The organism is Micromonospora sp. NPDC048930, assembly GCF_043197935.1.
Classification (GTDB): Bacteria; Actinomycetota; Actinomycetes; order Mycobacteriales; family Micromonosporaceae; genus Micromonospora.
Genome location: NZ_JBICUB010000023.1, coordinates 1 through 57,671, shown reverse-complemented (window position 1 = coordinate 57,671; position 57,671 = coordinate 1). Strand labels below are relative to the sequence as shown.

36 protein-coding genes are annotated in these 57,671 nt (G+C 68.5%); 11 read left to right on the top strand and 25 right to left on the bottom strand.

The window, feature by feature from the left end; all coding sequences use genetic code 11:
* Positions 1 to 33 precede the first annotated feature (33 nt).
* Positions 34 to 1,425, top strand: a complete 1,392-nt coding sequence (locus ACGFI9_RS34465) for a PLP-dependent aminotransferase family protein (protein ID WP_393184785.1) — start codon at positions 34 to 36, stop codon at positions 1,423 to 1,425.
* Between the two features lie 174 nt (positions 1,426 to 1,599).
* Here the strand turns inward: ACGFI9_RS34465 and ACGFI9_RS34460 are convergent, their stop codons facing one another.
* The 3 genes from ACGFI9_RS34460 to ACGFI9_RS34450 all read right to left on the bottom strand — a co-directional run bounded on the left by ACGFI9_RS34460 (position 1,600) and on the right by ACGFI9_RS34450 (position 3,456).
* Complete coding sequence (locus ACGFI9_RS34460; protein WP_393184783.1) at positions 1,600 to 2,004, bottom strand: hypothetical protein; 405 nt, start codon at positions 2,002 to 2,004, stop codon at positions 1,600 to 1,602.
* Positions 2,005 to 2,009: 5 nt separating this feature from the next.
* On the bottom strand, positions 2,010 to 2,222 hold the full coding sequence (locus ACGFI9_RS34455) for a hypothetical protein (RefSeq protein ID WP_393184781.1): 213 nt from the start codon (positions 2,220 to 2,222) through the stop codon (positions 2,010 to 2,012).
* A 235-nt stretch (positions 2,223 to 2,457) separates the two neighbouring features.
* Positions 2,458 to 3,456, bottom strand: a complete 999-nt coding sequence (locus ACGFI9_RS34450; RefSeq protein ID WP_393184780.1) for a hypothetical protein — start codon at positions 3,454 to 3,456, stop codon at positions 2,458 to 2,460.
* Positions 3,457 to 3,802: 346 nt separating this feature from the next.
* Here ACGFI9_RS34450 and ACGFI9_RS34445 point away from each other — a divergent pair, with 346 nt between their 5' ends.
* The gene (locus tag ACGFI9_RS34445; RefSeq protein WP_393184777.1) at positions 3,803 to 4,468 is read left to right on the top strand and encodes a hypothetical protein; all 666 of its coding nucleotides are present in this window, start codon (positions 3,803 to 3,805) and stop codon (positions 4,466 to 4,468) included.
* A gap of 121 nt (positions 4,469 to 4,589) precedes the next feature.
* On the opposite strand, the gene ACGFI9_RS34440 is transcribed toward ACGFI9_RS34445, so the two are convergent.
* A complete protein-coding gene (locus tag ACGFI9_RS34440) occupies positions 4,590 to 4,883 on the bottom strand; it encodes a DUF6896 domain-containing protein (RefSeq protein ID WP_393184775.1) in 294 nt (97 codons plus the stop codon).
* 280 nt (positions 4,884 to 5,163) lie between these two features.
* Between ACGFI9_RS34440 and ACGFI9_RS34435 the strand changes: the two genes are divergently transcribed.
* The gene (locus tag ACGFI9_RS34435) at positions 5,164 to 6,366 is read left to right on the top strand and encodes a HEAT repeat domain-containing protein (protein ID WP_393184773.1); all 1,203 of its coding nucleotides are present in this window, start codon (positions 5,164 to 5,166) and stop codon (positions 6,364 to 6,366) included.
* A gap of 551 nt (positions 6,367 to 6,917) precedes the next feature.
* Here ACGFI9_RS34435 and mqo read toward each other — a convergent pair.
* On the bottom strand, positions 6,918 to 8,408 hold the full coding sequence (mqo, locus tag ACGFI9_RS34430) for a malate dehydrogenase (quinone) (RefSeq protein WP_393184771.1): 1,491 nt from the start codon (positions 8,406 to 8,408) through the stop codon (positions 6,918 to 6,920).
* A 414-nt stretch (positions 8,409 to 8,822) separates the two neighbouring features.
* Here mqo and ACGFI9_RS34425 point away from each other — a divergent pair, with 414 nt between their 5' ends.
* Positions 8,823 to 9,782 carry a hypothetical protein gene (locus ACGFI9_RS34425; protein WP_393184769.1) on the top strand — a complete coding sequence of 320 codons (960 nt, stop codon included), beginning with the start codon at positions 8,823 to 8,825 and terminating at the stop codon, positions 9,780 to 9,782.
* Between the two features lie 139 nt (positions 9,783 to 9,921).
* Positions 9,922 to 10,155, top strand: a complete 234-nt coding sequence (locus tag ACGFI9_RS34420) for a hypothetical protein (protein ID WP_393184767.1) — start codon at positions 9,922 to 9,924, stop codon at positions 10,153 to 10,155.
* A 478-nt stretch (positions 10,156 to 10,633) separates the two neighbouring features.
* On the opposite strand, the gene ACGFI9_RS34415 is transcribed toward ACGFI9_RS34420, so the two are convergent.
* On the bottom strand, positions 10,634 to 10,855 hold the full coding sequence (locus ACGFI9_RS34415) for a hypothetical protein (RefSeq protein ID WP_393184764.1): 222 nt from the start codon (positions 10,853 to 10,855) through the stop codon (positions 10,634 to 10,636).
* A gap of 513 nt (positions 10,856 to 11,368) precedes the next feature.
* On the opposite strand from ACGFI9_RS34415, the gene ACGFI9_RS34410 reads away from it, so the two are divergent.
* On the top strand, positions 11,369 to 12,604 hold the full coding sequence (locus tag ACGFI9_RS34410; protein ID WP_393184763.1) for a hypothetical protein: 1,236 nt from the start codon (positions 11,369 to 11,371) through the stop codon (positions 12,602 to 12,604).
* Between the two features lie 369 nt (positions 12,605 to 12,973).
* Here ACGFI9_RS34410 and ACGFI9_RS34405 read toward each other — a convergent pair whose 3' ends face one another.
* From ACGFI9_RS34405 to ACGFI9_RS34390, 4 genes are read right to left on the bottom strand one after another with little or no spacing between them, the layout of a single operon-like run.
* Positions 12,974 to 14,179 carry a TIGR02679 domain-containing protein gene (locus tag ACGFI9_RS34405; protein WP_393184760.1) on the bottom strand — a complete coding sequence of 402 codons (1,206 nt, stop codon included), beginning with the start codon at positions 14,177 to 14,179 and terminating at the stop codon, positions 12,974 to 12,976.
* On the bottom strand, positions 14,176 to 18,543 hold the full coding sequence (locus ACGFI9_RS34400; protein WP_393184759.1) for an SbcC/MukB-like Walker B domain-containing protein: 4,368 nt from the start codon (positions 18,541 to 18,543) through the stop codon (positions 14,176 to 14,178). Before ACGFI9_RS34400 ends, ACGFI9_RS34405 begins: the two co-directional genes overlap by 4 nt.
* The gene (locus ACGFI9_RS34395; protein WP_393184849.1) at positions 18,540 to 19,682 is read right to left on the bottom strand and encodes a TIGR02678 family protein; all 1,143 of its coding nucleotides are present in this window, start codon (positions 19,680 to 19,682) and stop codon (positions 18,540 to 18,542) included. The genes ACGFI9_RS34400 and ACGFI9_RS34395 overlap by 4 nt, the downstream gene beginning before the upstream one ends.
* Before the next feature lie 20 nt (positions 19,683 to 19,702).
* Positions 19,703 to 21,346, bottom strand: a complete 1,644-nt coding sequence (locus ACGFI9_RS34390; RefSeq protein ID WP_393184758.1) for a DUF2397 domain-containing protein — start codon at positions 21,344 to 21,346, stop codon at positions 19,703 to 19,705.
* A 357-nt stretch (positions 21,347 to 21,703) separates the two neighbouring features.
* Here ACGFI9_RS34390 and ACGFI9_RS34385 point away from each other — a divergent pair, with 357 nt between their 5' ends.
* From ACGFI9_RS34385 to ACGFI9_RS34370, 4 genes are all read left to right on the top strand, one after another.
* The gene (locus ACGFI9_RS34385) at positions 21,704 to 22,309 is read left to right on the top strand and encodes a DUF6308 family protein (protein ID WP_393184756.1); all 606 of its coding nucleotides are present in this window, start codon (positions 21,704 to 21,706) and stop codon (positions 22,307 to 22,309) included.
* 4 nt (positions 22,310 to 22,313) lie between these two features.
* Positions 22,314 to 23,171, top strand: a complete 858-nt coding sequence (locus tag ACGFI9_RS34380) for a protein NO VEIN domain-containing protein (RefSeq protein WP_393184754.1) — start codon at positions 22,314 to 22,316, stop codon at positions 23,169 to 23,171.
* Positions 23,172 to 23,491: 320 nt separating this feature from the next.
* Positions 23,492 to 25,684 carry an ATP-dependent endonuclease gene (locus ACGFI9_RS34375; RefSeq protein ID WP_393184752.1) on the top strand — a complete coding sequence of 731 codons (2,193 nt, stop codon included), beginning with the start codon at positions 23,492 to 23,494 and terminating at the stop codon, positions 25,682 to 25,684.
* On the top strand, positions 25,681 to 27,579 hold the full coding sequence (locus ACGFI9_RS34370) for a UvrD-helicase domain-containing protein (RefSeq protein ID WP_393184750.1): 1,899 nt from the start codon (positions 25,681 to 25,683) through the stop codon (positions 27,577 to 27,579). The genes ACGFI9_RS34375 and ACGFI9_RS34370 overlap by 4 nt, the downstream gene beginning before the upstream one ends.
* Positions 27,580 to 27,768: 189 nt before the next feature.
* Here ACGFI9_RS34370 and ACGFI9_RS34365 read toward each other — a convergent pair whose 3' ends face one another.
* The 13 genes from ACGFI9_RS34365 to ACGFI9_RS34305 form a co-directional block, all read right to left on the bottom strand.
* A complete protein-coding gene (locus ACGFI9_RS34365; protein ID WP_393184748.1) occupies positions 27,769 to 29,883 on the bottom strand; it encodes a DEAD/DEAH box helicase in 2,115 nt (704 codons plus the stop codon).
* A complete protein-coding gene (gene brxD, locus ACGFI9_RS34360) occupies positions 29,880 to 31,157 on the bottom strand; it encodes a BREX system ATP-binding protein BrxD (RefSeq protein WP_393184746.1) in 1,278 nt (425 codons plus the stop codon). The genes ACGFI9_RS34365 and brxD overlap by 4 nt, the downstream gene beginning before the upstream one ends.
* Positions 31,154 to 33,862 carry a BREX-2 system phosphatase PglZ gene (gene pglZ / locus ACGFI9_RS34355; RefSeq protein WP_393184744.1) on the bottom strand — a complete coding sequence of 903 codons (2,709 nt, stop codon included), beginning with the start codon at positions 33,860 to 33,862 and terminating at the stop codon, positions 31,154 to 31,156. The genes brxD and pglZ overlap by 4 nt, the downstream gene beginning before the upstream one ends.
* Positions 33,859 to 37,587 carry a DUF6079 family protein gene (locus ACGFI9_RS34350; protein ID WP_393184742.1) on the bottom strand — a complete coding sequence of 1,243 codons (3,729 nt, stop codon included), beginning with the start codon at positions 37,585 to 37,587 and terminating at the stop codon, positions 33,859 to 33,861. Before ACGFI9_RS34350 ends, pglZ begins: the two co-directional genes overlap by 4 nt.
* Complete coding sequence (pglX, locus tag ACGFI9_RS34345; RefSeq protein WP_393184741.1) at positions 37,584 to 41,180, bottom strand: BREX-2 system adenine-specific DNA-methyltransferase PglX; 3,597 nt, start codon at positions 41,178 to 41,180, stop codon at positions 37,584 to 37,586. The genes ACGFI9_RS34350 and pglX overlap by 4 nt, the downstream gene beginning before the upstream one ends.
* Positions 41,177 to 45,388, bottom strand: coding sequence for a BREX system serine/threonine kinase PglW (gene pglW / locus ACGFI9_RS34340; RefSeq protein WP_393184739.1), 4,212 nt, complete (start codon positions 45,386 to 45,388; stop codon positions 41,177 to 41,179). The genes pglX and pglW overlap by 4 nt, the downstream gene beginning before the upstream one ends.
* A 575-nt stretch (positions 45,389 to 45,963) precedes the next feature.
* Positions 45,964 to 47,067: a tyrosine-type recombinase/integrase gene (locus ACGFI9_RS34335; protein WP_393184737.1), complete on the bottom strand. Its 1,104-nt coding sequence runs from the start codon at positions 47,065 to 47,067 to the stop codon at positions 45,964 to 45,966.
* Between the two features lie 687 nt (positions 47,068 to 47,754).
* On the bottom strand, positions 47,755 to 48,222 hold the full coding sequence (locus ACGFI9_RS34330; protein ID WP_393184735.1) for a hypothetical protein: 468 nt from the start codon (positions 48,220 to 48,222) through the stop codon (positions 47,755 to 47,757).
* Entirely contained in the window at positions 48,183 to 49,406 is a 1,224-nt protein-coding gene (locus tag ACGFI9_RS34325) for a nitric oxide synthase oxygenase (RefSeq protein ID WP_393184846.1), read from the bottom strand. Before ACGFI9_RS34325 ends, ACGFI9_RS34330 begins: the two co-directional genes overlap by 40 nt.
* Positions 49,407 to 49,445: 39 nt before the next feature.
* Entirely contained in the window at positions 49,446 to 50,675 is a 1,230-nt protein-coding gene (locus ACGFI9_RS34320) for a tryptophan 2,3-dioxygenase family protein (RefSeq protein ID WP_393184733.1), read from the bottom strand.
* Complete coding sequence (locus ACGFI9_RS34315; RefSeq protein ID WP_393184844.1) at positions 50,672 to 51,700, bottom strand: aminotransferase class V-fold PLP-dependent enzyme; 1,029 nt, start codon at positions 51,698 to 51,700, stop codon at positions 50,672 to 50,674. Before ACGFI9_RS34315 ends, ACGFI9_RS34320 begins: the two co-directional genes overlap by 4 nt.
* Before the next feature lie 125 nt (positions 51,701 to 51,825).
* Positions 51,826 to 52,548 carry a tryptophan 2,3-dioxygenase family protein gene (locus tag ACGFI9_RS34310; RefSeq protein WP_393184731.1) on the bottom strand — a complete coding sequence of 241 codons (723 nt, stop codon included), beginning with the start codon at positions 52,546 to 52,548 and terminating at the stop codon, positions 51,826 to 51,828.
* An 87-nt stretch (positions 52,549 to 52,635) separates the two neighbouring features.
* Positions 52,636 to 53,205 carry a hypothetical protein gene (locus ACGFI9_RS34305; protein ID WP_393184729.1) on the bottom strand — a complete coding sequence of 190 codons (570 nt, stop codon included), beginning with the start codon at positions 53,203 to 53,205 and terminating at the stop codon, positions 52,636 to 52,638.
* Between the two features lie 1,191 nt (positions 53,206 to 54,396).
* On the opposite strand from ACGFI9_RS34305, the gene ACGFI9_RS34300 reads away from it, so the two are divergent.
* Complete coding sequence (locus tag ACGFI9_RS34300; RefSeq protein ID WP_393184727.1) at positions 54,397 to 55,005, top strand: hypothetical protein; 609 nt, start codon at positions 54,397 to 54,399, stop codon at positions 55,003 to 55,005.
* A gap of 237 nt (positions 55,006 to 55,242) precedes the next feature.
* Here the strand turns inward: ACGFI9_RS34300 and ACGFI9_RS34295 are convergent, their stop codons facing one another.
* Together ACGFI9_RS34295 and ACGFI9_RS34290 are read right to left on the bottom strand one after the other, a co-directional pair.
* Positions 55,243 to 55,548, bottom strand: a complete 306-nt coding sequence (locus ACGFI9_RS34295; RefSeq protein WP_393184725.1) for a hypothetical protein — start codon at positions 55,546 to 55,548, stop codon at positions 55,243 to 55,245.
* A 497-nt stretch (positions 55,549 to 56,045) separates the two neighbouring features.
* Complete coding sequence (locus tag ACGFI9_RS34290) at positions 56,046 to 57,293, bottom strand: helix-turn-helix domain-containing protein (RefSeq protein ID WP_393184723.1); 1,248 nt, start codon at positions 57,291 to 57,293, stop codon at positions 56,046 to 56,048.
* Positions 57,294 to 57,671: the final 378 nt, after the last annotated feature.

Sequence of the window (57,671 nt, the reverse complement as noted above, 5' to 3'; positions counted from 1 at the left end):
TCATTCTTCTCAGCATGTGGTGGACTACGAGGCATGAACCCGACGCAGCCGGATGCCCGCGGCGCCGACCTGGACGCGCAGTGGCTGGCCGCCCAGATCGACGAGCCCAGCGCCCGCGGCATCGCGGCGACCGTGGCGGCCCTGATCCGCGCCGGGACGATCACTCCTGGCAGCCGGCTGCCCACCGTGCGCGCCCTCGCGCTCCGGTTGGGCGTCAGCCCCGCCACCGTGTCCGAAGCCTGGTCCATGCTGCGCCGGCGCCGCTCGGTCGCCGGCCGCGGCCGCGCCGGCACCGTCGTCATCGGCCCACCCGACGTACCGCACCCACGCCGCTTCGAGGAGGTCGGCCGGCACGGCAGCCGGCTCTTGCACGACCTCCGCCTTGCCGTACCAGACACCGCGCTGCTACCGCCGCTAGACGCCGCGCTCGCCGCGGCACTGCGCACCGGAGAGCTGCACGAATACACCCGCGTACCGATCACCGAGCGGCTCGCCGACGCGGTCCGTCCAACATGGCCGTTTTCGCCAGCGGACCTACTAGCCGTCAACGGCGGCTTCGACGGTCTGATGCTGCTCTGCCAAACCCTGGTCGTCACCGGCGACAAGGTGGCAGTCGAAGACCCCACCGCGCCACGACTGCTCGACATCCTCGACGCGGTCGGCGCCGAGGTTATCCCGGTCCGCTGCGACGAGCGCGGCCCCCGGCCAGACGCCCTGGCCGACGCGGTACGCCGCAAGCCGGTGCTCTTCATCTACCAGCCGCACGCCCACTCCCCCGCCGGGCACAGCGTTGACGCCACGCGCAGCGCGGAACTCGGTGCCGAGCTGCGCGATTCGGAAACCCTGGTGATCGAGGACGACGGCTTGGCCAACCTCGCCCCCGGGCCGGTGCACACCCTCGGCACGGCCCTTCCCGACCGGGTGGTGTTCGTCCGCTCATACTCGAAGTCACACGGCCCCGACCTGCGCCTCGCCGTCCTGGGCGGCGCGGCGCCGCTGATCGAACGCGCCCGCGTCTACCGGACATTCGGCAGCGGGTGGACCAGCCGCATTTTGCAGAACTGCCTAGCCCACCTGCTCACCGACCCGCACACCCATGAACTTGTCGCCCAGGCCGGCGAGACATACCGAACCCGACGGCGGACGCTCGCCGAGGCGCTGGCCGCCCGCGGCGTACGCACCGGCGGCACCGAAGGGTTGAGCCTATGGATGCCCGTCGAGGACGAACGGTCCGCACTGGTCACCCTCGCCGCACACGGCGTCGCCGTCGTCCCGGGAGGGCGCTGTTTCTTTGGCCCGCACGAGCCCTTCCTACGCGTCGCGACCAGTCGGCTTCACGACCACGTCGACGAGGTAGCCGACCTGCTCGCCTTCGCCGCCTTCGAAGAGCATGACCCCGGACAGCCGACCATCACCCGACCCTGAACAGGTCTCCCATCAACGACAGCCAGGCAGCTCGCCACACCTGGCGACGGCTACCGGGGCTGCGATATCTGGATCGTCGTAGACGAGGGAGCCGCCGCCGAACGGGGTGACCGCTAGCCACGCGGGGTGTGAGTCCGCCTGTGACCCAGTACAGGACGAGGGTCGCGACGAGACTCACGAGCCCGGGGATCTGCCAGAAGCGGGCGTCGGCAACTTCGCTTGGGTTTCGGGTGCGATGAGGCCGCTTGGGTCGAACAGCACCGTCATTGTCTCGCCTACGGCGAATTCATCCCAGTCTCGGCAGATGTCGCCGAAGATAGGGCTGCCGTCGGTGCGCTGCAGGCGGTAGCAGTGCTGTTCCTGCTTGCCCCCGCGTCCGTAATAGCGGCTGGCGTCGTGCTCCACGACTGTCGCCAGCACCGGCTGCCCCCGTAGATCCAGGACAGTGAGCCGGGGGGCAAACATCATGGCGATAACCCAGAAGACGGACGCGACGAACGCCGCCATCGCGACGGCCTTCACCGTGAGTGAAGCACCCTTCCACACGGTTTCGGTCAACACCAGTTGGCTGGCAACCACCAGTGCTATGACCGACGAGATGACAGCCAGCCGTTGATGTGGATCTTGAACTCGTACCGGGCCTCGTGGTGGAAGCCGGGCTTGATGTCCGCCTTCGTCACGGAGCTGTTGACGTCCATGACGAACACGGTGCCGCGTTCGCCGTTGAAGACGTACAGGTCGTCGAGGTAGAGCTGGCCGGTCTGGGCGGCGAGCGGGGTGTCGAGGTGGTGCGACATGAGGCTGACTCCCGAGGTTGGCTGACGCAGGACGAGCCGAGGCTAGCCGCATGAAATGCCTAGAAGGGGATGATTCGGCGATAATGCGCCGGCTGGCGGGGTCCCGAACCGCTGCGAGCGTGATGGAACAGCGGTATCGAGCCGTCCAAGATGTGCTTGCCGGATCCACGGTCATGGGCGTCGCCGAACGATTCGGAGTCTCCCACCAAGCGGTGCATCGCTGCGCCAGTTCAATCTATGTCTCGTACGGGTCCCAGTGAGCGGCGTAGCGCAGCAGCGAGCGGGCCAGGTCTGGGTGGGCCGCCGCCCACCGGGTGTCGAAGAGGAACCACTGGTCGAACCCGAAGAAGCCGTCGATGTACCGGGCGACCTGCGCGATGTGCGGGTCGAGCCGGATCAGCGACTCGGCGGGCCACTCCGCGGGCAGCAGTTCCAGCATCTCCCCGTGGATCGGGGCGTGCGCGGGCGCTGGGTTGAGGCCGGTGGGCGATGGGGCGTATCCGGGTAGCCGGGCGTAGCGCTCCAGCGCCGGGCCGACGTCGTTCTCTCCGGGGGCGACGAGGGCCCGCAGCAGCCGGACGTCGTGCGGCCAACCGTGGGCGCCAGGGTCATCAACGCCGCGCAGCTGAGCGGCGAGGTCCGGCAGGGTCAGGCCGGGAAAGACGATGGCACCGACCAGATCCAGGTTCCGATAGGCATCGGGCGACTCCCAGCACAGGCGGACCGAGAAGACGGACTCCGGCCCGGGCGAGGCCAGCCGGACGGTACGGACCGGAACACCATGGTCGAAAACCGCGCCGGGCGCGGCCGAGCTGGCCGGCAGGGGCCAGGTGTCGTGCAGCAGGAACGCAAGCCGGTCGGGCGACGCGGCGGCTGCCACGTCGTCGAGGAAGTAGTAGGCCAGGTCCACCTCGTCGTCATCGGTACGCACTCTCAGGGCGTGCTCGCCGAGCCGGATGAAGGCGCCCTCGTCGTCACCCTCCACCCACAGGTACTCGTTCAGCAGCTCGCGCAGTTCGTCAACGGACTCCGGCCGGGGCAGGTTCCGCTTCCGGACCTCCTCGAAGATCGACTCCAAGCCATAGACGTGGCCGCCCAACTCGCTGTCAATCCATGCCTCCGGGTCGTCGTGCACCCAGCCGCGGCGGAACCAGTCGAGCACAGTCGCGTCAGGCAGGGTGACCACCCGCTTGCTGAACGGCGACTCCTCCCGCCAGCGGCATACGAAAAACATGCGGCTGACTCTAGGAAGGCGGTCCGACAGAGTGCGTGCCGCGGCGACGCGCCACGGCCGGCCCGGAGCACGGCGGCAGCCGCTGTACCCGACCTCGCCGGACCGCGACGGCCGCACTGGCCACCGAGTACGCCGCACGTCCGCCGGCACCTCCCCAAGGCCGGTCCATCACGCGGAAGGCCTCCGCAACTGCCCCTCATTAATCGATAGGCATGAAGGTGAGGCTGCGGCAGATACCGATGCCGTTGGGTGCTGAACGGTCGTGTGCTCGGTGCGACGGAGCCCGGCCGCGACGCGTTCTGCAGCCGGCTTGCCGCAGCCTGAAGCAGATCGGCATCATGCCGTCGTGGGATCGGACTGGATCTGGGAGCTGCGAGTGCCGGCGGCGGCAGAGCCAGCTCTTCGCGAGCTGTACGCCCTGGCAGCCGACCGGGGCCTGCGCCCGCAACGCCCCGATGGGCTGATCAACCTGTTCACCAACCCGGACGGCGACCTGCGCACGGTCGAGGACCCGCAGGCGGCGCTCGACGCCATGGCGACGGGCAACGAGCATGGCCAGCTCTGGACGAACGGCAACGTCGACATCTTCGTGACCTGGCAGGACGGAACTCTCATGTGGGCGTTGGATTCCGCCTTCTGTTACCGCCGCCCAACGCCCGAGGCCGACACCTTCCGCGAGTTGCACGCTCGCCTGACCGGCTTGTGGCTCGACGTCGCCCAGCGCCTGCAGGCCGACGTCGGCCGAATCCTCGACGAATGGTCAAGCGAGCAGGTGTGGGACCTCGGCATCCACGACCACTCCCACCCGGCCGGTGGTTGGCCGGCCGAACTCGGCTGGTGGACCTACCTGGGCCCCGACCGCCACCTGCCACCGGCACCGCTGCCCGAGATCGCGGCCCAGGCACGCCGGCTCCCGAACGGCGCCCTACTCGTCGAACTCCTCGACGACCCCGCCACCGTCGACCCGCTCCGCTACCAGGACATCCACACCCGCTGGCTCCTGCCGGCATGAGCCCAGCGAAGCAAAACCCCTTGCAACACTGGCGGCCCAGCTCACGCACGGCGGAAGATCCGGGTACCTGAAGATGCGCTGCTTCAAGGCGGACAGCGGTGGGTTGCTGCGTGTGGGTGACTCATGCCGGGCCGCCTGGAGCGTCAGGCAACGCGAACCAACGGCCTTCAACCACCTCGCGTAGGTGGCCCTCGCCGGCGAGATGGGTGCAGGCCGCCACGATGTCCTCATGGCTGTAGCCGTCATCGGCGGCTTCGTTGAGGAACCAACGGATTCGCCAGGCGTCGAATGCTTCAACCTCGCGCCCGAGCAAGGGATCGGTGACCAGGTCGACGTCGGCCTCCCTGCCGTCGGCAGCTGATAAACCGGCACCCCGCGCCGTGGACGGTGTACTCGATCCCGCTACGGGTGACACCTTCCCGGGGCAACTCTCCGCGCGAGCGGACCGCAGCCAGAAGATCCGCGATGTCCGCGACGGGAAACAAGTCGGCGAGCAGTCGACCACGCAACTCGCGCAGGGCGGAGGCGAAGCGCAGAACAGCGTCAACCGACGAAACATCCCGGGCCATGCGCCCAGTATGAGGATCCTGCCTCCGCACATCGGCGCGAATCCGCGCCTGGCCGGCGACGGACAAGCGGGTTGATCTTGCCGGTTCGGTGCACTGTTCCACCATCGGATGTGGCATGGTGACCGCGTGATCGACAGCCGTGGGTCCTTGGAAGCCGTGGTCCGGCACGCCGTAGAGCTTGAGGACGATTACGACGCCATCGCACCGACTCTCAGGGAGTTGGAGGCCTGCGGGGACATCACGTTGGTGCCCCACCTGACCGAGGCACTCGACCGGTTCCTCGACGAAGGGAACTTCTACGGCCGCGACCTGATCGCTGGCGTCTTGGCCGGCATCCATGGTGTGGCGGCGCTTCCCGCGCTGCTGCGCGCCTCGGCCCGCGACCTCGCGGACGACCAGGACAGCTTGCAGGCCGAAATCATCGACCTGCTGCACGGGGATCGGCCAGCCGCCCGGCGCGCGGTGCTCGAGTTGGTCACCGGTAACGCGCTCGAGTTGCGCCGCGAAGGGCTGTGGGCACTCGGGTTCGTGGCCGAAGCGCAGGACGTCGAACTGCTGGCAGCTGCGACGACCGACGCCGATCCGAAGATCAGATCCGTGGCAATCGCCTCGATTCCTGACTCAACCGCCGACGACCGGGCCTTCAAAGTTCTCATCGACGCACTGCGCGACCTGGACGAACAGGTACGAGTATCGGCGATCAGCCAACTTGGCTACAGCGGCAGGGCTGACGCGGTGATGCCGCTGGTTGCCCTCGCCGCCGACCTGGCGCCCCGGGTACGATCCATGACCGCGTACGCACTCGGGCAACTCGGCAACCGCGAGGCGACCCCGGCCCTGCTGCGGCTACTCAACGACCCCGACTCGCACGTCCGCGAGAACGCCCGCAACGCCCTCGGCGCAGTCGGCGGACCGACCGCAGTCGACGCCCTGCTCACGCTCGCTGCCGACGAAGACCCGGAACTGCGGATCGACGCCGCCCACGCGCTCGCGAAGGCGGTCGACTCCGATCCCCGCGTTGCACCGCAGCTCACGGCGCTGGCGCGAGACGACCAGGCAGTGGTACGCGCGGCCACCATCCGTGGACTCGCCAGCGCCGGTGGCAGCCCAACACACTGGCAGAAACTCCTGGTTGAGCTCGCAACCGACCCGGCCCCCGACGTCCGTCAGCGGGTCGCGGTTGCGGCGCGACATCTCGCGCCTGACGCTGCCCCGGACATCCTCCACCGGTATGCCAGCGACCCCGACCCGGTGGTGCGCCAGCTCGCCGGCACCGAACTGGGCCGACTGACCGCACCACCCACTGCTGGCGGGCCGGTGGGGATTTGAACGCCCTGAATCCAGCGAGCGGCAGGAACCGCAGGAAACCCCATGATCGACTACCGCTGCTCGGGCTGCGGCCAGCGCTATGCGACCTATCTCCCAGAACATGCCAATGAGCCCTGCTGCCTCTGTGCGGCCAAGGCCACCTGGGAGTCGCCTCCACCAGAGACGCAGCTGGCGATCGATGCGCCATCACTCGTGGAGCGATACCTGGCCTCCTCGCGATGCGGAAAGCGGATCCGCCGATCCTGCTACCCCAGGCCATGGACGTACTCCAGCTCCGCTCCGACGCCGCGCTGAGTGACGCGCCGGTTGCCGAGTAGCCGCCTTACCTTGGGAAGCGAGCGGATCGCGGCAGATGCGGTCATGTCTCGATCTCGAATTGGTCGATGGCCACACGACGGCCGCGGCCTCGCGTACACGTTGCGCCAGTCGGTGAGGTAGCCGGCCATCTCGTCCGGGTCGCTGATCACGCCGGAGGGCCCGACCGCGTGCCGCAGCCGGCCGATGAGGTCGCCGGTCACGAGGCCGCCGTCTCTTCCCGTGGACCGTCGTGCTCACCCCGGCAGCAGCCCGAGCATCCGGCGGGCCCGCGTCACCTCCTCGCCGAGCCGGTCGGGGCCGAGCTGCCGCACCGTCTGCGTCGACGGCGCGAGCCGGTCCAGTTGTGGCGCCCACTCCGGCATGCGCTGCGGAAAGCTCGCCGCGAGCAAGTCGAGCATCGTCGACGCGGCGGTCGAGGCGCCGGGCGAGGCGCCGAGCAGGGCGGCCAGGGAGCCACCCGCGGAGGTGACGATCTCGGTGCCGAATCCGACCGTGCTGCGGCCGGCGGTCTTCTTGAGGACCTGAACTCGCTGCCCTGCGGTCATCAGCGTCCAGTCGTCCCCGCGCGCGGACGGCACGAACCGGCGTAGCGCGGCCGTTCGGGCATCCGCGGACTGGGTCACCTGCCGGATCAGGTAGTTGACCAGCGGGCGGTTGTCCCGCGCTGCGGCCACCAGGACGGGGAGGTTGCCGGGCCGGACCGATCGCACGAGGTCGGTAAGCCGGCCACGGGTGAGGAAGCGAGGCGAGAAGGCCGCGAACGGTCCGAAGAGCAGCGCCTCCTGTCCGTCCACCACCCGCAGGTCGAGATGCGGGACAGAGATGGGCGGGGCGCCCGGAGCCGCGTGCCCGTACACCTTTCCCCGGTGGGCGGCCACCAGCTCGGGCCGGTCGGCGCGCAGGAACTGCCCGCTGATCGGGAAGGCGCCGTACCGCCGGATCTCCGGGACCCGGGCCGACTGCAGCAGCGGCAGCGTCCCGCCGCCGGCCCCGACGAAGACGTATGGGGCCCGCAGTCGCCGGCGCTGTCCCGTCCTGCGGTCGCGGACCTGCACCACCCAGGTCCGCCCATGCCGGCGCAGGGCTGTGACCTCTTGGCGCGTCCGCACGACGCCGCCGCGCTGCTGCAGGGCCGACAGCAGTTGCCGGGTGAGGGCGCCGAAGTCGACGTCGGTCCCCTGCGCCGAGCGGGTGACCGCCACCGGTTCGTTCCCGTTCCGGCCCTCGAACATCAGCGGCAGCCAGGAGGCGAGGACGTCGGGGTCCTCGCTGAACTCCAGGTCGGAGAAGAGCGGGTGGCCCCGCAGGGCCTCCCACCGGGCGTGCAGGTACGCCACGCCGTCCGCACCGGGACCGAAGCCGAGGTGCGGGACCGAGTGGATGAACGCCTCGGGCGGCCCGAGTACCCCCCGCTCCACGAGACGGGCCCAGAACACCAGAGATGAGACGAACTGTTCGCCGATCCGCACGGCCCTCGACGCGTCCACCGTGCCGTCTGGCCGCCCCGGGGTGTAGTTGAACTCGCAGAGCCCGGCGTGGCCGGTGCCGGCGTTGTTCCAGGCGTGGGAGCTCTCGAGCCCAGCCTCGTCGAGCCGCTCGACGACGGTGATCCGCCAGTCCGGCTGCACCTCGCTCAGCAGCACACCCAGGGTGGCGCTCATGATCCCGCCGCCGACGAGGACGGCGTCCCAGTCCTCGCTCGGGCCGCTCCTCGACACGATCACACTCCCCACGCTAGGAGCTCACAACGATGTCTGTCCAAGTTTGTTCGGGTATGGGCCGATATCCCTACGATATCGCGATACAGCCGAGCAGCAATGGCATCGCTCGGTCCAGAACCTGGTTGATCACCTCGGCGCCTTGGAGCCGGGTGAGGGACGACATCCGGCGCGGGGTGGCGCGGGGTGGCGCGAGATGATCAACGACCCGGAGGCCAAGATCGGTCGCCCGCGGCAGATGTACACCGGTTACGCCGAGCGGGACTTCGTCCCCGCCGAGCAGCGCTGACCCCGGTCCGAGGACGAAGGCCGCCGACCCCCGCGAGGGGTCGGCGGCCTTTTCGCGTACGGCGCGAGGTAAACGCCGGCGACTTTGACGTCTGCCGCGCCGGTGGCGAGCATGGGCGGCAGGGGGCCGCTATGGCGAACATCGACGTGGACCAGCTCAAGAGGGTGCTGTCGGCGGAGAAGACCCGGGCCGACGCCGACGCCGGCCGGCTGCGGGCCGTGAACCGGGCGCTGCGGCGGGTGCGGCCGGGACCGGACTTCGAGGCGCGCCACCGGCGGGCGCTGGAGCGGGCGTTCCGCACCGAGATGCCGGACGCGGCCCGGTACTTCGCCGAGGCCGAGGAGACCTTCCGGCGCGGGGTCCGGGATCGCCGGGCGGCGTTGGACGTGCTCGCCACCGCCCCACCCCCGCTGGCGCCGACCTCCACGCTGCTGGAGACGCCGTTCCTGATCTGGGGGCTGGCCGCCGGCAGCCCAGGCTCCCGGCTGCGGTACGACGGCCACATCGAGGCCGGAAACAGCTGGGCGACCATGGCCAGCTACTTCGACGGCGACGACGCCTTCCTCACCTATGACGAGGTCGATTTCTACTTCCTGTGGCAGAACGACGGGGGCACCGACGTGGTGGTCGACGTCCAGTCGCTGCTGCGGCTCACCGGCAGCCTGCACGCCTGGGCGGACGCCGGGTTTTTCTGGACGCCGTTCTGGGGCGTGACCACCATCGGAGACAGCACCGGATACGTCCAGGCGCGGCTGGAGCTGTTGCAGTGGTGGGAGCAGCCGCCGACCCGGCCCCTGCCGCAGCCCGACCAGGTCAACGACGTGGAGTCGCTGTCGGTCAGCGGTGGGTGGCAGCTTCTCGGCCGGCCCGGGCGGCACGAGAGTGTGCCGGTGTCCGGCGCCGCCCACCTCGCGTACGACACCTTCCGGGTGCCGGCCGGCGCGGTGGCCGTGTTCGAGGTCGGGGTGCGGGTCGGGTGGGGCGGGTACGACGGTGGCGGGTTCGCGGACTTCGAGTCCGGCGACTTCCGGGTGGTCTGCCCGCATGTGCAGTTGGAGTTCCTGACCGCCCCACCGGTGGTGAGTCCCTGACGGTGGGGCGGTCGGCGGCCGGTACGGCTCAGCGCAGGCCAGCGGCGGCGAGCAGCTTGCCTCCGGCAGGGCGGGTAGCGCCCGACCGAGGGTCATCCGCTCTTCGGCCCGCTCGGCGGTGAACGCGGCGTCGCCCGCGATGGCGGCGCCGTACGCGGCGGCGGTGCGGGACGCGATGGCCGACCAGCCGTACTGCTCGTGGACCATGGCGCGGGCCCGCCGGGCCACGGCGCGGGCCCGGTCCGACAGCAGGGCGTACACCGCCTCGCTCGGCCCGTCCGGGTCCTGCGGGGCGAAGGTCATCCCGGTCACGCCCGGCTCGACGATCTCGGCCAGCCCGCCTGTGCGCGGTAGTAGGAGCCGCCCGGCGTAGCCGTACAACGGAATGCCCTGTCACGGCTGGCCCAGCTTTGCCGGGGAGCCATGTGCGCATGCCGGCTGAGTCAGCACTTCGTGACGCCGCGTAGCGCGCGGATCGTGGCAGATCAGTGCACACTGCCCCGGATACGACGTAGGCCGCTGAGCTGTGTTCTGCCAGCTCAACGGCCTTGCTGCTGCGTGTTCGATCTTGTGTCCGAGGGGGGAGCTGAACCCCCACGCGTAGCATCCGTTATACAAACGGGTGCTCATGCGTTAAGCCTAGCATTTTACGTTGCGTAACACTGCAGGCGTGAGCCGCCCGCGTGGTGCAATTTAAGCAAACAAGCCGGTCTGCCTGCGCCGATGACAGCGAAATCGTCAATCCGGCCACGGAGAAGGGCACCTCCTGCAGGCAGAGTCTGCAATGGAGTTCGCGCCCTGAGGCACCAGCGACGGCGCAGGCGCACAATTCCAAGGGGGTGATGGAGTTGTCAGGCCCTCGGGTGCGCGCCCTTGAGAACAGCCAGCAGGTTTCGCAGATAAGGCTCTGAGCCAAGGTCGTCGGTCAATCTCGCGTTCGCCGCGACCAATTCCTCCTCCGAGATTATCGGATCGTGCACGACAGCCAGATCAGGGTCAATATTCACGGCATAGGAAGGATTGCCAATCATGGCAGCAACATCACGAGTCCACTCGCCGTCTGCGCCGTCCATCCGCTGCGTCCAAGGCTTTGGCCACCCTCGATAGTTTCACACCTCCTCAGCCTCCTGATGGGACGCAGGTCCAGCCGGATCGGTGTCGCTCATCCCCAGAGGCTTTCGAACGGGCATGCCGCTTCGTGCGGCAGGATCCAGGACTGCTCCCCCACCGGCCACACGAACGACAGGATCTCATCCGGCAAAATCGGCCCACGCCCTGAGCCTGGGCGTGCTTCTGTAGGCGGACGGCGAGGGCCGGGGGGATGGGTTGCCAGCGCAGGGTGCCGCCGTTTTCGGTGAGAGCGGGCAGCGCGCGACCATGTGCTGGTCGCCCTCGACGGTGGCATCTGGCCGGATCAGCATCCGGTGGCCACGGCCGTGGCCGATGTCCTTGACTTCGGCACCGGCCAGCAGCCATGTGCGCGACGTACGACGGACCGCTATTCTGTTCGGCTGCTCACATCTCGCGTGGCAGCAGCGAGACGGGCTACCGGCCACGGATCGCTCCCACCGGCACCACTGTGAGGCATGATCATGACTGACCAGATTCCGGCCGACACTGATCGTCTGCTGCTTCCGCTAGGCGGCCCGCAGAAGGAACTGCTAGGCATCATCGGTGACACGGTAATGGAGACTGGCGCCTGGCCGGTGTACCAGTACGTGCAGGCCAAGCTCGACGACCTCGGGTTGGACAGCGAGGAAGTGTTCGCCGGCCTGCCGAGCTTCTCGCACCTGCACCTGACCTACTCGCTCATCCGCCGCGACCGCAACGGCCGCGAGGAGGAGCCGGTGAAACTGACGGTTGCGGGCATGGCCCACCTCGACCAGTTCGCCTCCACAGTCGAGATGTTCCTGCAGGTGGTCAACGAGCTGGCCGACCGGCGCGCGGCCGCGCCGTTCGAGCCGGGCCGCGTGGTAACGGTGGAGATCTCCTGGCCGGAGCTGGTGACCGATCTCGGTCTGGACGGCGAACCTCTCGTAGAGCTGCTGCCGGAGCTGTTGCAGGGCGAGCCGGCCACCTGGCACGGGCCGCAGCAGCGCGGCGACGCCGGTTGGATCTACCAGCCGAGCAGCCACCTGCGCCGCTTCCGCAGCGTCCGCGACGTCAACGACTACCTCACCCGGATGCGCGCCTGGATCATGCCGCCGGAGCTCGTCCCCGCGCCCCAACCGGTGTCCCCGCTGGGCGTCGTGGCCGCGTTCGACTACCTAGACGTGGTCTGGCAACTCAAGTTCGGTCGCAAGCTGGTGCACGTCCCCAGCGCCGAGCGTGCCGCCCGGCTGGCCCTGCCGGTCTCCACTTCGGAAGAGTTCGACAACCGGCTCAGCGCGTTGGGCGAGATGTTCAAGGGCCTGGATGCCGCGCCGGACATGGACGCTGGACCGTTCGACAAGATGCGCTCTTTTCTGACCCGGGAGCTGCCCGCCGAGTCGTTGCCGGCGGTGCGGGCGGCCATCAACACCCTGTTCCAGGTCACGCACATCCGCAATGGCGGCCAGCACTTCGGCGCCGAGACCCAGGCGGCCGTGGCTCTGCCGGCGCTAGGTCTGGGCTTTCCCATCACTGACCATGCGGCGGCCTGGTGGATCGTGCAGACCCACGTAATCAACGCGCTGGACACGATCCGCGTCGAGATCAGCGGGCTGCCCAACCGTGTCCAGTCGGCCCGGCCCGCCCCAGCCGGTACGCCGAGCCGGGGACGCTCCCGCCCACGGCGACCGGCGGGCCCGGGCGCAACCGGCACGGCACGGACAAGAACCTGACCGCTGCAGATGGACCAGCCGAACGGACAGGTTCTCGTCGTCGGCGTGGCACGCAGACCGGGTGGCCTACCGGGTGCGCGCCCGCTGCCACCACCGGCACCCGGTGCCCGGCGCGGCGGGCTTCCCGCACTTGTCAAGCGAGCGGCTGTGAATCCGTTGGATCTTGCTGACTGAGCGTAACCCATACCCATCGGGTGCCATGCGGCTCTCCCAAATCCAGAGGGACTCCTCTACCAAGGACGTCTCGCCGGATCGGACTATTCGTATACGGCGGTGTCGGTAAGCGTGCATAGGCCGAGTTGGGGTGCGACAGTGCCCGCCATCCAGGTCGAGTGGCGATCCCCGGCGAGTAGGGCTGGGCGGGCGACGTCAGATCAGTCGATTCGAGCGAGCAGGGCCTGGTACGCGGTCAGGATCGTCTGTCGTACGCGTGGCAGCGACGCTGAGTGCCGGGGTCAGGTCGGTGATCAGCGCGTCCAGGCGGGCCTCCTCGTACACACCGTCGACGTCCCTGAGCCATTCGGTGGCGCCCGGGAGAGAGAGCATTTCCGTGAGGAACCGACGGCCGGCGTCGTCCCTGTCGGCAGTTACCAGCAGCCGCACGCCGGCGCCGGCCAGGCCGCGCAGGAGTGTCCAGGCCGCCGACGATGGCCGGCCGTAGATGCACACCAGCGGCAGACAGGTCTGGCCGAGACGCTCGGCAGCGGCTTCCGCTACTGCCGGGTTCTCGCAGACCCGGACCATGTCCACGTCCGGGCAGGGAGCCCATTCGCCGCGTAGTGACCGGCTGGTCAGCCACACTGGCTCGCCGCACCCGGCGGCCGCAGCCGCGATCCTCGTTGCCGGCGCGGTCCCGTTGAGCGGGAGGTTGAGGACCAGGACGGTGGCGGACACTTCGTCGCAGCTGACCCCGTGTCCGGCCCACACCTGCCGCCACCGGGCTGCGCCGAGCGCCGTGTCAGCGGCGGCTGCGGCGTCGGCGGGTAGGGCGGTGGCGGCCGCGAGCAGGCGGGCGGCGATCCGGCCCAGGTCGGTGTCGCGGTCCAGCCGGTGAGGGTCGGCGAAGAGGCTGTTCGCCACCTCCGCCAGGGGTCGGCCGGTGCCGGGTAGCGTCTGCCACAGCCGTATGAGGTCAGCGGCTCGGCTGGTGGCCAGATCCGGGTTAGGGCGTTCAAGCCATCGCCGGGTCCGGGCCAGTTCCACTGCGTGCGTGGGCAGCCCGGCTTTGTCGAGGGTGGTATAGGCGGATTCGATGGTGGCGGCCGCGAGCGCGGCGGCCTGCTCCCTGCGGCCGCGGACGTCGACGATTGGGCCGCCGGTGCGGGTTAGTAGGTCGAGCAGGTCGTCACCGGCGCGGGTCAGCGCGGCCCGCAGCTTGCCGAGGGTGATCGGTCGGCCGGATGTTTCCCAGTCCAGGCCGAGGATCCGACCGACCTGCGCCCGTTCGGGCTCGGTCAGGGCTACACGGACGGTGACCCCGGTTCCTGTGCGGTGCTCTTCCAACAGCTTGCGGACTGCCGCGAGTACCTTCTGCGGGCCGGCCTGAGCCGCCCATCGATCCGTTGCGGCGGTCATGCCGGCCCGCCCGTGCCCACGGCGACGATGCTCGCTGGAACGCCCACGTCGTTTCCGGTGTGGTTCGGCCCGGCTGGGCCGCCTGTTTCGGCAACGGTGGTGAACAAGTCCGGACCGGCGTCGTCGGTTGGGCGACGCGGCGTGAGGATTCGGGTTGCATAGTCGCCGACCGGAACCTGTTCCAGGGTTTTCCCGGCCCACAGCATCAGGGACAGGTCAACGCCGGCGGCCGGTGCTGGGGCGCGGGTGATGATCCATAGCGCGGCTGTCGGGACCTGCGCGACCGCGACGAGCGGCGCTGGTCCGGCGAGGAGGAAGTCCAAGTCGAAGTCAGTGAGCATTCGCATCATCGTGGCCCGGTTGCTCGGGTCGACGCCTTCGAACGCCTCATCGAGCCACAACGGCCGCGGCGCGTCCTCCGATTCGGAGTACAAGGCGACCAGCGTCGCCAGCAGCGGCTGGAGGAGAGTGACCACCTTCCCGCCGCCGGAGTCGACGCCGTGGACCTTCCTCGTCAGGTCTTTCCAGCGGGTCTCGTCGTCGCCGTCACCCACCTTGTATTGGGCGACGATGTCGAACCAGGCCCGGTAGTCGAGGAGTTCCGCGAGACGGTCGGTCCAGTCTTCGGTGCCGACCAGGCCGGCGTCCTGCGCCTCGCGCAGCCGGGCGCCGAGGAACAGTTGGATTTGCTGCTGTGCGCTTTCGGATTCGATCGATCCTTCCTGCAATGCCTTGAGGATCTTGAATCCGGGCTCCTGCCCTTCGGCTGGAACGCGGCGCAGCCGCAGCGTGGTCTTGTTCGCCCCGGTCGGATGCTTTCCGAGTACGTCGTTGACGACGTCGAGGAGCTTGATGACTTTCTTCATTCGGTCGGCGAGATGGTCGATGAAAGTCGATGACAGCAGCTCGGTGTACATCTGGTGCAGCTTCTCGTCGTGGGTGCGCGACAGATCCTCGACCAGAATCTGCAGATGCCGGATTGCATCAGCGGGATCGAGCTGGGCGCCGGAGGCGTCCACGATCAGAGTGACCGATGGCAGGGGATGCTGTTCGTCGGCCTCTGTGGTGATCACCGACCGGCCGCCAGAGGTTTCCAGAACTGTGCGAAGGTCGACTAGCGACGAGCCGAGCATGCGCGACAACGCCGCCTCGGCTCGCCTGGCCTTCTCGTCGAGCAGCTCCGGCCACATTTGAGGTCGTAGCTGGTCGGCAGCCGTGCGAGCATGCGCGAGCGCGGCATCCAGATCCCGGCTGTCCGGAACGGTGAGGTTGCGGGCTGCGGCCAGGCCGGCGTCGACCGGCACCCACCATGCCGCAGCTGCGATGTCCCGGCGTTCGAGAGCGGCAGTGAGGTCGTTGCAGCGCTGCTGCCAGGTGGAGTTCGCCTCCCCGGCCGCCGCCGAGCGGGCGAGGCCTTCGCTTTTGCTCGCCGAGATCGACGGCCCGTACTCCTCAACCTGGCGTTCCAGGCGTTCAGCCTGAGCGAACAGTTGCTGGGCGTCAGCGTCCACGGACTTTTCGGCCAGCGTCGCGTTCACGTCTGCGGTTTGCGCCGTTTGCGCCTCGTCCTCGGCGGTGCTGGCGGCCTCATGGACTCGGCTGTCCTCAATCGCGACCCGTCCTGCTGCGGCCATGACCGCCGACATGGCCGCCTTCTGCGCAGAGAGTGCGAGACGGAGACCGCCGGAGGCGGTCGCAGCCGCATCGAGGGCCCCCGCGAGGTTGTCGAGTTGCTCCTCGCCGGTTGTCAGCAGGTGCTCGGCGGCGTACCTGGTCACCTCTCCGGTCGCCGCGTCCGAGACACGTCGGCCTTCCTGTTCGCGGCCGCGAGCGTCACGGTAAGCGCTGGATGCCTTGTCCGCCTCGTCAGCCGCAGCAGTGTGTGCAGCAGCGGCTGCAACGACATCCGCGTCGGTAGGCGCTTGGTCCGCTGCCGCCCGCAGGCTCGTGATCTGCTCACTGACCTGGTCTGCTTCACCGGCCAGTTGCCCAAATTCGGCCCGGAACTCTGTCGCTTGCGCGCGCAACGCGGTGATCTTGCGGCGGCGGGCGGCAGCCCGAGCGGCGGTGCCGATGAGCTCGGCACCATGCGTCGCGGTTCCAGCCCGGCCCGCCGCGGCGGGGGTCTGCCAGCGTCCGTCGGCGGCCAGGCAGGTCGGTGCGGTCAACGGCCCGTGGGTGGTGTATCCGATGCCGGCGAGGATCCGCAGTACCGCGGCGGACAGGCTGCCGGCGTCCTCGGCCGGTTGCAGCACCTGCGCAAGATTTCCCGTGCCGGCCGGGACGGTGCCGGGGACGATGATGAGCTCGTCCCCGTCGCGGTCCGGTGCCCAGACACCGTCGGGAGTCACCCAGGCGTCCAGCAAACCCGCGGCCGACAAGCTGGCCTCCACCTGGTCGAGGACTACTGGGTCGAGACCGTCGACCGGGTCGACCAGACGCCACAGCGGGGCGCCTGCACCGGACGGGAATGATGGCCGGTCACGACGGATCCACCGCACTGGCGGATCGGGCGTCGGGTCGCCGGCGCTTTCGAGTGCGTCAGCGTCGCGTTCGGCTTCGGCGGCGCGGGCGGCTGCGGTTTTCGCTGCGGCCCGTAGTTCAGCGACGCGGGTGGTGAGGGGCCCGGTTGCTGGGTCGAGCCACTCCCGGGTCAGCAGGCCGGTTAGTACCTCCCGTGGCCGGAGCGTTCCCGTCTGGGCCGTAACGGCGGTGATCCACGCGTCGCGGACCTCGACCGGCGGGCACACATCGCCCAGTGTTGTTGCCCACCGCTCCAGATCGTCGGACAGGATTTGCAACGCCTGCGCCAGGGCGTGTTCGGTGGCCTCCGCTGCCTCGGTGCGTTCGTCGAGCTGCTCCTGCGCCTTCTGAGCCACGTCGTCGAGGGCCTGCCAGGCCGAGGACGCTTTGCCGGCGGCGCGGATCAGTTTCCGCAGCGTGCCGACCTGGGCGCGGCGGGCGGCGATGGCTGCGTCGAACCGGTCGACGTCGCCGGATGCTGCCCACTGCGGAACCTGGTCGCCGAGCCTGGCAACCGCCGCTGTCTCGACCGCACGGCGGAGGGCAAGGTTCAGCTCCTGCTCAGCGTTTCCGTGTTCTTCGTCGGCTTTCTCCCGCTCGGACTTGGCCGCTTCGAGGTCAGCGCGGGTCCGTTCAAGGCGAGCGGCGGCTTTCTCCGCGCGGCGTTTCGCCGCGTTCGCTTCCGTGCGCAGCCGCTTGGCATCGTTGGCCCGCTCTACCGCGCTCGTGTACGCCGCGGAGCGCAACAACTGCATCAGTTCCGTGCGCGTACGGTCGCGAGCTTCTTCGAGGTGCTGGGTGTTTCTCGCCTCCTCGTCCAGGCGTTTGCGGGCGTCGTCCAGGTCGGCCTTCGCGGCGCCGACCTGGGCACGTGCCTCTGTAACACCGGTGTCGGTGGCGATCAGGGTGTCGGCGTGCAGACGAAGGACGGCGTCGGCCCACGGTCGCCATGCCCTCGTGAGGTAGACGGCGATTGCTTTGCGGGCCTCCTCGGCCGAGTCCCGATCGCGGGCCAGCTGTTCGAGTTCCTGCCAGCCGTGGGCGAGTTCGGTCACCTCGCTCTTTGCAACTGGTGGCAGCGCCGAGCGGATCTGGGAGGTGAACCAATCAGGGTCGAGTTTCTGCCCCAGGTGTGGGGTGCGCAGCACCTTCAGCATCTCGATCACGGTCGCGTACCGGTCGGTGTCGTCGAACCCGAACAGGTCAGTGGCGAGCCGCTCGGCGTAGGTCTGGCCCTTTGGGTACACAGTGACGCCGTCGACGGCTTCGAGGGCTTTGGGTTCGGTGACCGCCTGGCCTGCGGCGAGGTCTAGGCCGGCGCGGACCCGGGCGGTGCCGTGGCAGACGACCCATGCGCGGGTCATCTGCGCCACGCCGCGTTTGGTCTGGGTGTACAGCATGGTGGTGAAGAATTCCGGCGTGCCGAGCGGGCCGATTCGGCCGTATTCAACCCAGGCCCAGCCGCGGTTCGTCGAGGCGGAGGCATCCCGCCGGTCACGGTCGTCGGCGACCGGTTCGACGTAGTACCGGTACTCCTTGTCGGACTGGCCGAACGTGTCGACGTATTTGCGGTCGAGGCTGCCGGCGAGCATGAGGAGGGTCGTCAGCGCCATCAGCGTCGACTTGCCGGACTGGTTCTGCCCGACGAACTGGGCGCGGCCGTCGGCGAACCAGTACTCGGCCACGTCGAACTCCCATAGGCCGACCACCCCGGCGCGCAGTACCTGCCATCGGGGGCGGGCCGGGTCGGGCAGGCCGGCGGTGGTGACCGCGTCGCGCCACGCGGCCAGCTGCGTGTCGGTGGCGGCCGGGCCTGGGGTCGGCAGGTCGGTCGTGGTCATCGGGTCGTCTCCGATGGGTCGATGAGGGTGATGTCGGGGTCGCGATACCGGCCCGCGGCCGGGGACAAAGTCCATGACTGGTCTGGGCCGACGCGCAGCAGGCCGAGCTCGGTCAGGATCGTTTCCGCGTCGGCGCGGACCGTGCCAGGCACGGTCTTCTGGTCCTTGGACATGTACTCGCCGCGCCAGCCGATCAGGTCTTCGACGACCTCGTCCACCTGCCCGTCGGTGAGTACCACGGTGCCAGACGCGGTACGGGTGCCATGCCGTCCAGCAAGGTCAGCCATCAACAGCGCCACCCAATCAGCCGCTCGCGCGCGCGGCCAGTCGGCCACGGTCGGCGACCGATCCGGGTCGTCGTGCAGCACGAGGACGAGACCTTCGGCGCGGGCCTCGACCGTCCCGCCGGTCATCTGCGCGAGGTCGGCGGTGCGCAGCCCGCGGGCCTTACGCAACGCGTCCGCGTCCTGCTCGTCCAGATCCGCGTACACGACGGCTGGAGTTTCCAGCAGGGCACGCAACTGCCGGACTGTACGGGTTGCGGCGATCTGCTCGGCGTCGGTGTCCTGCGGTTGCACGGCCGCAGCGAGCACATCAGGGCTGGTCAACAGCAGCAGCGCGTCCCGGTCAACCTCGTAGCCGGCACCAGGCCCGGCCCCGTCTTCGGTCCAGTCGTAGAGCATCTTCTCGTCGCTGGTCCGGCGGCGCAGCACGCCCCACCTGGCGAGCAGGGTAGCCGCGTCACGCAGCAGGCGACGCTGCGGTTTCTGCTCCGGGTCGTAGCCGGTGACGGTGACCCCGGGTGCGGAGGTCAAGTCCCGGACCATGTCGGACAGCCGCTGCAGCGTCACCGTCCCGGAGATCTCCTCGCAGCATGCGGCTAGGCAGCAGACGAGCGAGAGCAGCCGTCGGCCAGGTGCGTCCGCAGGGCGGGGTGGGGCCGTAACGGTCCCGGCGATCGGAACCCGGATCAGGCGTACGGCCCGGCCGACCCGCTGGATCCGGTACCCGGCCCGACGGGCATGCTCGGTGATCTGCCGCTGGTGACGCAGGACGTGTCGGTGCAGGACCCGGTTCGTGGCCGGAGTAACCAGCGGCTGGGCGAGCAGGCCGAGGAACGCCTGCTGCGCCTCCCGCACGGACGCGGAGGTAGATGTGTTCACGGCCGGCTCCCGGCTGGGGTGATGTGCAGGACGATGTCGGGGTGTACCAGCCGGCCATCCGGCGTGTGCACGACGGCGGCCGGCGCACCGTCCTCCGGCGGGTCGGCGCGCAGGAGCCACCGGGCGTCGCCGGTGGTCGCAGATCGCCGGCCGGTGCCGTCCGGTTGGACGGCGGCAACCGCGCCGAGCAGGACCAGCAGCATTTGCAGCTCGGCGGCGGTCAGATCCCGCCACTGCGACAGCCGTTGCCCGGAGCGGGCGAGAATTGCCGATTCGGTGATCGCGGCCTGCGCGGCAGCCCGTGCGGCCCGTTCCCGGGCAGCGCGTTTCGCGCCGGTCCGGTCGGGAATCCGCGCTGCGGTCCCGGTCGTTGCTTTCGGGCCCTGCTTGCGCAGACGGGCCTCCACGGGGACCGGATCGGCATCCCAGAACGACACCGCGCCGGGGTTGCCCGCCGGTGGGTCCCCCGCGCCCGGCAGATGCCGGGCGGAGAATAGCCCGGTCGAGCTGCACCACAGCCGCCAGGCGGCGTCGTCGTCTGCGGTCGATTCCAGGCGGGTGGCCAGATCGATGAGTTCCGCTCGGCGAGAGACGTGCCCCCCGACGGCGGCCAGGGTCCGCTGCCCGCGCAACAGCGGCCCGATCGTGTCGCGCATCTGTCGGCGTAGTTTGCGGGCCTGGCAGTCCGGTCCGTCGAACCAGCGGCGCAGCGTCTCTAGGGTAAGCAGGTGGGCGTTGACGAGCGCTTCGATCGCTGGCTCGTCCGCGTTCGCGCCGAGGGTGTGCACAGCGATGCGCCGCCACGCCGGTATCGGCAGCAACGCGAGCTTCGCCGCGAGATTGGTGATTGCTTCTGAGTGCGTGTCGACGCCGGCGCCCCACATATCCACATAACGGCGCAGGGTCTCCTGGACCGTGGTGATCTTCTCCAGTGTCGGCGGGCCAGCGAGCGCACCGGCGAGCCGCGCCTGCCACCCTGCGGCGGCCTTCACCATTGCCTGGTGCGTCGTCGCGATCACGGACCAGGCAGCCGCCGCCCCCGCCGGATCCGCCTCTGCGCTTTCGTACAGCAGGGACAGGTTGGCCATCAGGATCCCGGGGGCAAGGGTTGCAGCGGCGGCTGCGGCGGTGTCGTCGCCGAGGGACGTGATCGCCCGGTGTAGTTCGGCGACGGTCTCGGTCAGCTGGTACCGGTCCCGGTCGAGAACGAACTCCGCGTCTCGGACCGCTTTGTCCTGGAACCGGTAGACGACACCCCATCGTTCGAGACGGCCCATCCGATCCTTCAGCTTGAACGCCGGGTCGTCGAGGAGCCCCGGATCGACACCCAGCACCTGCAGACGGCGGCGCAGCAGCCCGGGCAGTTCGGTAGCCGCGACCCCGGTCAGGGTGTGCTCCTGCTCGGCGAGCAGCACATCGACGATCAGCCGGTACTGGGCCGAGAACCGGCTCGTCAGATAGCTGGCCTGCAACAACCCGCCGGGCAGCCCGGCCAGCTGCCACAGATCCGGGCCGTCAGCCGACCGTTCCTCATCGTCGTCGAGCTCTGCGCCGTCCGGCCGCACACACATCCCCTCCCACACCACATCGCAGGGCTCGCGCTCGGGCCAGGCACGAGACGCGCTTCCCAGGCCGAACACGAGCCGCTACGCGATCATAAGGGTGCGCACCGTTACATCCGGCTCGACAAGGGCGTCCGGTGACCTGCGCGACCACCGTCAACTGATCACTCGTAGCACCAGCCCGGACGGCTGACCAGTGCCGCATCCCCGCGCTCGAGGTTTTGTCGGGTCACCGACAATCGCAACTTGAACAAAGCGCGCGGCACTTGGCGTTGTTGGACCTCCTAGGGTTCGGCCTACCAGGAGGTTCCCCAGGCCCGGCACACGCCACGGCGGCTTGCAGGAGCACGCCGGCATCAGACCTTCCGAACGGCCGCACGAAAGCAGGCGGATGAACGAATGCTTTCCCGCCGCGGATCCGTTACGGTGCCCGGCGTGGACGAGTTCGCCCGGGCCTATGCGGCGACGCTAGATGCTCTGACTGGTGACGCGGCCTCGCGTATCGCCGCCTACTACGACCCGGAGGGCGACTACGCCGGCGGTTCCTTTCTGGCATTCGGCCCGAACACGCCGACCGAAGTGACGGCTGCGGACCTGTTCGCGGTGGCGCTGCTCAACGCCGACATCGGAGCCCGCGCCGCGAGGCGCGTTCTGGCTGATGAGCGCCTGGTCGCAAACCTGCAGGCGGTACCGACCGACGTTCGCTTGGAGGACGCGGACGATGGCGTGCTAGACGTCGCAGGAAGGTTCTACGAGAGGCTGCGACAACTGTTTGTAGACCCACGGGCCGCACGATCGGATCCATGGGTAGCTCCGGCGAAGCTGGCCGCCCGTAAACGTCCGTGGCTGCTACCGGTGCGCGACGGACTGGTCCGCCAGTACCTGGGCATGCAGAAACCCTACTCCTACCGGCGTGACTGGCAGATCTATCAACAACTCATGCGCGACGAGCAGATACGTGGGCTTCTCGACGACCTGCCGGCCAACGATCCGCCGCTGCGGATCTTAGACGTGGCGCTGTGGACGCGCGCAAGGCAGTGACTCGATGGTAGTCCTGCTCAGGCACCAGCCATGGAACATTGGCGGCAAGCTAGACGTCAGCGAACGTGAAGTCGAGTGGAACATGTGGCGGCGACGTCTGCCGCCCTTCGCGCAGCTCGATGTCGGCACTCGGGTCGTTCTCGTCAGCGGTGGTGGGCCGAATGCAGGGTTGCTGACGTGGGAGGTCGAGGTCATCGACGTCGTGAAGGGCCGCTACGACGATCACGAGCATGCCGCGCAACTCATGCGGAAACTCGACATCTCCAGGACTGCCTTTCTGAACCAGGACTACACCACCAACGCTCCCGACTCCGGGTGGCTCCTCGGCTGGACCTACCGGCCTGTCCGGCTCATCATGGAGCCACGCGCACCCGAACACCGGATCGGCAGGCACGGCTGGGGCGCTACCGACACTCTTGGTATCGGCGGCAACGGCACTGCCGGGCAAGGACGGCTCGAAGATCCGCTGCTGCGCCGCAAAGTCGAGCTCGCCGCCATGCGCAAGGTCCATCAGTGGCTCGTTAGCCAAGGACATAGCCGCCGCAGTATCCGGAACACGTCGGCGTATCACCCGTACGACTACGAGGTTGGGCCAGAGCGTGCTCCGAAGTTCCGAGTCGAGGTCAAAGGCACTCTCGGCGGGCGGGGCCCGGTGTTCGTCACCGCCGGCGAGGTACGTGCTGCGCAGGAAGACGGCATCCGCACTGTCCTCGCCATCGTTCATGACCTCGAGCTGACATTGCGGGCCGACGGGACGTGGACCGTTCACGGCGGGTACCTGTGGCTCGACGAGCATTGGATGCCCCGCAACGATGCACTTCAGCCAACGCACTACAGGTATCAGCCCGGCTACGGTCCATAACCCACGGGACGGCGAGGCTATCCCTCCTCACAGATCTTAGTCCCCGGAACCTCGCCTTCATCGATGTTCCAGGCCGCTTGCAATCGACACGATCTGTAGGGTCAACACAGAAAGGACTCAGTGAACCGTCCACCTCATCCGAACCGGTAAACTCCATGGGCATTAACGCGGCAGGCACCGATACCCTTTCGGGTCCTACCTTGACTAATGATCTCCACTTCGATTGTCGTCAAACCTAACTACAGGAGGCGACAGATGATCTATAGTGTTCAGTTGATCGCACGCCTCCTGACGGTGTGCCTTGTGGCGAGTGGAGCGGCGTGCATATCAAGACGTTCCGTGTGAAGAACTTCCGGCGGCTGCGAGACGTCAAGATCGATCTCGACCCTCAGACAACAGTGTTCGTCGGCGCAAACAACAGCGGGAAGACCTCGGCCGCCCAGGTGTTTCGGCTGTTCCTAGGCGTCGAGAAGGGGCGATTCCAGCTCTACGACTTCACCGCCGACTGCTGGGCCGAGCTCGACTCGTTCGATGCCGCTGCGGATGATCCCGATGAGCGACTTCCCCACATCGTGTTGGACATCTGGCTCGACCTGGACGGGGACGATGACAATCTGCATCGCGTCGTCGATCTTCTGCCCGACCTAAGCTGGAATTCCGGGCTGGTAGGGGTCCGGCTCGCGTACATGCCCAAGAACGGCAAAGCGCTGATCGAAAACTTCGAGGAGTGCCGCAGACGGGCGTTGGCCGTCGACCACCCTAAGGAATCCGCCTACGAACCCTGGCCACAGTCGCTGACTGACTATCTGACGCGTGAGCTGCGACGCGAGTACGAGATCACCTACGCGATCTTGGATGCCACTCGTTGCGACGAGCAGCTCGATCCGGTTGCCGGGTATGTCCCGCACATCGTGGGCGGCAGCGAGAGCCGCCTTGGCGCCAAGCTTGACTCATTGATCAAGATTGACTTCCTTGATGCTCAACGCCACTTGGTCGACGGCGAGAGCCGCGGCCGCGCAGAGGATCTGTCCCGAAAGTTGAGCGGCTTCTACGCCCGCAATCTCGAACAGCGCGAGGACGATCTCGCGGCCGTCGCCGCGATCGCAGACTCGGAACGCCACCTCAACGAGCACTTCGCGAAGGTCTTCGAGTCGACGTTGGACAAGCTTGCCGATCTCGGCTATCCGGGTTTCGTGCATCCGCGCTTGGTGGTGAAGGCCTCCTTCAACGCGCAGAGCGTCCTCAACAGCGGCGCGCGGGTGCACTACGCCCTACCCGCCGCCGACGGCCCGGGAGGCACGACGGAGCGCACGCTGCCCGACCAGTACAACGGACTGGGCTTCAAGAACCTGATCTACATGGTTGTCGAGGTCTTGGACTTCCACCACCGGTGGATCGACGCCGAGGGCGAACGACCACCGATCCACCTGGTGTTCATCGAGGAACCCGAGGCGCATCTACACGCCCAACTGCAGCAGGTCTTCATCCGCAAGATCCGTGAGATCCTGCCGCAGGTCGAGCCGGCTTTCACCACCCAGATGGTTGTCACGACGCACTCCGCTCACGTCATCTACGAGAAGACTTTCGAGCCGATCCGGTACTTCAAGCGGGCCGGTGCTGACGGCAACATCCACCACACCGACGTCAAGGACCTGATGAGGTTCCGGGAAACGACGGAGGTCGCTACCCGACACTTCCTCCGGCAGTACCTCAAGCTGACCCACTGCGACCTGTTCTTCGCCGACGCCGCCATCCTGGTCGAGGGCAACGTCGAACGGCTCCTGCTGCCGCTGATTATCCAACAGACAATTCCTGAGCTCCAGTCAAGTCACCTCACGATCCTCGAGGTCGGCGGGGCACACGCCCACAGGTTCCGGGAACTCGTTGAATTCCTAGGAGTTCCCACGCTCGTCATCACCGATCTGGACAGCGTGCGAGGGCCGAATCCCGACGCGGCCAAGGCCGACTCCACTGAGGCTCCTGCGGCTGGGGCATCGTGTATGACGACGCAGGCAGGAGCGGTCACCAGCAACGAGGCCCTGGCCACATGGATTCCGGGCTTCCGATCGATCGACCAGCTTCTCAACTCGAACGACGCTGCGAAATGCCCACGCGCCGTCGACGGCCGTCCGGGATATATCCGAGTCGCATACCAGACCCGCCGACCGATCGTGTGGGGCGGCCAGGAGGCCACCCGAGCCGGTCGCACGTTCGAGGAAGCATTCGCTCTGGAGAACCTCGCATGGTGCCAGGATGAGGCACAGACAGATCTCCGGCTCCGTGTGCCAGGGGCCGCGACCATGGCCTTGGACGACCTGCACGAGGAGATCTACAAGCGGGTCAGATCCTTCGACAAGACCGACTTTGCTTTAGCACTCATCACCAAGGACCACAACCAGTGGTCAGCACCGCAGTACATTACGGAAGGCCTGAACTGGCTACGCGACATGGTCACGGTCGCGGCGCCCGACACTGCGCCCCTAGCGACGATCGAAGCCGAGGTCGGCAAATGACCAGCCGGGTCGATGCCCGAGACACTGACGCCGACCGGCGGATCCGCGATGTCCTCGATCGCAAGGGAAAGGCCGGGTTCATCGTCACCGCTGGGGCGGGATCCGGGAAGACCACCTCGCTGGTCAAGGCCCTCGCGCACGTGGCCGCAACCCGTCGTGCGCAGCTTCGTGCGCGTACCCAGCGGATAGCCTGCATCACCTACACGGAAGTCGCCGCAGCCGAGATCCACGGCGACGTCCAAGACGACCCGCTGGTCTACGTGTCGACGATTCACAGCTTCCTATGGGACGCCATCGCACCGTTCCAGTCCGACATCGGCGCCTGGATCGAAAGACAACTCGCGACCAAAGTCGACGAGATTGACGGCAAAATCGAGAAATCGAAGGCATCGACCAAACGAGACGCCATGACCCAGGACCGGGTCCGCTACGAGCGTCAACTTGACGCGCTCCGCACGGTCCGCAAGTTCACCTACGGGGTGGGACCGGACTACGGTAGAGGGCAAATCGGGCACGCGGATATCCTCAAAATGGTGCCGCAGATGCTTCTCGAGCAGCCGCTGCTGGCGAAGGTCGTCGCGACACGCTTTCCGATCATCTTCATTGACGAAAGCCAGGATACAGACGCGGCCGTCGTCGCTAGCCTCGTACACATGTACAAGACCGTCAAGAGCGACTTCTGTCTGGGGTTCTTCGGCGACCCGATGCAGCAGATCTACCCCACGGGCATTGGCCGGGTTCCGGCCGAGCCGGACTGGGAGCTCATCAACAAACCCGAGAACTTTCGCTCCTCGCGCCGGGTGCTCGAGGTCGTTAACCGAGTACGAGCCGCTGCGGACGGTGTTCAGCAAACACCTGGCCGGCCGGAAGACCTGACCCCGGACGGACACGCTTACTTCTTCGTTCTGCCTGCCGACGCCGACCGCATCGACAGCATGGACACCATTCGTCGCTGGCTCGCACTCCGTACGTCGAACGATGCCTGGACCGGCGACGCGCCGGACAGCGTGAAGATCCTCGTGGCCATGCACAAGCTCGCGGCGCGGCGGCTCGGCTTCGCCAACCTGCACGCAGCCTTCCACCCGCGAAACCCACCCACACTCGCTACCGCATTCATCGAAGGCAATGCCTGGCCCATCACACCGTTCGCCACCGTCATCCTGCCGCTGTGCGACACATCGAAGGACGCCGCAGCACTTCGCATCCTGCGAAAGCACAGCAGGCTACTCCGTGACGACCTCGCCGGAGCAGCTGTCGCGCGGGCACGATTGACGTCGGCCCGCGACGCCGTGACCAAACTACGAGGCCTCGTGGCCGACGCCGGCCCAGGCTCGGTCGGGCGGGCGCTACGGTTCGCGTACGACAACGGTCTGATTGATCCGGCTCCGCACCTCACCCGCTATCTAGACCCTGACGGACCGTACAGCGACCAGGTGCTGAGCGAAAAGACCCGAGAGATCCTCGACGCATTCATGGCATGCGACGTACGCGAGGTTGAAGGCTATCTTCGCTATGTTAGCCGTCAGTCGCCCTACTCAACTCAGCACGCAACCAAGGGCGCTGAGTTCCCTCGTGTCATCGTCCTACTGGACGACACCGAAGGCGTCCTCCCGTCGTACTCCTACGACAAGCTCCTCGGACTCGCAGAACCGTCGCAGACGGACCGCGAGAACAAGGCGAACGGCAAGGACACGACGATCGAACGGAGTCGGCGCCTGCTGTACGTCTGCGTCTCACGCGCCCGGGAGGAACTCGCCGTCGTCATCTACGCAGACAACGTCGAATCCGCGATCCTGTCCCTCAAAGTCTCCGGCCTAGCGGACCAGCCACTGGCGCTGAGTGACCTCACCAACGGCGTCAACGGGCCGCCGGCTGTAGCTCCGCAGCCCACCTAACAACCACTACACGACGGTCAACGGGTACATCGTCGTCTGGATCAACAAACCCGACCAGCGAACCGAGCTAGAACCGCTGGTCGCTTAACTCCCACTGGCCTCAATCCCTTGACACGTTCCGGACCGCCAGCGTCCGCAATACGTGACGGAAGGCAGTGCGCTGCTTGCCCACTCCCGCTCTTATTTCGGTCAGACCTGAACAAAGCGCGCTCGTTCCTCAAACACCCTTGCGGCACCGGTGGTGTCGGCGAGCCTGGCGGCGAGGGTCGCCGTCGCGAGCCGCGGCGGCAACGCAGCGCTGAACTTAAGTCCCTCCATCGCCTTCTCGTTCACGTCAGGCAGACAGATACGCTGCTCCGCGTCCGCGGTCAGTTCTCGCCATGCGGCGGGCGTGAGATCCTCTCGCAGGCGGATCTGGCAGTCGTCGAAGCGCTGGATTGGGTCGACCACCTCGCTGAGGGTTGCCGCCAGGGTGGCGTTGGCGCGGAATCCGGCCCAGGTCCACCAGCGCAGGTCACCGCCTTCGTCTCGGCTGATGACGTTGCCGCCGGGGTGGACCAGGGACGATCGCTCGTCGCGCTCGGTGGCAAGCCTGTCGGTCGCGCGTTTGGTCAGGCGGACGGGTGGGTCGCTGCCCAGCAGCACATCCCGCATGGCTCGGGTCAGCTCGAAGCCGAGGCCTGCCCAGCCGCGGTTCGTCCAGCGGGCCTTGCCGCCGCCGTCGGCCGGTTCCACATAGCAGCGCCGGCGCCGCCAGTCGACGTACACCACGCGCCAGCTCCGCCCACCCAGGAGCACCCGGCGATCACCGTGTACCTCCTCGGTCAGCAGGCTCGGATCGATCCGGCCGACGTCCCTGCGGCCGTACAGGACGGTGAATTCCGGTGGACTGGTGAAGACGGTCGTCATCTCCATGAAGTGCCGGTGGCCGAACCGCCTCTCCGCCTCGGGGCCGATGAACAGCATGTCGCCGTCGACGTCCAGGAATCCGTGCTCCACCAGGAACCGCACTATCGGCTCGGCGCTGCGGTCAAACGGGGACAGCCCGTTCCACCACTGCTGCCATAGGCGGTCGCCGACTCGGCCCTGTTGAAGGCAGAGCGCGAGGACCTGCTGGGCGACGATGTGGCGTGGCTCGGGAGGTGCTGTCACCGGCTCCACCCAGCCGCGCCCCCACAGCAGCAGCAATGCAGCGGCGACAACGAGTGAATCGCCGTCGCGGGCGAGCACGAGACAGTTGCGGACACTGCCGGGTCGACGCCCGGTGCGGCCGAGCCGCTGAAGGAAGGACGCGACTGTCGACGGGGCGTCGATCTGGATGACGCGGTCCAGGTCGCCGACGTCGATGCCGAGTTCGAGGGTGCTGGTGGAGACGATGACGCAGTCGCGCGCCTCGGCGAACGCTTGCTCTGATCGGCGTCGCTCGTCGGTGGACAGGGAGGCGTGCGACAGGAAGGTGGTGACCCCTCTGGCCCGCAGGAGCTGTCCCAGTTCCTCGACCGTCTGCCGGGACTCGCAAAAGACCAGGCGCTTCTCCCCTGCGTGCAGGGACGCGATGACGGTGGCGGCGTTGGCGAGCGAGCCAACGTAGTCCAGCTCGATGTCTCCTGGCGGTGGTTCGGCCACGGCGTTCGGGTGGATGCCGAGCTCCTTCGGCGCAATGACCCGCCCGGGGTGGGCGCCTTTCCCTGAGCCCTGCAGCCAGCCCAGCAGTTCCTCCGGGTTACCGACAGTGGCTGACAGTCCGATTCGCTGCACCGGCGTGCCGATGACGCGGGTCAGCCGCTCCAGGACGGCCAGCAGGTGCCAACCGCGGTCGTCGCCTGCGAATGCGTGCACCTCGTCGACGACGACGGCGCGCAGGCCGGCGAAGAACGACCGATGGTCCACGTTGCGGCTGACCAGCATGGATTCCAGCGACTCAGGGGTGGTCAGGAGGATGTCGGGTCGGTTGGCCAGGATCGCCCGGCGTTGGGGGGCGGCTATGTCCCCGTGCCAGAGGGCGGTTCGCCGGCCCAGCCACTCGGCGTACCGCTCGAGTCGGGGCAGCAGGTTGTTCAGCAGCGCCTTGAGCGGGCACAGGTACACCACAGATGTGCCGGACCAGCCCTCGGTGGCCATCCGGGATAGCAGGGGAAAGACAGCCGCCTCGGTCTTGCCGCCGGCCGTGGGTGCGAGCAATAGTGCGTCGTCGCCGGCGAGTAGCGGGTCGATGGCCGCCTGCTGCATCGGCCGCAGGTCGGACCAGCCGAGGGAGTTGACGATGTGGTGGACGACAGCTGGGTGGAGTTGGTCGGCGGTCACGGCAGGTCCAGCGACACGTCGTCGGCGCTGGCTGCGTTTCGCTCCACCTCGGTCATCTCAGTGGTGGACAGGGTCAGTGCGTAGTCGGATCTGGGATCGAAGTCGGGGAACTGGTCAACGCGGTCGAGCACGTCACCGATCAGTTTCTTGAGGAACAACCGGGGCGCCACGCCGACCTTGCCGCCGAGGCGACCCGTCAATGCAGCGCCGAGGTCGGCGACGTACGTGTCGTCGACGAGCCGGGCGATCCGGTCCGGTTCGGCGACGTCGGCGGCGAAGATGTCCCGTACCCGCACGCCTAGCTCGCCCAGCGTTTCGGGGGTGAAGCCGGGCAACCGCAGCTGCACGGCGCGGGGGTTGTCGAAGCGAGCGTCGGCGGTGAAGTCGGTGGCCAACCGTTGGGCCAGCGGTGCTAGCCGCTGCACCCCCTGCGGACCTTCGAAGAAGGCGGCAGTTCCGGTAATTAGCAAATACAGCCCGGGGAAGCGGCCAGAGTCGACCTCGTCGATCAGCTGGCGCAGCGCGTTCAGGGCCTTGTCGCGCACATCGGACCGGGCCCGCTGAAGGGTCTCCACCTCGTCCAGTACCACCAACAGCCCCGGGTGTCCGCTGTCGCGCAGCACGGTGAGCAGGCCCTGGAGGAAGCCGAACGCGCCGAAATGGTCGAGCTCTCCGCGTACACCGGCGGCCCGGCGGACAGCTGCCGCAACCTGTGGTTGGCCGCCCAGCCAGGCGACCAGCCCCTCAGCCGTCGCAGGATCATCGCGGTGCAGCGCCGCGCGGTAGCCGCGCAGGGCGGCGGCAAAGGCGGGCGTCGTACGGGAGACCTGGGCCAGCCGGCGCTCCAGCACGGCCTCGGCCGCGTCGCCGGCCTCCTGGTCGAGCAGGAACAGCCAGTCGTCCAGCACCGCCCGCAGCGCCGAGGCGGGGAACTCGGAGGTTTGCAGCGATTCGCAGATCCGCCGGTAGACGGTCTCCAGCCGATGTAGCGGCGTCTCGGTCTCGGAGATCTGCACCTCGGCCACGGCCATGCCCTGGCGCTTGGCCCGCTCGGCGAGCCACCGGGCGAAGAAGGTCTTGCCGGAGCCGTACTCCCCCCGGACGGCCTTGAAACCGCCACCGCCGGCGGCCACCGCCGCCAGCTCGGCGTCCACGGCTGCCGTGAACCGGTCGAGACCGACCGCGAGCACGTCGAGCCCGTTTTGCGGTACGGTGCCGCGACGCAAGGCGTTGATCACTTCCTGGCGGCGCCGCGTGCTGAGCTGCAGGGTCACAGCGTGACCCCGAACTGGTCCCTAAGGAGGGTGGTGTCGAGTACAACCCTGCCGTCGGCGTCGCGGCTGAGCACTGGGTACTGCTCGACGTTGAGCAGCCGCTGGGCTTGGGACAGCGCCCCGGTGAGCTGGACCGTGGCTACGCCGAGTGCCGCTGCGGCGGACTCGGGGTCGAGCCGGTACGCCGAGGTGGCGAGCAGGGCGGACAACAGCCGGGCAACCTGATCGTCCGTGATCGCTGCCCGGGCGGCGCGCTTGCGCTGGTCGCGATAGGTGGGCGAGGCGAGGACGGCCGCGGCGACATCCGGCTCGTCGAACAGGGTCGCTGCCTGCGGGGTGTGCTGGGCACGCATGCCCGCCTTAGTCCGCGCCGGTGCCGCAGCGGGCGTCGGCCCGCCGTTTATCGGGCCGCGCCACCACGGCGGGGACTGCGGTGGTGCCAGCCGCCATCCGTCCGGCGCCTCACCCGGGGCCAGGACGCTGACCGGCACCACGGCCTCGGCCGGGGCAGCGCCACCGTGGTAGCCGGCCTTCAGCGGCCCGTACCGCAGCCGTTCGGAGACCGCGAGGACGGCATCGCCGCCGTGCAGCAGCACTCGGCGGCCGCGTACGCGGACCTCACCCTCGCCCACCGGTTTTGTCGGGTCGAGCGGCCGGGACCGGTTGCTGGACGCGCCCGTCACCGCCAGGGTGTGCCCCTGCCGCCGCTCGACAACGTGGCCGTGGTCGGAGGTGAGCACCACCAGCCGGCCCGCGGTGCGGGCGCGTTCCAGCAGCGGGCGCAGGTGCTTGACGGTGTCCGCGGTCCACGCGGTGCCGCCCGGGTCGGACCGGTCGAGTGCGTCGTCGATGGTATTGAGGACGCAGGCCACCAGGGCTGTGCCTGCGGTGTCATCGATTGTGGCGGCCACGTCGTGGGCGAGGGCGTAACCGGCGGCGCTGGAGTCCAAGGACACCTTGTGGAACAGGCGCGCAGTCAGGCCGTGCGCCTTCACCAGCGCGCTCAGACCGGAGGTCTCTGCCGGCCGCTCGCCGGTGGTGAGCGCCCCGCTGAACAGGCTCGCCCGGCACACGGTGGTGAGTGAGGGCAGCGGGGCGACGGCTGCGATACGCCGGTCACGGTCATCCGGCAGGCATTCCAGCCAACTGTCGTAGCGGCGGATGACGTCGTCGACGACTTCCGTGGCGACGGCTTGACTCATCCCGTCGGCCACCACCAGCAGCACCGGCCGCTGCCGCGCCAGCGGCAGCACAACCGTGGGCAGGAGGTCTTCCAGGTGGACCAGCCCGGCCGGGGTCGGGGCATCCTGCTCGACGTGTGCCGCCAGAGCGCGGCCGAACGCCTCGTCGTGGGCGTCCCGCCGCAACCGGGCCGCTTCGAGCACAGCCCGAAGCCCCTGCGCGAGCGTTTCGTCGTCCACCCCGGTCCACGCCTCGGCGGCAGCTCGGTCGGCCCAGGCGTCCTCGTCTCGCTGCCGGGCAGCCAACTCGCCGAGGTCGCCAGCGGTCGGTGCCGTCCGGCTCAACCAGCGCGCCAGGCGGACGCTGGCCATCGCTCGTGGCACCCGTACCTCGTCGGGATGCTGAGCCAATGCGTGGCCCTCTACCTGGCTGCGGGCCTCCTCGACTGCGGGCAGCACGGCCGGGTCTACCAGGGGACCGTCCGGGCCGCCGGCGGCTGCCCGGGCCGCGGCCCGTTCGGCACAGCGCCGTAGCGATTCCCCGAGGACTGCGAGGCGGGCTGTTAGGCCACGCCGGATGATCGCCGATTCGCCGGCGAAGGAGCCAGCTTCAACCCGATCGAGGAGGGTCTCCGCACGCGCCAGCACCCGCGCAGCAGCGTCCGGCTCGGCCGAGATCACCTCCCGGGTCACAAGCTCCGCCTGCTCCGCCCACACTTTGAGGACATGCTCTGGAAGCTGGCCACCCACCTCCCGGCCGAGTAGGGCGCGCGGCCCGGAGCCGGCTGGCGCCGCGCGTACCACCCGGGCCACCAGGCCCATTGGCACGGTGTCGGCGGCACGGCCGTCCCGCAGGAGCGGGAGTACGACGGAGGCGCAGGTGCCGCACCGGTCGGCGGCCCAGGCGAGTAGCGCGTCAACGAGCGCGTCCCCGGCGATGACCCGCAGGTCGGCAACAGCGGTGGCGGCGTCGGCGCGGGTGCTCCAGCGCAACACCACTGGTAGGTCAACCGGCTCGCCCACCTGTCCGAGGCCCAGCCGCAGCGCGGCCACGGCCCCGAAGGCGTGGTCGGCGGTGAGTAGGCCGACCCGGGCCGGTGGCCAGCCGTCCGGTGGAGCTGCGGCCAGCAGCCCGGTGGCGATGGCTTGTGCGGACGCGGCGGTGACCAGGCCGTGGTCGACGCGGGTGGCCGCGAACTTGTCCTGCACGGCGGCCCACGGGTCCGGCCGGCGCAGCCGTTGCCAGGCTAGGTGGGCGGTGATCCCGAGGCCAAGCTCGGTCTCGTCCCGGTCGGTGAGCACGACCAGCCATCGGTCGGCGCCGCGGTCAAGCAGCGCCTCCCGCACCGCCAACGCGGACTGGCAGCGCACGACGCGGACCGGCACGCCGTTATGGTCGAACTCGTCCGGGCCGGCCCACTCCGGCTTGGCCTGCACGCCGAGCACGCCCCCGGCGTAGCGCTTGCGGGCGGCCTCGTCGAGCAGGGCGGTGATGACCGGCAGGGTCGCTGCGGCGAGGGTCACTCCTCGGCCCGCCATTCCACTGTGAACGGACGCCCGGCCCGCTCGGCCGCGAATGCCTTCAGCTGTGTCACCGTCTCGTTCAGGTCCTCCTGGCTGGCCACGGTACGGGCTCCGCGGGCCGGCCGCCGCTTGCCGTCGTCCCCACCGCCAGGGCGCGGCTTGTCGCCGCCGTTCGCCGCCCCTAGCGCCCACCGGAACGCCTCGTCCTCGGCGCGCTTCAGCGCGACCAACAGGGACTGCGCCAGCTCGTCCGCTGCCACCGCGTCGCGCAGCCGGTCGAGGATGCCACGCGCCGCGACAGCGCGCTCGCTGGCGCCGCTGGCCTCGGCCTCCTGCACCGGCCGCAGCCGCTCCCACGGGAAGCTGGCAAGCCCAGATACAAGAGTCTGCGCGGATGTCAGCGACTTCGCGGTAGCTTGCGCCGTACCGGCGAGCTCGTGACGGGCAAGCCCCTCCACCAGCGCCACGCGGTCTCGGGCGCCGGTCAACGCGGCCACAAGTTCATGCGCGGACCTTGCCGTGGCTAGCCGGCCGGTATTCGCGGCGGTGTCGGTTCCGAACCGCTGGTAGACCCGCTCCAAATCGGCGACGAGCTGCGCGGCAGCCGCCTTGACTGCCGCCGCCCGCTCACTGACCGCCTGAGTCAGCTCGGTCACCGCCTGGCCGGTCAGGTACGGGTTGGCCACCGTGCCGAACAGCACCCCCGCGCGCGCCACAGCTGCCTCCCAATCGCCGGCAGCCGGCAGCGGCTCGGGACGTAGCTCCATATCCGGCGCGAGCGACCCGGGCGCCGGGGCCGGCACTACCGGTGCGTTGTACCGGTACCAGGCGCGGGTGTGCAACACCGCCCAGGCACAGATGATCAGATCGGTGACCTCGGGGCGCAGGCCTGCAGGCGGCGAGACCGCGTTGATCCAGTCGCGCAGCCGCCGGACTGCGACCGGGTCTGCGGGCGACATGCCGTCGCGGCCCATCGCAGTGGACAGCAGCATGTCCCAGCGAAACCGGTCGGAGCCGAAGAGGAAGTGTGTCTCGCCCATGTGGCCGACACCGAGCGGGTTGGCGACCCGGCGTACCGCCTCACGCTTACCCGGCTCGATGAAGGCCCGGCCGTCGGGATCCTGCCCCGCGGCCTCAACGGCAGCCAGCACAGCGGCCAGTTCGGCCCGGGTCACCTCCCGCTCCTCCGGCTCGAACCGCGGATGCCCCGGGAAGGTCGCGGCGAACGCTTGCTCTACCAGGTTGGCAAATGCGGCGGCCAGGTCATGTCCGACCGGGGCCGCCGGGTCGAACTCCCGGTGCAAGCTGAACAGCACCCGGTCGTGGCCGTCCAGCCGCTCCAGCGTGCCGGGCGTGGCGGTGGCCGCCCCGTACGCCTCCTGAACCGCGCGGCGCAGCCGCTGCCGCAACGAGTCCCGCTGCGTCTCCAGGATGATCCGGGCCTGCACCCGGTCCGCCTCGGCGAGGTGGTCCGAGTGGGCGGTCCACCGCTCCCCCGAGCCGCCCAGCAGCCAGTCCAGGATGACCAGCCGGCCCAACTCGCGCCGCCGCTCGGTACTGAGGAAGTGCGGAACCCACACGACCGTACGAGCGGGCTTGGCCGCGGCCCTCAAAGTCTCGACCCGGTTCAGGTCCTCCAACGAGCTGTGGCCGTCCTCGTCGAACGGATAGTCGATGACGAACCGCCACGTGTCTGGGCCCGCCTCGAACGCCCCGTCAGTGAGCCAGTTCTGGTCCCGAACGTTGCCGAACACGACCTCGATCTCGCGCCGCGACCCCCGCCAGATCCGCGTCTGCCGGGAAACGCCGAACGCGTCGCCGTCGATGTCCTTCAGCTCCAGCTCATCCCAGACGAGCCGCTTAAGCGTCTCCCGCCGCCGGCCGTCGTTGTCCTCACCCTTGGCGCGCTCGACGACGCTCTCGTAGTCAACCTCCGCGATACGCACCCGGACGACAGGGTTACGGGTGTCTCCCGTGATCTGGATCTCGGGCACGGCCGACTGCCAGCGGCGCAGCTTCGTCAGAGCCAGCTCGCCCTCCCGGCCGCGGAACGCCGGGGCGGTGATCGACCCGTGGTTGAGTGCGGCCAGCCGGGACGGTGTCAGCTCCTTCAGCGCCGGCACCTCCGGAGCGACAGCGGACAGCACCAGCGTCTTAACCAGCCGATCGTCGGCCCAGAAAGGATGCTCACGGGGCAGGCCGGCAAGGTCGGTCGCAGCCAACTTGTGCTCGCGCAGCAGCTCCGGGCGCAGCTTTTCCTGGTACAGAGTACGGGCGTTCTTGAACCGGCCGGCCATCTCCGGGGTCAGCGCCTGATTGCCATCAACCACCAGCTCGAAGACGTCGCCGACCGGCACCACATCATCGATGGTCAGGTAATCCCGCTGGTTCACCAGCAGCTGCTGCATCACCTTCAGCGCGGTGCGGTCACGCTGCATGGCCGAGGCAAGCGTACGCAACGTCGAGACCAGGGCCGGGGAGAACGGATACGTACGCCGGAACGCCAACTGGTCGGAGCCACGATGACTGTCATCCGTGTTAACCCCGTCCAGCAACACATCCCACACCTCGGGCCGCCGGTCGAGCTGCTGGAACGCCTCGTCAAGGGTCGCCCTCGCGGCAGCGTCCTTCGGCTGCAGCAGCCGCTTCTCCGCCACGTACGGCAGGTTGTCGTCACCGAGCACGATGGGCAGGAACCGCCCCTCCTGGTGCCGGAAGGCCTTGTCCAGCGCATCCTGCTCGGCTCCAGCGCCGGCGCCCATGTCGACGAAGTAGCGGCGCAGGTCAAGCTGCCGCGCCACAAAGGACACGATCGGGATGGCCCGCCCGCCCAAGCCCGACTCGACCAGCTTGGTGATCTTCTGGGCTTCCCGGCCGAAGAATTCCCGGTCTCGCACGGCGAACGACAGCCACAGCACCAGCTCGTCGAGAAACATGACGATAGCGTCGTAGCCCAGCCCCTTGGCGTGCCGGGACATCGCCGCCAGGCCCTCGTCCAGCGTGACGAACTCGCCGGTCTGGGTGAACGAGGTGAAGTAGGTGCGGACCAGCGCCGAGACCAGCCTCTGCCGGGCCTCGCTGCCCGAAGCCGCCGCCCGCGCGGCGTCGTAGGAGTCCGCCGTCCACGGCTCGTCCCCCTCGAGCACGCCGGACCACTCGTCGGCCACCGCCATGTGCTCGTTGAGCCCAGCGAGAAACGCATCATCGCCGAGGCGCTTGCGCATCCGCTCACCATCGGCCAGCACCGCATCGCTGCGATGCACCGCCGGCAGGTCGCATCCCGGGTGCAGCGCCAGGATCTGGGCCACGTACCCGCCGAGGATCGTCTCCTCGATGCTGCGCGCCTCTAGAAAGTGAAACGCCAGCCGCAGGATCTTCCTGTTAGCCAGCACCGAATCGTGCCGCGCGACCGCAGGCTGCAGCTCCGGGATCGCCCTGGCGGCCGACTCCCCACCGAGCAACGCGTACAGGACAGCCATGAAGTGGCTCTTGCCGGAACCGAACGAGCCGGAGAGAAACGCCGCCCGGCTCTGGTCGTCCTGGATCGCAGACGCGACCAGCCCGAGTGCGGAGTCGAACGCCTCGGCCAGCGCGTCGGTGACCACGTACTCCTTGACGGTCCGATGCAGCCGGCTCTTGCCAACCCCCTCGGTAAGCCGCAGCACGTAATCGTCGGCACCGGCAATCTCCGGAATGCGGATGATGTCCCGCAGCAGGATGCTCATGCTGTCTTCGCCTTTCGTCCACGACCACGGCGGGAGGGCTCTGGGCACCATGCGGCCAGCTGCTCGCGCGTGCGCTCCACCTGTCGGCCACGCAGGTCGACCTGCTCCCGGAAGAACTCCGCCGCCGACACCCCGCCATAGAACGCGTCCGGCTCGGTGTGCCACTGCTCCACCCACGGCAGCAGCTCCGCGAGGCCGGCCACCAGCGGGATCAGCTTCTCGTCCGGCGCGCCCTCGGTCTCCCGCCACCGCAGCAACTGGTCGAGCGCGAACGCTTGCTGCGAATAATCCCAGCCGGCCCACCCGAGCAACGGGGTGGGATCGTTGTCCCTGCCCGCCTCAGGGTAGAGGATGAAGCGCTCCTTGGGCACGTCCAGCTTGCCGCGATGCGCCCAGTACTCCTTACGAACGAAGTCAGCCGGAGCATACTTCGGCGGGACCGGGATCGGCGGGTTGTCTGGACCAGTGCCGAACTTCTCGCCCTTATCCTCGCGGCGCTGCAACGCCCAGGTGTGCTCCCACGCCTCTCGGCTGCGCAGCCCGCTCTCCGTGTATCGATAGGCGGCCAGGTAGGGCACGGCTTCCTCGGCCAACAGCCGCTGCAGGCTTACCACCACCGACACGTCCGGCCGGCCTTCCCACAAGGCCAACACCGACACCAGCTCGGCGTCCCGCGACACGTCGTCGGCAAGCTGCGCGACGCTCCGCGGGACTGGGGCGCCGGCCCGATCGAACCAGAACCGGCGGTCTTCAAGGCGGTCCAGCAGCCAATCGCGGAGAGCGCGCTCCTCCCTCCTTTCCCACGACTTCTCCCACGGCTCGGAGCCCCAGCGCCGCTTGTGCTCCGGCCGCTCCAACAGCTTCAGGTACGGATGCGACTCGACCAGCTCGATCCGCCGCTGTACGAGGTCACGGTACGCTGCAGGCCAACGCCCTGGGATTTCAGTGGCCGGAGTGGAGCCATGCCGTTCGAACCAGGCCGTCTGCTCCTCACCCTTGTCAACCCGCCGGGCAAGCACCATCTCGAAGGCCCGCTGCCCAAGCTCTAGCCCGGGCAGGTCGTCGCCGGGATAGGTCAGATCCTCGTCGATCAGGCCGTAAAGCCGGTAGACCGTCCAGTCGAGTTCCTCCTGCCGCCCAATCATCTCAGCTCGCACGGCTTCGAATGCATGCCGCGCGTCGTCGAGCGATTCCCGGCTCGGGATACCCGCAGCCACGATCGCCGCTGGCGTTAACTCGGCGAGTCGCTGGGCGAGGTGGTCAAGCCGCCGGGCTCGTTCGAACGGCAATGTGGAGGGCAGTGGGAACTCTTCTACGTTGGATGCATTGAACTGGTATGTCCTTTGCCATGCTTGGTCGGCAGCGCCACCCTTCGGCTTCGTTCTATTACGGAGCCAGAAGCATGCAGTTGAAGAGTTTAGAACCGCTAGAAGACCTAGGTGATCATCCTCGGTAGATCCCTCTGGCAGTTTGATCACGGGTGCAGTTTGCTTGAAGACCTTCCCGCCTCTATCCAGCACAAAGTGATTATGTGTTGCCACTTCTGCGAATGTTATCGAGAGCGGCCGCAGGTAACGGGCAGCTACCCAGCGATACCAACTCCACCACGGCTCTCCAGCCTTGGCCTTGGTTACGCCCCCGAAGCCGGTCACGGCGCCGAGAACAGTCTTATAGGGCCACTGCCGACGGAGCCACGGCTGGCCCGCGATGGGGATGAGTTTGGCCTTTTCGTCATAGGGAGCGAGCGCCCAGCCGCCCTCGGTCACCGACCAATCACGGACAACGTCTCCGGTAATGACGGGTCGGGCTAGCTCATGCGGCACTTGATCGCGGCTCAAGGCGTGCTTTGGCGCGAAGAATGCGTCGTCGGCCCCCGGAAAGCTAGCGAAGCCAATCTGCCCTGCAATCATATCGGCCAATCGACGCGAGCAGCGGCTGTCGATCGCACTTTGAAGCTCAAGGGTACCGCCGCCGGAGAGGGACCAAGGATGGGTCGCGAGCAACCCGCGATCAAGGTCAGAGATGGTTACCCAATCGTTTTCGAATCCCAACTCATCGAGGTGGTTCGCTAGCGATGTCCAATATGGACCCTGCCCCTTATCGCCACTTGAACGAGTTTCCCGAAGCCCGTTGCTCAAAACGGCCCGAACCACTCCCTTGACTGGTCGCCGATTCATGCCGATCAGAATAACCGTCGGAGTCCCGTCAGTATTGTGACCCGGAATCCATGCCCCTTCGGAATCAATGACGAATTGCAGGTCCTTGGTGGGCAGGAACTTCTCGATCAGTGGTACGCCGAACTCGCGCTTCATGAAGGAATTGCTGGTGATCTGACCGACCCAACCAGGCCGCTCTCCCGCCTTTGCCAGGGCAAAGAACCGCTCCATGAAGGGCACCGTCAGTGCGTAGGTGCCCTTGCAGTAGTGGTACCGCTTCCGGTACCCCTGGTTGAGGGCCTTGTCCTTGACAGTGATGTACGGTGGGTTGCCAACCACCACGTCGTATCGGCCGTTTCCCAGGATCTTCTGCAGAGCCGCCAGATTCTCGGTTGGGTAGGCGTAGGTGGCCGCGGTGCGGTCCGCGCTGTACTCCGCCCCGTACTCAATCTCAAGCTGGTCAAGGCCGTGCAGCAGCGAGTCGCCGACGGCTAGGTGGTAGTTGAATGCCGGCGCACTCTCCAGCATCTCGTCGCCCGACGCTTGCATCGCGGCGATGGTTAGCCGGAAGCGGGCGATCGCCACTGCGAACGGGTTCAGGTCCACTCCGTGGATCGCGTCGAGCGCCTTCTGCACGCGGGCACGTCGCTCCATTCCCGGGGCATGCCGCTCCCAGCGCTCCCGCAGGCGTGCGAATGCCCCAAGCAGGAAGTGTCCAGAACCGCAGGTCGGGTCGATCAGTTTGAAACCGTCCAGCGGACGTTCATTCAGCGCTGGGTCCAGGGTACGGTCGAGGATGAACTCCTCCACGAACACGGGTGTTTGCTTCAGGGCGTACTTTTCCTGTGCCGCAAGCGATAGCTCTTGGTAGAGGTCGCCCAGGAAGCGGGTGTCCAGCGACTCGTCGGACAGGTCGCGCAGCAGCTCGCCGTTCTCATCCCGTTCCCGCCAGAAGGCCAGCAGCCGGGCCGCCGCGTCGCCGGATGGGGTGACCAACCACAGGGCCGATGTCTCGTCCACCAGCTCCCGGGTGGCCGGCATCCCCGCGAGGTACGTGATCGCGTGCAGCAGCCACTCTCGGTCGGTGACGTCAGGGTTGGTGCGAGCTTCGGTGCGCAGAAACTCGGCCTGGGCGTTCAGCGCCTCCTGCCGGCGCTCCTTCGGTCCGGAGATCCACACCGGCTTGACGAGCTTGTTGTCCTCGGCAAACCGGATAAACACGGCGGTCAGGATCCAGGCGACGGCCGCCTGGGTGACACGGTCGTCGGACCACTCCTGCCAGGACCCCGCGGTGCGCCCGCACTGCAGGGCCTCCTGGTGCTGGTCGCGCCATGCCCGATCCACCGCCGGCTGGGTTGCGACCCGCCGGCGCAGGTCGTCCTCCAACGCCTTCAACTCGGCGCGCAGCTCGCCGGTCAGGCGCTCCTCAGCCGTCATGCCTTCTCCTTTTCCGCCGTCGATGCCCGCAGCCAATCGTCGTCGAGTCGCAGGAACTGCCCGCCGTGGCCCAGCCGCAGCGGCACGCCATCCAACGCCGCGCCGGCCCCCGGGGTCTCGGGCAGCAGCAGCCACACCGCCTGCCGGCGGCGGGTCGTCGGGTCGGCCAGCCGGGTCAGCACCTCGGCGTGGCCATACCGGACCAGCGGCGCAGCGTCGGTGACCAGTACCGGTCGGGTACCCTCGGCCGCGCCGTCGGCTGCCTCGGTGATCGCGGCCTCGACTGCGGGGACCACGGTACGGACCAGAGCGGCGAGGCCCTGCGCCGGCCGGCTGCCCGCCTCAGCAGCGTCGGCCGCCCGTACCGCATCCCAGGACACGCCGCGGCGGCCGGCCTCGTCGTGCAGGGCTGCGAGCAGGACCGACGTCACGTCGACCACCCGCGCGTGGTGCCGCTCGGCCAGAGTTCGGGTGGCAGCGTCGAGCCGCTGCGGGGCGACGCCGAGGGCCAGGAACGCCCGGCTGCGTACGCTGTCGACGAGCCTAGCGTCCTCCCCGGTGGCGGCGGTTCGGGCGCTGGCGACTTCGATGGCCACCACCGATGCGCGGCTGGCCAGAGTGGTGTCGCTGCGGCGGGATGGCACCGCGTAGTGCTCGCCGTCCCAGCGCAGCGGCAGCCCGGCGTCGCTGACCACCCGGTCCAGCCGCGGCCTCGTAGGCAGCGCCGGTAGGTCGGGGAAGCGGGCACGGACCCGGTCGGACAGGTCCTGCACAGTCAGCTGCTCCGAGGGGGCCAGCCCGCCGAGGGCGATCCGGACGGCGGCGGCCGGTTCGAGGTCGCGGTCATGCAGTTCGCCTCGGCGCGACGCGGCGGCCCGAGCCGACAGTTGCGCGGCCACCCGCACCAGTCGCACATCGTCCGGGGCAGCCGATCCGGCAGGCCACACCGCACGCAGCCGGGTCGCTGCCCGGCCCACCGGCACGATGTCCTCGCCGGAGTCCACAGCCCGAGCGACCAGGTCGTCGGCGTGTCCGCCGAGCGCGTCTGCAATGTCGAGCAGGGCTGGCTCGGTCGCTACAAGATGGCCTCGGCCGCCTCTGCGGCGGCGTCGCACGATCGGCGGCGTGTCGCCGCCGCCCCGCTCCACGATCTCGGCGCGGTCCTGCGCTAGGCGCAGCAGCCCGGCGACGATCCGGACCGACCGCGGGTCCTCTGACGCCGGCGCGAGCGCCGCGGCGACATCCTCGGCAACCGCCAGGCCGCCCAGGCCGGCGAGGGCCTCGTAAGCCCTGCCCAGGATCGCGTCCAGCCGGGTGCGGGCGTCGGCGTCGGCGGCCCAGGTCTCCTGCAGGTCGGCCAGCGCCCGCGACACCTGCGGCTGCCCGCCGAGGCCAAGGACGGGGGCGAGGTCGGTCACTGAGGCGAACGCGTCGGTCGTGGCCCCGCCGTCGTCCAGACCCAGCAGCCGCCCCACATACCGCTGACGGGTCGGGGTGCGGGCCACTCGCAGCAGCAGGTCGGCGGCGCTGGATGGGTCGGCGATCGGGTCAGCGGCGGCCCGGTCTGGCGTCGGCGCAAGGCCGGCCGCAGGGCCAAACCGCTCCCGCCACTGCTTGGCCCGGCTGCGCACCTCCCGCCGCGTGGGATCGGCCACACCGCGCAGACGCGACAGCTGCCCGGGGTCAACGGCGGCGAGGTCGCCGACGGTGTTCAGCCGCAGTGGCTCCAGCGCCGACAGGGCCCGGGCCGACAGGCCGGACGCCGCCAGCGGGGTCGAGGGCCGGGCCGCCGCAGCGACATCGTCGGCGTCCTTCGGAACTGTGGTGGCCGGATGGGTGAAGACGGCACGCCACGCACCCAGCATTTCCGTCGCGGTGTGGAAGCGTTCGCGGGCGTCCCGTCGCAGTGCGCGGCGGAAGAAGTCGACCAGCCCGCTGGCCACGCTCGGGTCGAACAGGCCGGGATCGATCGTGGCCTCGTCGGGGATCACGGCCGGGTTGGAGCGGCCGTCGCCATAGCGGGGTGCTTGGCCGGTGGCCATCTCGAAGAGGGTGACTGCGGCCGCGTACCGTTCGGCGGCTGAGTCCCAGGTGGGCCGGGCTGCAGTGCCGAGGAACGGGTCGAGGTACGGCGGGGTGCCGGCCTCGATTGCCGAGGCGCCGGCCCGCGACAGCGAGAAGTCGAACAGCACAAGATGCTTAGCCCTGTCGCTGCGTTGCTCGCGTACCCCCAGGTTGGCCGGTTTGATGTCGCGGTGGTCGACGCCGGCCTTGTCGAGCGCCACCACCGCTTCCAGCACGTCGGTGCCGTAACGTTCCAGCAGGTCCAGCGACAGTCGAGGCCGCTCCCGCAGGACCCCCGCGAGCGTGGTTTCACCCGCGCTCTCCAGCAACAAGGCGGTGCGGTCGCCCACCCGCAGCGGCTCCGGCTCCACTAGGCGGATCAGCCGCGCATGGTTGACCTTCGCCAGCGCCGTCAGCACCTCGGCCTCGCCACGCAGACGGGCCGCAGCGGTGTCGTCGAGCGCTACCTTGAGCACGCGGCGCTCGCCACCGGCCGCCCGGTCAGCCACCAGCATCCCGACCGCGGTCGAGCCCGAGCCCAGCCGGCCCACCAGCTCGAACCGCTGGCCGAGCAGCATGCCAGGGGCCGCCTCCAGCGGATCTGTCACCACCCCGGTGGCGCTCGCCTGGGTCTCTCGGTCTACCTGATCGAGCTGGGCGAGGAATGCCTGCACATCGCTGAGCCGCTCGCCGACCACCGGCCGGGTTGCATTCAGCACGAGCTGCCGCAGGCTCGCAGGCACTTCGGGCACATCGGCCACCAGGTCCAGACCGCCGTCGCGGGTCAGTCGGTCCCGCAGGTCGAGGGCGCTACCGGCCGGCGGACGCCCGGCCACGATGTGATAAGCCAACGCGCCGAGGGCGAACACATCCAGCCGGACCCGGTCAGCGTCGCGGTTCCAGCGCCCCTCCGGGGCAAGGTAGGCGTGCGCCCGCTGCTGTTCCGGGTCCGCAGCCGCACGCCCCTCGAGTGCCGCGAATAGGCGGGTGGCCACTTCCCCGGAGACGGGGCTGCCGCCCGGGGTGCGGCTGGCCCCGGCTTTGTCGGCCCCGGCGACCTGCCAGTCACCCAGCCGTACCTCAATCTCGTCACCGCTTCGGTGCACCAGAACCGCGGCGGGCGTCAGCCCGCGGTGTACCACGTGGTGGCGGTGGGCGTAGGCCAGCGCCTCTGAGAGCTGTCGGATCATGAGCACCCTGTTGACCAGGGTCAGTGCGTCGCCGTGGTCGTCGAGCCACAGGTCCAGCCGGCGAAACTCGTCGTCACGGGGATAGACCAGCCCCACACCCAGCTCGTCCTCGACCAGGTCACGCGGGCACAGCACCCAGTCGTGGTGCAGCCGGCTGGTCAGCGCGTACTCGCGCTCGGCGAGCTGGTGGATGCCGCGTCGTTCGGCCTCAGAGGCACCCGGCCGGCTGACGAAAAAGCGGATTCGGGCCTGATCGCGGCGGGCCAGCCGGTGCTCCGCCGGCCAGTCCTGCCAGCCGTCCCCCTCGGCCAGAGGCGGGCCGACCAGCCGCCAGGAGCCCACCTCCCGCTCCCGGCGCAGCGCGAAGCCGATCCGCTCGAACAGGGCCACCAGCAAATCGTCCTGGTCGATCAATCCGGCCCGCTCGCCGGGCAGCGGCGGCTCCAGCAGCCGCTGGGCGATGCTGGGCAGGCCGCTGCGCGCCTGCTGGTCATCCCGGCCGAACAGGTCAGTGGCCTCGCTGGGCGGCAGTGCACACCGACCATCAGGCGCGTGTAGAAACACGCTGTGCTGGATGTACGGGATGTGCCGGGAGTCCAAGTTCGGCTGCAGCTGACGCAGCGCGTCGGTGATCACGCCCTTGAGTCGCTGGGCCTTACGCCGCGCCAGCAGCAGCGGCGAATCCTCGCTCCGCCCGCCGCGCTGCCAGCGGTACGCATTGCCGGTGATGGTGCCCTGGTAGTGCTTCAGCTCGACGAGGTGCAGCCGGCGCTCCCCCAGCACCAGAGCGTCGACCTCGTACCACTTGCCGTCTCGATCACGAAACTCGAAATTCGTCCAGGCATGGAAGGGGCTCCGGTCGGGCAGCAGCTCGCGCAGGTGGGTCAGACCTTCCCGCTCGTGCGGGAACTCGGACGGCGTGACCTCGTGCCACCGCCGGCTGTTCTCCCGCACGTCACACCACCCCCGCTTTTTTCTCCGGCTCGCGCTCGTCGCCGACAATCACGCTGGCCCATCCTGCCAAAGGCGGTCCATCCTCCCAAAGACCCGGTCCGAGCCGCGCACCGCCGCCACACCGTGTCCCTCAACCGACCCAAAGCCAGCTGGCGGGCTCTTCTGGCGAATAGTGGCTTTTGTGCGTCTTAGAGAGACGCCTGCCTGAGTGTCGGCGACGCGTTCGTCGAGCATGGGTAGACAAGCCGTACAGCACGTGGTGTCTCGCCCTGGATCGCCTGCCCCGCCGGTTAGGTCAGCCACCACCAGGGCAAGCCGACGAGGTCGGCATCCACGCCGGCATACGGCATGTGGCTCCACACGCATGATGGTCAGGTAGGCAGGAGGCGCGCTGACACCAGGCGGGTGCGGTACGCCGAGGAATGGCTGGCTGGCGGATCTTGAACAGGCTGAGCAGGAGCTGAAAGATCGGTGGCGGAGTCAGTGCCAGCCTCCTGCCGAGCGGACGGCTCCTCATCCGCCCGACCTGCGGCTGGGGACAGCTCGGCTTTTAAGCCGTCCGGCTCCTAACTCAGCTACGGCGCCATGATCTCATCCTCGCCCTCGGGCACGGCTAGCATGCGCTCCGGCCAAGGTATCGCTTGTTCCTCAGCAATAAGCGGATGTGGCTCGCCCGAGAGTGAAGACAGCGCCCGTGCCACATCATAAATGTCTGCCTTGACGTAGGTGCTTGTCACGCCGGCGTCCGATCTGCCGCTATGCCCAGCATATGCTCTGGCGATGGCGTATCCAAAATTCCGTTCAACCCAGGTCAACGTGGTATGCCTTAGCCAATGTGTCGATACCTGCTGGGCTTGGACCCAAGGCAGGCGACGCCCCAGTCGCTGCCAGAGATGATCGTACCGACGGCTCGTCAATGGAGCGCCCGACCGGTATCTGAGCAGTTGCGTACCGCCACCGATCTTCCCACGCTCTTCGTAGTGCCGGACAAGCATACGCAGCATAGAAGGGGAGACGGGCTGCCAGCGAACTGTCCCGCCCTTCTCGCTGAGCCGAATGCAGCAATTATCGAGGTCCAAGTCCGCTCGGTCCAGGCCCAGTGCTCCACCCCGCCGGCAGGCTGTTTCGATGTGAAGTCGCAGGATGAGGGAGTCTAGGTGCGGATCATTTCCCGTACGCCCTGCGAGTTCCACTATCCGCGCAAGCTGACGCTCCGGTAGAGCGTGCCGATTGCTCGGCAGCCTTCGGGGCTTTGCCACTCGTCGAGCTGGATCTTCCGCCTCGGCAATCAAGCCGTCGGCAACCGCGAATGCATAGAGGCAGCGAAGGGCAGAGACCGTGTGCTCAGCCGCTGAGCGACCGCCGCGTGAGTTGCTACGGACGAGTGCACTCGCGCGGACCTGCTCTACAAGCGCCGAGATTTCGGATGGTGTTGGGTCGTTCAGTTTGCGCTCGCCCCAGCACTGCTCGATTCGCTTCCAGTAGCTTTCGTAAAGTCGGCGGGAGCCTGGAGAAACGGCCACCAATACGCGCTGGATGTAGTCACGAAAGGTAGGGATTCCCGGCGGTTCGCCGATTGCCGACGGTCCACGCAACCCTTCATCGGGAATCCGCGCAAGAATCGACCGCAGGGCGGCTACCTCTTGGTTGGTTAATCCATTCGGCAACGGCCCGGTCATGTAACACCACCTGAGCCAATGTCAATGAAAGCCGCGAGCGCAGATTCCACAAGATCCATGGTGCAAAGGATGACCATTCCTTCTTCCCTCCGCGCCACCGCTAACAGTCGTACTCCTGTGGACAGTTCGGCCGAAAGCCTGATAGGAGAGAGTACGCGGAGGTGGCCCTGTGCTGTAACCAGACACGTCCCGCCCTCGCCGCGCTGGATTATGAGGAAGCCCTCCCCCACTTTGCCGTTCAGCGAATGGTCCGGGCTCCAGCCCATTGCGCGAACCGGGGTTCGATCCGCAAGCCGCCCTCGCGCGTCCATGACGGTGAGGCAGTATTGCCAATGACAACCTTTCGCGGGCCTACGTCTTTGAGGAGCATGGAGACCGATAGCTGCCAGCAAAGATGGTGGCGGGGCCGGCCGGCTCGCGTCCTCGCCACCCCCGGATGCCGTATTCGCAAGCATCATCGCCATGACTCTCCGCACATCTAGTTCACTGAATCTGGTTCTCGGCGACCTCAGCCGCCAAATTGCTGATTCGAGGAGGTCACATCCCCTAGGCATCCTAGGATGCGGGGTGACCTGCTCGGGAATCAAGCTCTCAGGTCTCATCGCATCGACGCAGCACGCTTCCTTTGAGCGACTACTGACGGTACGGGAGCTTGGGGCCCGCGCAAGCGCGGGCCCCAAGCTTGGCTCACCAGTCGCCGACGGCAGTGAATCCGTAGTACTTGCCCAGGTCGATGCGGACCCAGACGTAGAACTTGGTGCCGTCCTTGACGTTGGTGGCGAGGTTGCGCCACTGGCCGACGGGCACGTGCGTCCAGTAGTTGCAGGTGGCGCGTCCGTAGAAGTTGATGCAGGCGTCGAACGGGCCGTAGTCCTTGCCGTTGCCGGTGTTGCGAACTTGGATGTCCTTGCATTGGCTGGTGGCGCGGTAGTAGCTGGGGTACTTGGGGTAGCTGATGATCTCCACGCCGTTGTACTGCATGAAGGCGTCGGCGGCGCCGAACTTGGCGCTGTAGGGCGCGGCGCGGCAGCCTGCGGCCTGGGCGGGCCCGCCGGAGACGCCGACGAGACCGGCGGTGACGGCTGCCAGAGTGACAGCTGCCGCGGCCAGGCGGGTCAGTCGCCGGTGTGCCTTGGCGGGTGTGCGTGTGGACACGTGTCCTCCCTTGCGTGGTTGGGTGGGGCGACAGCGGCCGGGGGGACGTCGGCGCGCTGGCGCGGTGAGGGTTCATGGCCGGGCCTGCGGTGGCCGGCGGTGAGGGCGAGGCAGTACGGGTCCGGAAGAAGAGCCGGAGTGGGTTGGCCGGTGTTGTAGTAGCGGCTCCAGGAGGGGTCCTGGGGCGTCATCGGGTAGGAGTTGAGCCAGCTCCAGTCACCGACCACGACGCGGCCGGCTGCTTCCTCGTGCTGCACGAAGCGGGCGAAGGCCCGGCTTTCGCGGTGGTGGTCGGTGATGGACACGCCGGCGGATTCGAAGCTGTGCAGCACGGCTTCGTGCAGGGTGAGCAGGGCTTTGTCGGTGCGCAGCCGGTCGCGGTCGTCGAGGCCCAGGCCGGCGATGATGGCGGGCAGCTGGTTGTAGCGGTGTTCGTCGGCGAGGTTGCGGGTGGCGATCTCGGATGCCATGAAGGTGCCGCTGAACGGGGCGGGAAACTGCAGGCCACCGAAGTGGAGCGCCATGTTGCTGATGACGGGTACGGCGGGCCAGCGCAGTTCGAGATCAGCGATCCACGGGTAGTCGGGGTGGTGGATCGGCACCTCGAGGATGTGCGCTGGGTCTGTAGGCAGCAAGTGCAGTCCCCCGTCGGCGGTGGCGGTGATCCAGGGCAGGAGGTCGAACGGGCCTCGCCGAGTGGGTCCTGGCCAGCCGAGGTCGGTGGCCAGGCTGGTCAAGGCCAGGTTGGCGGGGTCACCGAGGACGCCGTCTCTGCTGGGCCAGGCCGCGTAGCGGGCCAACTGCGGGCTGATGATGCGCGCCGGTGGCGGGCCGGTGTGTGTGGCGGGTGCGAGGACGGTGATGACGGAGCGGATCCGTCCGCCGTTGGTGGCCTCGTCGAGGTGAGCGGCCAGTTCTCGGCCCACATCCTGCAGGGTGGTGATGTGGCGGCGGTCGCGAACGATGAGGCTGGGCCAGCGCAGCCGGCCGATGCAGCGGCCGGAGTTGCGCCAGGCCGCCCGCGCCGCGTAGGCCAGCTCGTCGTAGGTCGGCCGCCACGTCCCGTTCGCACGGATTTCGGCACGCACTTCTCGCCAGCGGCGCGCGAGGCCGGGCATCCCTAACTCGTTGTGCCGTTGGCGGAGGAAGGCGTGGGCTTGGGTTGGCAGCTGATCGTGGGGCATGTCCGCCCGTCGGCGCACGGTCGATGGCGCAGTCATCGGTCACCGCTCCTCAGGGTCGTGGGCGTCGCGGTTGCGGAAGACGTGCTTGTCGCGGCCGTGGAGGAGGTAGGGGGTTCCGGGCGTGGCGCCGGTGCCTGGTCGTTCGGTGCCGAGCATTCGCACGGCGAGGCGGTAGTGGGTGCGCCGCCATTGGTGCACGGCGGCGGCGAGCTGCCGCATCCCGTCGGCCAGAATGGGCGTTTGCGCGAGAGCTCGATGGTCGGCGCGGATGGCGTCCAGGGCGTCGTCGAGACTGCGCTGTCCGTTGCTGACGCGGGCGTACACGTTGGGCACGGACAGGTACGCCACCGAATGCAGACGCTGCGGGTCGGGTGTGCGGCACAGCGATTCGACCAGCTTGTAGGCGCGGGACTGGATGGCGCTTGCCCCGTCGGTGTAGACGCGGAAGGCGTGGAACGCCTCCGGTTGCATGGTGGCCAGCAGCGACCACAACGGTGCGGTCTCGCGCAGGAGCGACGCCGCGAAGGACAGGCGCGTGCCGGCCGCAGGCAGACGTTCTTCGTCCACGGCGGTGATGGCCGCGGTGAGGTCCACGGCGAGCAGTGCGAGGGTGGACTCAAAGGCTTGCAGGACCCGAATAAACAGGTACTCGTCGTGGACGCGCTCGACCGGCAGCATCGTGGTCCGCAGCACCAGCCGGTCAGCTGCGGTTCGATCGATTGCGGCCAGCGCGGTCAAACGGCGGGCCAGCGCCATCGGATCATCGGCGGCAGGGAGTGCGAAGCTGAGCCGGCGCAGCGCGGGAGCAGCGGCGCGCACCGCGTGTCGCACCCGCTTCCTCACCACCTCCGCGTTGGGACGCATCTGGGGCAGCGGCGCCCCGGTGCTGTCGAGGGCGCGCAGCTCGAAGGAGATGAGGTCGGTCAGGAGCAAGGTGTGCAGGTGGTCGCGCCGGGCCAGCAGCTGGTCTGCCGGTTCGGCGTTGCTGGCAGGGTCGGATATGGGTAGGAGGGGCAGTGCGAGGTAGCTGCGGTAGTCGTACCTGCCGTCGATCTTGTCGAGGGCGACGGCCAGGAAGTCGGCCAGGTATGCGCGCGGCCCGGACACTTCGGGCAGGCGCTCACGGGCCGAGCGCAGTGGCGTGGTCCACGCCTCGGGGATGAAGTGCTTGCCGTAGTAGAGGTAGGCGTCGACGACAGTGTCGTAGGGGAAGCGGTGTGTGGTGGGCCGTCGGTGGGCCAGCCAGCGGTGCAGCGGCTCGGGATTCATCGGGCCGCTCCAGGGCGGGTGCGGCTGCGGCACCGGTACGCGGCGATCGTCTCGCATACGGCGTCGATGTCCTCGTTCGTGGTGTAGGCGTGCATGGCCAGGCGCAGGACACCGCTGCGGGGCGCGGCGATGACGCCGCGGTGCCCGAGCCAGGCGGCCATCGCCTCCGCGTGTGGCTCGACGAGCGCCAGGTGGGCGCCTTGCGCGTCGGCGTCGGTGGCCAGGCGCACGATCTCGCCCTGGGCTGCCAGCCGCTGCGCGGTCATGGCGATCAGCCGCTGGGTGTGGTGGCGTACCTGCCGCAGGTCGAGGTCACCGATCAGGGACAGGCCAGCGACGGCAGCGTAGACGGCCGCTGCGGCGGGGGTTCCGGTCTCGTAGCGCCGGGCGTGCGGGGGCGAGTCCAGGACGGTGGCGCGGAAAGCGTGGGGGTCGGTGCGGCCGAGCCAGCCGGTGAGCGCCGGCGGCGGACCGCCCGGATGCCGGACGTAGAGGAACGCCAGGCCGGGCAGCCCGAGCAGATATTTGCCGGTGCCGGTGACGAGGTAGTCGCAGCGCAGGGCGTCGACGTCGAGGGGAATGACGCCGGCGGCCTGGTAGGCGTCGACGAACACGGCCGCGCCGGCGTCGTGCGCGGCATCGGCGATGCGGGCCACGTCGAGGCGGATGGCGTCGCGGTAGGTGACGGCGGGCACCGACACCAGTGCGGTACGGGGTGTGATCGCCGACAGGTAGTCGCCGGGGTGCACCGCCCCGTCGGGCGTGCCACACCAGCGCACCCGCGCTCCGGGTTGGGCCATCCAGGTGTGTGCGATCCCCGGGAACTCGGCGGGGGTGGTGAGGATTTCCCGGCGTCGTCGCCACCGGCGGCCGGTTGCCGCCTGGTGCGTGGCGATGCTGGCGTTGGGCAGGATCGCGACCTGGTCGGCGTCGGCGCCGATGAGTCGTGCGAACAGCTGGCGGGCGTGGGCGACCTGCTCTTCGCATGCTTGCCAGAAGCCGGGCCGAGAGAGGTCGTTGAGCATCCGGGCGACGGCCTGTTCCAGGTCGAGGGTGCGGGGGGCGATGCTGCACGCGGCCAGGTGGGCGCTGCCGGATGGCGTGGCCAACCGCTGCCGCAGCAGCGCGGGTCGGGCCAGTGCCGCGGCGGTCACGGCTGTACCTGCCGTGGACAGGCCGCGCGCGAGAACCCTTCGGTGAGTTCGCTGCGGGCTTCCCACAGCGTCGGGAACCGGCGGTGGGCAATGAGCTTGGGGAGGCTGTCAACCGGGGTGCGGCGCGTGCCGAGCACGCCCTGACCGATGACGCGGGTGGCGACGCTGTAGTGCTCGGTGCGCCATAGCGCGATCCGCTCGTCCAGCTCCACCAGCGCCTCGGCGAGCCGGTACAGCGGGTCCGACGGCTGTCCCCGATACAGGTCGACGGGGGTGAGGTGCAGCGAGGACAGCAGCCGGGCGAACGCGATGTCCAGCTCCGTGGTCGCTTCGCGGAGAAGCCGCCACCCGGGGCTCTCGAACCCTGACCCGTTGCCGAGCGCGGTCCGGATGATGGCGAACTGCGCCGGTGGCAGTGACCGCAGGATGCGCAGGTGCTCGGTGATCAGCCGCAGCGCTTCCGCGGCCCGACGGAGGAGGAGTTCCGCCGCGGACGGTTGGTCTGCGGTCAGGTGCGCGAGGGCCCTGGCGAGATGTGAGCGGGTGAGCTTGAGCCACAGTTCGCTGCTCTGGTGCACGACTTGGAACAACAGTTCGTCAGGGTGCACCCACTCCCCCGGTCCCTTCTGCAAGGACAGCAGGTCGTCGATGCGCATGTAGCGGGCGTAGTCGGTGTCGCCCGCTCCCGGTAAAACAGCGGGTAGAGGTGTCGTTAGCACAGGATGTCTCCAAGGACGGTCGGACCGATGCGCAGGCGAGGCGTTGTCGGGATCGGCGTTCCGGTGGATCGCGTCGCGGCAGCCTGGTCAGGTGCGCAGGGCGGCCAGGGTTGAGGTCGCTACGGCCGTCAGCCGGGCGGGCAGGTCGCCGGGCAGCGCAGCCCCGAGGCGCAGCGGTGCGGCCGCGATCGTCAGGTACAGGTTCGCGTCGTAGGTGACCAGGTTGAAGCCGGTCGACTCGTCTGTGTATGTGTAGGCGGCGGCGCCGACGCCGGTCAGTTCGGTGACCGGTCCGGCGTCCTGCTGCGCCTGCCGCATGCCCTCATACATCAGGCGGGCCGAGTCGGGTTCCACGATGTCGACGTGCACCGTCATCACGACACCGTTGGGTAGGCGCCCCACGGTGGCGGTGCACGCGAGGTTGGCGGTGCTGCCGCTCGTTCGGGAGGTGTCCTGGCGGCTCGCTACCGGCCCGATGATGTCGGCGACGGCGCGAAGGTCCAGCTTGGGGCATAGCGCGTCAATCGGGCGGTAGAGGGTCGCGGTCGAGGGTGGCACGGCTGACGTCGCCGAGGTGCTCACTATGGCGGTGGAGGTAGCGCCGGAAGCAGGCGAAGACTCAGCGGCGCCGGTGCAGCCGGACAGTGCCAGCGCCACTGCGGCGAGGCCCCACGTTGCGGCCGCAGCGCGAAGTGTCAAGCCATAGGGAATCGCCCGCCGGCGACGACGCGACTGACGGCCGAAGGGAAATGACGACGATGTCATTTGGCGCACCTATCCGGGGGTGCGAGCTAGCAGCCCGCGCGGATGATGTCGTGGGCTCCGGGCGTAGACCTGCTCCCCCGTTGTGAGGTCTGCGCCAACAACGCGATCAATTCAACACACGCCCAACCGGAGTGTCTACGTTTCCGGCCACCACTAGTCGCTTCCACCAGTCCACTCACTGCGCCATCTAGGCACGGCTGAACTGGGAGTATGTGCACCGGAATGCAATCCTCCAGCGCGCATCACGCTGGTAGCGGACACAGCAAGAAGCTACGGTTCCTCCCGCACGGCACGGCGGAGCGTCGCGCCTTCCGTCAAGGCCGAGTTCAACAACTCGAACGGGGAGGAATCACTCGTGCATTTTGCATCGATTAGAACGTGGAACGCGCTGGCAATATCGGCGGCCAGCGCAGCTGTCGGCCTGATGGTCGCAGCCTCACCCGCACTCGCCGATGCCACTCCCACTCCGGACGCGGCTGCGACGAAGGCCGCGACCGCGGAAGCGACCAGCGCCGGCGCGAACCCGCCCGTGCCGGATCCCACCGCGACGCCGGAGCCCGATCCCACCGGCCCGGGGCCGGATCCAGAACCCACCACACCTCCCAGCCCTGAGCCCCCCACGCCACCGCTCCCTGAACCGAGCAAATCGCCGACGGCCCCGCCCCCGCTCAAGCCCTCGCGGCCGTCCAGCAGCGTCTCGAACACGTCCACCCCGACGTCCGACGCCGCGGTTGTCGCTGACGGTGCCGATCAAGGACCAGGGCTGCCCGTGACCGGGGCGCGCGTCGTATCGATCACGGCGGTCGGATCCGGGGCAGTCCTCATCGGCGTCGGTCTGGTCGTTGCTGGCCGTCGACGCAAGATCAGCTAACGCGTACGACACAGGCAGGGAGGGCAACTGCGACGAGGCAGCGCCCCGACCAGGCGATCTGGCCCATCGGCCACGGCGACGTGCCGGCAAGGGCGCCTGGCCGGGCACCTGCCGTCACTCCCGTACATCCTGCAGGCGGCGTCTCCACTCCAGCCCACGCCGCCATCCCGCACAGTGATCGACCAAGGACCAGCCGCGCCCGGCGTGTGGCCATGATCCTCGCGGTGCTCCTTGCCGGTGCCGGGCTCGGCACCGGTTTCGCGAGCTGGTTTGCACCCACATCCTCGGAGAGCCCAAGGGATCGCTCCACAGAGGATGCCGAAGGTCCGTTCGCCGAGCGTCAGGCCAGCGTCAATCGCAGCCACATCCCGACGAAGCAGCTGGCCGAGTTCGCCGCGCCCTGGCTCGCCCGCATGGGCGACTGCACCGGCGACACCCAAAGCGGAGGACCCGAGCGCGGCGACGGCGAGCAGACGCGTACCCGGTGCACCGCCGGGATCGTCACCGTGTACTGGATCTCATATCGCAGCATCGCCGATCGGGATGCCCCCCAGGCTCGATACGCTGTCCAGGCGGCGCACTCACAACATCTGGCTCCCGGCATGCTGCAACCCAGCCCGGCGCCCGCCGAACACCCTCCGCAGCTTCACGTCGAGTACGCCTACCAAGTGCCCGCCGGAGAGCACGCTGGACAAACGGTGGCCGCGCTGTGGTGGAGCGATCCCGCGCAGCCTGTCGCCGGCGTCCTGACGGCGTACTGGGAAGAGGGTCTCGGCTCCTCCTGGGCGCCCCTGCGCGACCTGTGGCGTCACACTTCCTGAACCTCTCGATGACCGCGAGGTCCCTCGGGTGGCTATGACGGACGAGATGGGCTCCACCGAACGGCCATAACAGGCCCCGGCACGGGCCGGCCTCGCCGAGAGTCAAGTAACGGTGCGTGAGAGCCAAGGCTGCTGGTGCTGCTCGTGGCAGTGCGCGGAGTAGTCGATGAGCGTGCGCAGCACGTATAGCCATCTGTGAGAACAGCCGGGGGGTCCCGAAGTGGCAGAGGCGCCAGCCTATTCGTTTGCGGTGCCTTCGCGGGCTTCCTGCTTGTCGTCGACGCTTTTCTTGGCGACCGGCTTCGAGTCCATGGCGGCAGGGTCGTGCTCACGGCCCAAGAGGTTCTTCGAAACAAGCCTCCATGGGTCGACCTTCCAGAGCCCGACGCCAGCTGCCGCGACGACGGCGCTCGCAGCGATGCCGATCGCCACGCCCTTCTTTACGCCGACAGCTTCGCCGATCGCTCGGCCGATCTCTTCGCCGATGGCGAGCCCCTCTCCCACGCCGGTATGGTGGCCGGCGTCCCACGCCGCGTTGCCCATGCCAGTCCCCTCCCGCCCTAATCGCAGGGAAGCCTAGCCACGGGCTGCCACCTGTTCATCAGTTCTCGACGGGGTCAGCTCGTCGGGGTGCTCCGCGTCGGCTAGGTCGTCGAGCACGGTCGGCTCGGCCCCCCGATCCTCAGCGGACAACCACGGCAGCAGGAGACCTGTTCGGGGCTGGTTGGCCAGCCCGACACTCGGTCGCAACGAGGTACTCCACGAATCCATGATCGAATCGACCCATACCGCTTTTCGCACCTACTCATTGGCCGCGAGGCGTGTGCGGCGCTCTTGGTCGCCGATCGCGGTCCGTTAGTACGCCAAGCTCTTACGAGCGTGGCGATAGCCTTCGTTACCGTGACCGGGCCGCACGAGGCGGCCGGGCTAGCCGTCCTGTGGTTCCACGTCCGGCTTGACACCGCCGACACGGAGCTGCCCCAGACATTCCCGCTGTCGGCGCTGATTTGGGGCCTTGTCCTTACCTTGCCCCGGCGCTGCTACCAGGGCAGGGCCTGTTGCTGGACGAAGCGGCTGGTGATCTCCGTCAGCCGCGCCGGGACGGTGTTGGCGCCCCGGCGCAGATAGAACTCGGGCTTCTCCCGGTTGTATGCATGCCAGCCGGTGCCAGCGGGGACCTCGACCAGCAGCACCGTTTTGCCGTCCACCGACACCGGGCGCACCGTCGCCTCCGGGTCTGGATCGATGTTGCTGCGGATCATGTTGTGCAGCGCGAGCATGAGCTCGTCCAGCTTCGTCGCGTCAACGCCGATGATCTGGCTGTCGTCGGTCACCCCGATCAGCACGGTTCCGCCCTCTCCGGAGGCGAACGCGGCCACCGTCTTGAGCATCTTTCTCCTGTGCTCGCTGATGGGCAGCTGCTCCTTGAACTCGACGTACTGCGATTCGCCGCCGGCGATCAGCACGCTCGCGTCAGCGCCGGGCAGGTCCCAGATGATCGAACTGTCGTTATCGCCGCCCGGCTGGGGCGCGGGGAAGTAGCGGAAGTCCAACCAGTCGTCGCCGGAGCGCAGCATCACTATGGTGGCAGGCGCGAGGCCTCGCGGCAGCCGGAACCGGAGGCGCCCGGTCGTGCCGACCGGGCGGATCTGCCGGTTCTGCGGGGTGGCCAGCTCCACTTGCGCTCCGGCGAGCTCGGTCCCCTTCACATGCACGGTTAGCGCGTCAGAGGCGATGGTGAGACGGTCGAGCCAGCCGCGGCGGTCAGCTCGGACGATGCGCCACAGCATGTGCGTGGGGCGGGGACCGTTCTCGACGGTGGCCTTGTAGAAGAAGGCGTTGAACGCCGCTTCGGTGTTGAGGAAGCTTGGCCCGTCGCCGACAAGCACCTTCCGCGGCCGGGTCGGGGCCTGCGCCATCGGGCTGAGCTGCCATTCGGTGCGTGGCCACGGCAACACCGCGTTGTTGTAGCGCACCTGACCGGCGATCCGCTGGAAGCTGCCGCTGTCTTGTACGGCCGGGGCAGACACCGTTAGCTCGGCGACCTGCTGCGACATGCCCCGCACCAGGTCGGCGGCCAGGGGCCCGGGCAGGCGGCGCTCGATGAAGGCGTCCTCGCCGTATGTCCAGGTACGCTCGCGGGGAGGGCTGTCGGCGCCGATGAGTACCTCGCCGTAGCCGATCCTCCAGGCATCCTTCTCGCGGTACAGGGCCAGTCGGACGTCAACGGCGTCGCTTTGCTCGATCATGCTGGTTAGCTCGTCGACCGGCGTCATGCCGTTCTCCATGCCCCGCACCATCCTCTCCGCGTCGCCGTCCTCCAAACGCAGGCGCCGTCCGCCACGCTGTTACACCTGCTCGGCAACCGGCCACGAGCGTACGCCGGGACCCGCCTGCCCCACCGCTCAGTTATCCACCCAGGCTGCCATCCTGCCGGCGTCCCTCAGAGCGCACATCACCCGGCCGTACCTACCGTCGGGTCCCTCGCTGAGTAGCAGCATTACCTCGCGCGCCTATCCCTTGCCGCGTTTGCCGCGTCCAGTGTGTGCCGACCCATCTGGTTCGTCACTAAGGGGGTGTCTCAGATGGACGATGCGGTAGCTGCGGCATGATCTTCGTTTCGTGACAGCGATGCTCGATGACATGGTGCGCACGTGGGCGCCGGA

Bases quoted from the DNA above. Each gene is read 5' to 3' on its own strand.
- ACGFI9_RS34410 (WP_393184763.1), top strand. From the start codon at position 11,369: ATGATCATGACTGACCAGATTCCGGCCGACACTGATCGTCTGCTGCTT.
- ACGFI9_RS34300 (WP_393184727.1), top strand. From the start codon at position 54,397: ATGATCCTCGCGGTGCTCCTTGCCGGTGCCGGGCTCGGCACCGGTTTC.
- ACGFI9_RS34335 (WP_393184737.1), bottom strand. From the start codon at position 47,067: ATGACCGGGCCGTTGCCGAATGGATTAACCAACCAAGAGGTAGCCGCC.
- ACGFI9_RS34455 (WP_393184781.1), bottom strand. From the start codon at position 2,222: ATGTCGCACCACCTCGACACCCCGCTCGCCGCCCAGACCGGCCAGCTC.
- ACGFI9_RS34295 (WP_393184725.1), bottom strand. From the start codon at position 55,548: ATGGGCAACGCGGCGTGGGACGCCGGCCACCATACCGGCGTGGGAGAG.
- ACGFI9_RS34450 (WP_393184780.1), bottom strand. From the start codon at position 3,456: ATGTTTTTCGTATGCCGCTGGCGGGAGGAGTCGCCGTTCAGCAAGCGG.
- ACGFI9_RS34420 (WP_393184767.1), top strand. From the start codon at position 9,922: ATGGCGGCGCCGTACGCGGCGGCGGTGCGGGACGCGATGGCCGACCAG.
- ACGFI9_RS34370 (WP_393184750.1), top strand. From the start codon at position 25,681: ATGACCAGCCGGGTCGATGCCCGAGACACTGACGCCGACCGGCGGATC.
- ACGFI9_RS34315 (WP_393184844.1), bottom strand. From the start codon at position 51,700: ATGCTCAACGACCTCTCTCGGCCCGGCTTCTGGCAAGCATGCGAAGAG.
- ACGFI9_RS34350 (WP_393184742.1), bottom strand. From the start codon at position 37,587: ATGAGCATCCTGCTGCGGGACATCATCCGCATTCCGGAGATTGCCGGT.
- ACGFI9_RS34405 (WP_393184760.1), bottom strand. From the start codon at position 14,179: ATGACCGCCGCAACGGATCGATGGGCGGCTCAGGCCGGCCCGCAGAAG.
- ACGFI9_RS34320 (WP_393184733.1), bottom strand. From the start codon at position 50,675: ATGAATCCCGAGCCGCTGCACCGCTGGCTGGCCCACCGACGGCCCACC.
- ACGFI9_RS34400 (WP_393184759.1), bottom strand. From the start codon at position 18,543: ATGACCACGACCGACCTGCCGACCCCAGGCCCGGCCGCCACCGACACG.
- ACGFI9_RS34380 (WP_393184754.1), top strand. From the start codon at position 22,314: ATGGTAGTCCTGCTCAGGCACCAGCCATGGAACATTGGCGGCAAGCTA.
- ACGFI9_RS34290 (WP_393184723.1), bottom strand. From the start codon at position 57,293: ATGGAGAACGGCATGACGCCGGTCGACGAGCTAACCAGCATGATCGAG.
- ACGFI9_RS34465 (WP_393184785.1), top strand. From the start codon at position 34: ATGAACCCGACGCAGCCGGATGCCCGCGGCGCCGACCTGGACGCGCAG.
- ACGFI9_RS34415 (WP_393184764.1), bottom strand. From the start codon at position 10,855: ATGGACGGCGCAGACGGCGAGTGGACTCGTGATGTTGCTGCCATGATT.
- ACGFI9_RS34425 (WP_393184769.1), top strand. From the start codon at position 8,823: ATGGCGAACATCGACGTGGACCAGCTCAAGAGGGTGCTGTCGGCGGAG.
- ACGFI9_RS34325 (WP_393184846.1), bottom strand. From the start codon at position 49,406: ATGCCCCACGATCAGCTGCCAACCCAAGCCCACGCCTTCCTCCGCCAA.
- pglX (WP_393184741.1), bottom strand. From the start codon at position 41,180: ATGACGGCTGAGGAGCGCCTGACCGGCGAGCTGCGCGCCGAGTTGAAG.